This window comes from Rhodococcus sp. GB-02, from assembly GCF_053470465.1.
The window spans coordinates 109,921-166,272 of the sequence record NZ_JBPUKE010000001.1 but is presented as its reverse complement, the minus strand read 5'-3'; the positions used below and the strand labels follow the sequence as shown (position 1 = coordinate 166,272).

Genomic DNA, 56,352 nt, shown 5'->3' with positions numbered 1-56,352 from the left:
AAGACGAGGGTGGCGAGCGACTCATCCTGGACTTCAACGGAACCGGGCCGCAGGCAAAGGGCCCGATCAACCACTGCGGCGACTACGCGGACGGAAACTTCCTCATCAAGTGGCTGGCGCCGATTCTGCGTAACCTCGCGGACACCCCGGAGCGCATGGCCGAACTGGATGTCAACGAAGGCGTCGTACCGCTGATCGAGATGAAGTTCCCCGAGAAGGGAACGCTGATCACTCCGATCTTCCCCGCTCCCACCAACGCTCGCACGTTTGTCATCCTCCGCTTGCTCGGTGTGCTGGCCGGCGTCGTGGCCAAGGCCGTGGACGGCAACATGCCCGCCGATCAGGAAACCATCAGATACACCGGTGTTTACGGTGAGGACTTCGAGGGTCACTCGTACCTCATGCGTGAGGTACTCGGCGGCGGTTCGGGCGGACGCTACTACGCCGACGGTGAGGACACGATTCACGTCGTTCCCGACTCGCGGAACCTGCCGACCGAGTTCACCGAGAGCCGCTTCCCGTTCATCGTCGAGAAGCTCGGTCTGGCCATGGATTCCGGCGGAGCCGGACGCTACCGCGGGGGCCTGGGATACGAGAAGCACATCCGCATGCTCAAGGATGCGCACTTCATGTCCATCGCGGACCGTTCGATCCTCGCCTGCTGGGGAGTCAAGGGCGGCAAGGCCGGCCGGCCGTTCTCCGTAGTCCTGAATCCGGGTGGACCGAACGAGCGTGAGTTCGATGCTCTGACCGATGCCGAGCCGATCAAGGCCGGCGAGGTCGTACGGATTCGTACCACCGGTGGCGGCGGTTGGGGAGATCCACTGGAGCGTCCCACCGAGGAAGTCTTGCGAGATATTCAGTGGCGCAAGGTTTCCGTCGAGGGCGCACGCGTTGACTACGGAGTTGTCGTGATCGAGGGTGACGAGCCGTCTGTCGACGAGGCTGCTACCACGGAGCTACGGGATCAGTTGCGTTCGGAGCGCGGTGAGAACGAACCCTTCTTCGATCGGGGTCCGGGCTACGCACAGCTTTCCGGTGGCGCCACCTCAGCGGTCTACGACTACGTCTAGGACGGAAAACTCTCATGGAGAACGGAATTGCTTGCGGCGCCGACATCGCGGTGATCGGCGCCGCGGGTAAGACCGGTGAGGCAGTTGTCGCCGCACTTCCCCCGAGCGTGACAGTTCGGCGACTGGTGCGAAAGGCCCGTATCGACGGCGACTTCGAGGTCGAACTCGGAACGGGAAACGGACTGCGCAAGGCGCTCGCCGGGTGCCGAGGCGTGTATTTCATCGCCCCCAACGTCCATCCCGACGAGCCGGCACTTCTTCGCAATGCGCTGACGGCAGCGGCTTCGGCGGGAGTGGAGCACTTTGTCTATCACTCCGTCGCGTGGCCGTTCAGCCCGTCCATGCCGCATCACCTGGACAAAGCCAGATGTGAGGACGAACTGCATCGCTCCCCGCTGAAGTGGACTGTGTTGCAGCCGTGCGCGTATGCCGAGAACTTCGAGGCGGTACTCACCGGTCGATCCGAGACCATCGTCCTGCCGTACAGCGCGGACACGAAATTCTCGTTCGTGAGTTTGGCGGACGTGGCGGCTGTTGCCGCGGTCGTACTGAGCGAGGGCCCGGGTGAGCATCACGGAGCGACGTACGAAGTGGGCGGTCCTGAAGCAGTCAGCGTCATGGAGGTGGCACAGATGGTGGAGAAGCAGACGTCACGGACCGTCACGATAGATCAGATCAGTGTGGATCAATGGCGCGAACGGATAGGCAACGACCTCGACGTCAACGCCAGCTCGCGTCTGGCCGCGATGTTCGACTTCTACAACCGCCATGACTTCCTCGCCGGCAGTGCGGCCGTCGAACTGCTGTTGGGTCGCCGACCGACGGGAATCGAGAGCCTGATTCGGTGAAGCTTGCTACGACATGCCTCCTGCCGCCCAGACCACGAGCGGTGGAAGAGCGGCCAGGATCAGGCAGACCGTTCCGTTGAGCCACTTGTGCTCCACCGTTACGGCGGCGAACTCGCGCAGGATCGCGCTCGGCAGGTAGTACCGGGCGGTGCGGGAACCGATGACTTCTGCGTCCAATCCGAGGCTTCGGGCAAACGTCGCGGTTCGGAGGATGTGGAAGTTGCTGGTGACCAGAACCATCCGAGGGTCCGTGGTGTCGGCGCGGAGGAGGTCCCGCGTGTACTCGAGGTTCTCGAGCGTGGTGGTCGAACGGTCCTCGAGCATCACGTTCTCACGCGGGATCCCGTGATCGACGAGGTAGACGCACATTGCCTCCGCCTCGCTGACGGCCTCGTCCGATCCTTTCCCGCCGCTGACGACCAACAGCGGTGAACGTCCTTCGCCGACCTCGGCACGAAAGACGTCCGCTGCCTTGTCCAGACGGCTGGCCAGCAGGGGCGTTACGTCGGCGCCCGAAAGCCCAGCTCCGTGCACCACTATCGCGTCCATCCCGGGCTGGTACTTCTGGCGTCCGTAGACGTAGGAGTAGAGCAGAAAGCTCGTGAACAAGAACCCCAGGTACGACGCGACCAGACTGAATGATCCGAGAACGACTGCGAGCCAGTATCTCTGCGTCAGCAACGCGGATGCGAGCAGCACATAGGGAACGAGCAGTCCGAGGCCGGCGACGAGCGAGAGCAGATTTGCGATGCTGAATCCCTCGCGCCGCAGCATCGTGACCCCGTTGACGATCAGGAACCCTGCGAGCAGGAGCACAAGCAACGGCGAGAGCAGAGCGATCGTCGCGATCACAAACGACGGGACCTCGGTTCCCGGCGCACCCGACTGCAACATCCAGAAACCGGTGAAGATCAGTCCGAGAAGTAGATAGACGCCGTTGCTCAGCCTCCGCCTGTCCTGTCTGAACCGGTAGCCGCAGAATCCGAGCAGCGCGAGGCCGATGAGGAGAAGGATCACGGAGCCAGCCTAAGCGAGGCCGCTCTACCCGACGGTCGTCACCACCTTCGACTGCTGGATCGACGTCAACACTCTCGTGCGGGCCTCGATGAACAGTGGGTCCGCTTTCGTGGTCAGTTGATCTCGAGCACCGGTCAGAGGAACGTCGACGATGTCCTGCATCAATGCCGGAGTTCCGCCGAGGACAACCACTCGATCGGACAGGTACACCGATTCGTCGACGTCGTGGGTGACCAGGAGGACGGTGATGCCAAGATCACGCTGAAGGGTGAGCAGCAGGTCTTCGAGTTCCGCGCGGGTCTGCGCATCGACCGACGCAAAGGGTTCGTCCATGAGAAGTACCTGCGGTCGGTAGGCGAGAGCGCGAGCTATCGCCACTCTCTGCTGCATTCCGCCGGACAACTGCCAAGGGTAGGAACGCACAGCACCTTCCAGACCGACGACGGCGAGTGCCTCGGTTACCCTCTCGTTCTGAACCTTGCGTGCCAGGCCGTTGCCCCGCAGCGGCAGGCGAATGTTCTCACCTACTCGAAGCCACGGCATCAGTGTGCGTCCGTAATCTTGCGACACGAGCGCAAGAGTGGCGGGCGGAGCGTCGATCGTGATCCCGGCGATGCGGACCTCACCCGTAGTCGGCTTCTGTAAACCGGCGATGCAACGAATCAGCGTGCTCTTGCCGATTCCGGAATGTCCGACGATGCAGACGATTTCTCCCGGTGCAACCGAAAGATCGATCCCGCGAAGCACTTCGCGGCCGGTAGATCCGCCGTAGGTCACCCCGAGGCCGTTCAGTTCGACTGCGGGAGTGGATGCCGCAGATTCTGTGGATGACATCAGTTTCCTTTCACTGCGAGTGCGCCGTGGGTCCGAGGCTGCCATTTGAGCAGCCAGCGTTCGATCACGCCGTATCCGAGGTTGAGCACGTATCCGATGATTCCCAGCAGGAGAATTCCGGACCACATGTCTGCGATCGCGAAGGTCTGTTGGGCGACGATCACGAAGTGACCGATTCCTGCAGTGGAGACGTACATTTCGCTGCCGACCATGATGACGACACCGATCGCGAGACTGGTGCGGATGCCGACCGTTATCTGAGGCATCGCTCCGGGGAGGAGTACCTGCGTGACCAGCAGGGGCGTTCGGATCCGATAGCTGCGCGCCACCAATCGAATACTCGGGTCGATGGAGCGTATGCCGTCGAGTGTGTTGAGGAGTATCGGCCAGACCGCGCCGAAAGCGATGGCGGCGACGTTGCCCGAAGAACCTGTGCCGAAGACGATGAACAGGGCCGGCAGTACAGCGAGTGCGGGTATAGCGCGGAAGAACTGGAGGAACGGATCGGCGATGTCTGCAGCCAGTGGGAACAGCGCAAGAAGCAGACCGGCCCCGATGCCGAGCACCAGTGCCACGGTGAGGCCGAAGGCAAGATTGGTCAGGCTCGGCACCACATCGCGTGCAAATCCTGACCCGAACCAGTTGTCCGCAAATGCTTTCCAGATTCGTGACAACGGCGGGAAGTACGGCGACTTACTCGACGCGGATCCGAAGTACCACACGACGACGATCAAGATCGGCAGCCACAACTCCCACGCGAGGAGTCGAATCCCGGACATCATCTTCACGTCGTCATCCTCCTCGGGATGTAATGCCAAGCAAGTAAACGATTCTCGATTGCCATCACAGCGAACGCGAGCAGCATGCCGAGCACTCCGGCGACGACGATGAGTGCAAACATTCGGTCCGGGACGGATTGGCTCAGCAGGATTTCCTTGCCGAGTCCGGGAACGCCGGCGATCAGTTCGGCGCCGATGGTCAGCAGCAAACTCAGTGTTGCCGAGATACGAATTCCCGTGAAGATGTACGGCATCGACGCGGGTGCAACTACGAGAGCGAGTCTGCGCCACAGGGGAAGCCGGAAGGATCGTGCGGTGGCCAGTAGTTCCGGATCGACGTTGCGGACACCGTGGATGGTCTGGAGCAGGATCGGCCACACGCTTACCGCCACGATCAGCGCAACCGCCATACGTTGTGTCGGGCCCATGATCAACAGAAAGAGCGGGATGATCGCGAGCGGAGGCACGGTCCGGCAGAAGTCGATGACGAAGCGCGAAGAGACCGTCAGGAACGGGTGCGCGGCGAGCAGCAGTCCTGCCGGGATTCCGATGACCAGGCACAGAGCCAATCCGACGGCGGTTGTGGTCAAGGTCTGTCCCAACGACGTCCACAGCGAAGAGGTACCGAGTTCGTCCACGAACGCCACTGCCACGTCACTGAACTTCGGCACACCTTTGACGTTCTCGTCGCCCAGCATTCCGAAGACCTGCCAGGCGACTGCCAACGCGAAGAGAGTCAGCAGCCGTCCGAGCAGTACCTGCCTGCGGCGTGTCTTCGGGGTTGTCAAGGCAGGCAACTTAGTTGGCCGGAGTCAGCAAGGAGTCGCTGTCAACCGACTCCGTCAGAACCCCATACTTGACCAGCAGTTCGATCTCCGTGCCGAGAGCGCCCGGTTCCACTACTGCGACGAACTGAGGATTCTTGCTGTTAGCCAGCATTTCGAGCGGAATCTTGGCTTGTGTCGAGAGTGCGGCCTTGACCGCGCCCGGATTCTGATTGGCGTAGTCAACTGATTTGGCAAGCGCTGTACGGAATTTCGCGAGTGAGTCCGGGTTCGCATTGACAAACGATTCCGAAGCGACCAGCGAGGTCCCCGGTACACCGGGTGCGGCCAAGGGGAAGGGGTGGCCGAGGATCTTCAGCCCCGAGTCGGTTGCTTTGCTCAGGAACGGATCGATGAGGAATGCAGCGTCGGCCCCGCCGGTGGAAACCAGGTCGCCGAGGTTGGGCATGGGCGCCTGAATGAACGACACCTTGTCCGCTGCTCCGCCGGATTTCTCCACCGCGGCCGAGATGACTGCTTCGCTGACGGATTTCAAACCGCTGATCGCAACGGTTTTGCCTTCGAGGTCACGGAATCCACTGATGGAACTGTCCTTGGCGACAACGAGGCCGGACTGGTCGACGTCGTCATTCGCGGCAAAATTCGTGAGCCCTCCGACGATGGTGACGGGCATGTTCTGGCTTCGTGCCTGAATCGCGGCAGCGGCAGTCGTGGCTGCCATATCTGCATTTCCGCTGAGCAGCAATGGAATCTGAGCCGAGGAGCTGGCCCCGCCCTCGACGAGCTGAATGTCGAGTCCCTCAGCGGTGAAGAACCCCTGCTCCATGCCGAGCCAAATCGGTGCGAAGTCCGCGATCGGCTGAGGTGCGATTCGAATCGTGGTGGTCTGGGTGCCCCCGTCGTCGGAGGCCGTGGCGTCGCTCGAGCAGCCGGTCAGTGCCAATGCCGCGGTCGCGACCGCTGCTAGGGCAACAACTCTGAACCGTGGTGTCGACCGAAGGGTAAGTCCAACCGTCATGTCCGAAAACCTCTCGCTGGGAAAGATATGACTTCCTTGCCGGTAATCCGGTGGGAAGGTGAAGACGCTCAAAGAATTCCGTACGCCGGAACGATTGTTGTGACTATAGTAATTTCCAAGACGATTGCCAAGGGTTTTCCAAGAACACGAGATTTCGGATCGCCGGGTACATCCACGGCACCGGGAGGGGATCGGATGACGAAGGGTTCTGCGTCCGCCGTCGACAAAGCGCTGGATCTACTCGAGGCCATCGCGCGCTCGACCACGCCGATGAAGCTCAGCGAACTGGCAGAAGAAGTCGGGATGCTCCGCCCGACTGCGCACCGAGTGCTCGGAGAACTCGCGAACCGTGGTTGGGTCTTCCGCTACGACGGTCGCTATCTCCCCGGCCCGGCTGCACTTCAGGTTTCCCACGAAGCGGCAGCGCATTCGTTGGCGGCCTTGTGCGATCCGACCATGCGGGTGCTGTCCGAGAGCACGGACATGATGGTGAATCTGCAGGTTCTCGAGAGCGGCGGGACGCGAATCATCGCGGCGCTGCGTCCCGAGCGGCTCAAGATGATCACTCGGATGCTCGGGGATCTGCTTCCGCCGCACCGGTTCGCGGGTCCGCTCGCGTTGGTGGCGGCACTCGAGGACAACACCCGGGCGCCCTACCTGGCGATGGTGGAGAAGAGTGGCTATCCGCTGGAAGGCCCCACCGGCTTTCTCGCCGACATAGCCGAGACGCAGAAAACCGGATTCGCCGTTGTCCACAAACGATCTCAGGACATCATCGGTTCGGTCTCGCGTGCAGTGTCCTCCCGCAAGGGCTCTCCGCTCTGTGCGTTGACGGTGATCGGTTTCGACACCGACTTCGATGCGAAAACGACGCGAATGGTCGAAGAACACCTGCTGCGGGCCACCGATGAAGTGCAGCAACTCCTCACTGACCACACTTCGGGCAAGCGCCCGTCCGACACAGGAGAAGAAGGATGATTTCACGGACCGAGGGCTTCATCACCGTCGCAGACGGCGAACGGGTCTGGTACGAGACTGCCGGCGAGGGCCCGGATCTGATTCTCACGCACGGTCTCGGCGGCAACGCTGCGGTCTGGTACCAACAAGTACCGTACTTCGCTCAACACTATCGGGTAATCAGCTGGGATCAGCGAGGATTCGGCCGGTCTACCAACGAAAACGGCAACCACGGCCCGGTAGCCGCTGTCTCGGATCTGATCGAAATCATGGACCTGCTGGACGTCGATCGAGCGCACGTGGTCGGCCAGTCGATGGGCGGTTGGGCCGCATTGGGGACCGCGATCGCTGTTCCGGACAGAGTGGAGTCGGTAGTCCTGGCCTGCACGACCGGCGGCATTCCCGTCGGCTTCGGGCCGGACATCGCACCTCCGCTCACCGCAGCGCCGGTCACGGCGCGGCCCCTGGGGGAACACCCCGCTGTGGGCGGACGGTTGCCGAGCTTGGACATGGCGAGGGCATACCTGTACCAAGCTCTCGGCACCTTCGGCCATCGCCCACCAGACACCGAGTTCTTCCGAATTCTGAAGGCCCACAACTATTTGCCGGCCGATCTTGCGGCGGTGGCTGCACCGGTTCTCCTGATCGCGGGTGAGCTGGACGATTTGATGACACCCGAGCGGATTCGCAGCGCCGCCGAGTTCCTGCCTCACGCAGAAGTGGTCGAGCTTGCCGACCGCGGTCACTCCCCCTATTTCGAGGACCCACACGCGTGGAACGAGTTGGTGGCGCACTTCCTGGCCGACGTTCGCGCCCGTCCAGTGCGCTGAAACCGCCCACTCGCCAAACATATTCCACTTCCGAGGAGACCTAATGGATTCATCTCAGACCGTCGAGTTCATCCCACCCGCTTTCGACACACCGTTCTCCACCGGAGTGCGTGTCGGAGATGTTCTGTATCTGTCGGGTCAGATCGGCATGCTCCCAGACGGAACCTTGGCCGACGGCTTCGAAGCGCAAGCCCGCCAGACCATGGAGAACATTGTCGCTTCGCTGATCGCCTACGGATCGGGCGTCGAAGCGATCTTCAAATGCACTGTCATGCTTGACGACATGTCTCGCTGGCAGGAGTTCAACAAGGTCTATCTCGAGTACTTCCCGGCATCGAGACTGCCGGCACGCAGCGCGTTCGGAACAGACGGACTGGCGCTGGGTGCGCACATGGAAGTCGAATGCATGGCGTACACCCCGCGGATCTGATTCGGGGGTGTCAGTCGTCCCAATTCACACGTTCGGCCAGGCGCAGCAATGTGCGTCGGCGCGTAGTGCTGGTTTCGCCGATGTGCGCGATCCGGCCTTGGATGTGAGCCCGGAAATTCTCGATACCGTCCCGATTCTGTTCCTGTGCAGAGGTATTCGCAGCATTGTGAATCAGGGCGCGCAGACGATCGTAATCGTCACGCGGATACGACGGTTGGTCGTTGATCACCAGCCCGGTGAGGTGTTGGCGTCGATGAGGGCGCATCACCTTGGTCTTTCGCGGATGGACGGCAAACCCTTCGTCCCTGGCGATCTGCTCGACCGTCCATAGGAGGGTGCCGACATCTGCCACTTCGATTCCGGAGAAGGCGAGGTCGTCGGCGTATCGGGTGTAGGTGAGCCAGTTCGCTTGTGCGAGAACGCTCAACCGGATGTCGAGTTTGCGCGCGACGAGATTCGCCAGTGCAGGCGAAGTGGGCGCGCCCTGCGGAAGATGCGCGGTTCGTAGCTGCGACGCCTGTGCGTACGGCAGACCGCGCAGGGTATCGGCAGGTGTTGCGACGGTGCACAATCCGGTGAGAGCTCCTGCCACGGCGGGCGGATACCCGAGCGCGGCGAAGATCGCGTGGACTCGCTCACCGGTGATCGACGGGAAGAACTGTGCGAGGTCCACACCGATCACGATTTCCGACTGTGCGTGCGGCGCTGCAAAGGTCAGCGGACTTCGACCACGGACAAACCCGTGGGCCGCGTCGTGTGCGGGCACCTGGTCGAGTATGCGGCGCAATATCTTCCGTTGGATTTCGCGCAACCGGGGTTTCGGTACCTCGAGGAGGCGAGCGCCGGCCTTCTTGCTGATCTGCATCGGCCGGTAGTGGCGTAGCGGTAGGGGTTTCGTTCGCAGCCACTCCCCGCGGTCGGCAAACCATTCGAGTTCGGAGATCGTCAGATCCAGTGAACGCGCCAGATCTGCACTGGTGTTGTAACGGGGGACGTCGAACCGCCACAACGAGGATTCGTTGGTGTCCAGTGAGACCGGGACTGGTCGAAGCCGCGGAAGTTCGCGTAGCAATCGGTACAGGGTTTGTGGTTCGAACGGTGGGGCCGGCATGAGGCCGAGCACTCGGACGGCGAGCGATGTCGCTGAGACACCGTGGACCGTTCCGAATGCCTCTTCGAGCCCACCGAGAGTCCATGGAGCATCGGCAGCAGCAACTGCCAGGCGCCGCGCCAACTCGGGATCGAGCTCGAAGTCACGCATGATTCGAGCCCGGGATGCGGCGGCGTGGGGTGACCAAATCCTTTGTCCGGAGCGGCGGCAAGCACGCGGAGCGTGCCGAGCGCCGGTGGACGCAGTATCCAACTCTTCTGGCCGACCCAGGGGTTACCCCTGAGACTGGTCGCGTGGACCAACTCTCACCCACGCGCCGCCGCATCTCTTCACAATGGCAGACCGTCCGGTATCTGTCACGTGTGAAGCTGATCTGTCAGGTGTGGGTCATCAGATCGAGGAACGATCCGAACCGACGAACTCGCTGATCCACGGCACGACTGCTTCGCGGACGGCGACCACCTTCGGCAGCAGTCCGTTGCTCAGCAGGAGATCGGCCGCCCGCTGCTGCTCGTCGAGGAACTCGTCGGTGATCGGGTTGACGCCGAAAGGACGTCCGCGCAGTGCAGCTTCCCAGGCATCGAGGCTTGCGGACCCACCACGCTTCTCGACGTCGTCGACGAAGATCTGTGCGGCTTCGCGGGGATTGGCTTCTATCCACGCATCGGAGTCCTGCAGTGCCTCGATGATCGCCTGAAGGGCCTCGGGATTGGTCTCTGCGAAATCGCGCCGGGTGAACCACAGTGAGGGGTGGCTGAAGAGCCCGTCGGTGGCGATCAGCGTGCGCAGGTGTTGCTCGGATTCAGTCGGTGGTGCGAGGCCGACGGACACGTGCTGCAGGGTGTTCGCCTTCCCTTGCATGCGAGCGCTCTGGGGAAAGCCTTTCTGGCCTGGTCCGATATCGACGATTCCGAACTCGCTGCTCTGCCACGTGAAGCGACCACCCAGCGTGCGATCACCGATGTTGCCGGTATCCGCCGGGAATTGGAACTGACTCGCGAACGAGGATACGGATTCAACGACGAGGAGTTGACCCCGGATTTCCGGACGAGCGGATTCCGTTCCTCGCGGATCTCGCCAAGGTGACCGCGCGACAGATCGGTGAAGTGCTTCTCTGAACTGGCGTGAAGCGCTTGTGGCAGATCCGGCCGAACGTGATTACCGTTGGAGTCGAGGGCGCGATCGCACAGTGGCTACGAGACGTGACCGCGTCCCCGCGAGCGTGGAGACGAGTGATGACGACGATCGGTGTCGTTGCCCTGCTGCTGGGCGTCCTGTTGATCGTGGTTGAGGCGCATGCCCCAACCGCGGGGGTGCTCGGTGTGCTGGGTGCTCTTCTGATCGGGGCGGGTGTCTGGATGCTCTTCACGTCCGACGGTATCGGCCAATTGATCGCGATCCCGGTGACGGCGGGGATTGCGGTGGTCGGCCTGGGCGTAGTGGCGGTAGCGAGCCGAAAAGCGCTTACCGCGCGCCGCGCGCCCGTGCGTACCGGGACGGAATCTCTTGTCGGCTCCGACGCGACCGTTCGCAGTTGGGCTGGTGCGCAGGGGCAGGTCGAGCTTGACGGCGGATTGTGGCGTGCTCGAATGGAATTCGGGTACGACGATTCTGTTCCCGTCGTGGGTGAATCCGTTGTCGTAGAGCAGGTTCGAGGCCTGACTCTGAAAGTGCGCCGTCGTGAACCGTGGGAGCTGCCGCTATGACCACCGTGCTTGTCGTGTTGTCCGTGTTTGTCGTGCTGATTGCAGTCCTTGTGGGTATGTCGGTGAGAGTTCTGCGCGAGTACGAGCGCGCGGTGGTGTTCCGCCTCGGCCGATTGATCACCTTGAAAGGCCCAGGCCTGGTGATTCTGGTGCCGGCGATCGATCGCATGGAACGGGTCAGTCTGCGAACCGTCACGCTGAAAATACCGGTCCAAGAAGTAATTACCCGCGACAATGTTCCCGTGAAGGTCACAGCCGTCACGTACTTTCGGGTCGTCGACGCTGACCGTTCGATAGTCGAGGTCGAGGATTTTCTGGCCGCCACCTCGCAGATCGCCCAGACCACACTGCGCTCCATTCTCGGTAAGGCCGAGTTGGACTCGCTGCTCTCCGAACGTGAACGCCTCAACGAGGACTTGCAGAAGGTAATCGATCAGCAGACCGAGCCGTGGGGAGTCAAGGTCACGACCGTGGAGATCAAGGACGTCGAGATCCCAGCCAACATGCAGCGCGCCATCGCCCGGCAGGCTGAGGCCGAACGTGAACGGCGAGCCAAGATCATCAACGCCGACGCCGAATTTCAGGCTTCGGCCAAGCTCGCCGAGGCGGCCGAGGTGATCAGCCGCAATCCGACCACTCTGCAATTGCGTTATCTGCAGACGCTTCACGAGATCGGTAGTGAGAACAACTCCACCGTTGTCTTCCCCTTGCCTCTGGACCTCGTCCGGCCCTTCATGGGCGGCCAAGCAGAGGTTTCTCCTGCCACTCAAGAACATGCCCGTTCTGTCTGGAATGCGAAAGTCGTTGATTAGCAGCTAGTTTCAACCAATTCCGCTCTTGTGTTCGAAACTGTGTTCGAATATGATTGCTGCATGGACAGTCGGGATGCGTGGCAACTGGATGGCGAGGACCTCAAGAGTGAGGTTCTCGATCTGGTGCGTGTCCGGCACGAGTTGCAGTCGCGGATGGTGCTGCTGATCGTGGAGATGTTTTCCCGTGAGGTTCTCGGTGGGAAGGGTTTTCGGGCGATCGCGCAGTGGTTGCATGGTTCGACGAATCTGGAGATCGGTGAGTGCAGTCTGCTGGTCGGGTTGGCGCGGTTGTTGATGCTCGAACCTGTTGTCGCGGATGCGTTTCACCGGGGCGATGTTGATGCGTTGAAGGCGCGGCAGGTGGCGTCGTTTTGTCAGCATCCGCCGAAGAATATGACCCTGGCGGAGGTGGACAAAGCTCGCGGGATCTTGTTGTCGTTGGCGTCGAAGAATATTGCGGATTGTGATGCGGTGCGGGCGGCGATCCGGAGGATCGAGAAGCAGTACGGCAAGCGTGAGGACGGTGTTCCGGTCGGGGAAGACTCTGAGCGCAATGAGTTCTACGCCTCGAAAGGCCTGTACGGGCGGGTCACAGTCAAGGGCGATCTGGATGCGGTGAACGGGGCGCGGTTGATCACGTTGCTGTCGAGCCTGTCGGCGCCGACGCCGGAGAAGGATGGCGTCAAAGACACCCGCACTCCGGCATTGCGGCGGGCCGACGGGTTTTGTGAACTACTGCGCCGGTACGAGCGGGCAGGGTTGGGTCCGATCGAGGGTGGGGTGAAACCGCACATCACGGTCACCGCCAGCGCCAAAGACATGACCGACCTCAAAGCATTGAAAGATCTGTTGCCGTCCACCGAGGAGTTGGGGTTCGCTTGGACGGATTGGGTAGGTCCGATCAGTCTCGACACCGCCCGGATGCTGGCCTGCGACTGCACCGTGACCCGGATCTTGTTGGATGAAAATGGTGTTCCGCTCGACTGCGGCAAGGAAGTGCGAACGGCGACGGTTCCGCAGCGGCGGGCGTTGGCGGTGCGTGATGGTGGGTGTGCATTCCCGGGGTGTGGAACACCCTCGGGGTGGTGCGATGCCCATCATATTGTTCATTGGAATGATGGTGGCCCAACAGATCTCGACAATCTGATCTTGTTGTGCGGCCATCATCATCGGACGCTGCACCACACGGAATGGCGGGTGGAGATCGGACCGGATCGGAAGTCGGTGTTCTATCCGCCGATGTCCGTTGACCCGAATCAGCACCCGATCGGCGGGAACAGCCCACCCACAGCAGCCTGAACGGGCGCAACTGAATACGTACACACCGGGGCATCGCCATGCCCCGGTGTGTACGGTGCGTGCGGTCAGAGCATCGTCGAGATATGTTCCGGTAGCGCGACACCGGAGTCGAGATCCTCGGACGGGATCGGTTCACCGAAGTGCGTAGCTGCGGGAACTACTCCAGCCCAAATGGTTTCGACACCGATGTCGGCGGCATCGTCACCGGGCCCGCCGGTGCGGGCCTTGACGGAAGCCTCGTACAACGGCAGTGCAAGAACGACGGTTGCCGCCATTTCCTTGCGCGTGTGATCCCGCAAGTGTTGAGAACGTCCGGGGACCACCTGGTCGACGATCAGATCCAAAGCCTTCACTCGCTCGTCGTTGTCGGTCACGACTCGAGGTGATCCGACAATGACGCCGCTGCGGTAGTTCATCGAGTGATGGAATCCCGATCGAGCCAGCACGAGTCCGTCGAGGATCGTGATGGTGATGCAGATTTCGCTGTCGGGAGCCAAGCTCCGTGAAGCCACTGAACCGTGAACATAGATAGACCCGTCACGGTCAGGGCCGTCGAGGTCGAATCCGTAGGCGGTGGGAAACACCATGGGAACTCCGCCGACGGTCACGCCCATATGGCACAGCTTCGCGGACTGCAACACGTCGACGAGGGCTGCTCGTTGCGCGACACCGTGGTGGCGGGCGCGCTTGTGCGTCGTGCGTGCTGTCGGGGACAGCGGAACAGGTGCAGTGGGGGCAGGAGCAGGGGCAGCAAAGACAACGGAATCTGTCATGCAGACAATGCTGCTGGCAAAGTGGCTTCAAGTCATGGTCCAATCAAGGGAGAATTCGATAGGCCACTTCGATTGGTCACTTCCGAGAGGGTTCTGAATGTTTCTTCCTTCGGCGGTAGCTGTAGTCCTCGACCGGACGGATCGGCGGGCGCTTCCGGTCCAGGTCGCCGACCACCTCAGAGCCGACATTCGCAGTGGCCAGGCTGCGGTGGGTCTGCGGTTACCCAGCTCGCGGAAGCTGGCGGCGGAACTCGCGGTGGCGCGGGGCGTCGTGGAACGGGCATATGAGCAGTTGATCGCCGAGGGCTGGCTGGTGGCTGTGCACGGTTCGGGCACCTTCGTTGCCGAGGCGCCTTCCCCTGTGGTCACTCCCACGACTACGACCGCGAAGCCCGCGAAGAAGATGTCGCCCAGGGTGCAGCTCCGGCCGGGCGTGCCGTGGACGCCGCCGCGTGCATCGGCAGCGTGGCGGCGGGCGTGGCGTGACGTCGGGGCCAAACCGCCACCATTCGAGGATCCCGATCCTGCGGGCGACTACGAATTGCGTTCGGCACTATCGGAATTGCTGGCAAGGGCTCGCGGAATGTCGGTTGAACCCGAGAGAATCCTGATCGCCTCGGGTGCCACCCACGGCCTCGGACTGGCGTTGTCGGCGCTGCGTACCAGTGGCGCAGTGCTGGCGATGGAAGACCCCGGGTACCGGTATGCGTCCTCGGCTGCAACAGCGTGTGGATGGTCGCTGCTGGACGTACCGGTTGACGCGCACGGTCTCCGTGTAGACCAACTCGAATCGGCGCCGGAGAATGTTCGCGGCGTGTATGTGACACCGTCCCATCAGTATCCGACGGGTGGGTTGCTTCCAGTAGGTCGGCGCAACCAGTTGATCGAGTTCGCACGCGCCCGCGACGTCGTCCTGTTCGAGGACGATTACGACTCCGAATTCCGTTACGACGTAGCGCCTTTGCCTGCGCTTGCGCAGTTGGCCCCTGACCGGGTGGTGTATCTCGGAACGGTTGCCAAGACACTCGGCGCGGGAATTCGACTGGGCTGGTTGGTCGCTCCCCTCGACCTGGTCGACCGCATTGCGGCATACCGCAAACGAATCGGCGACTTCCCGTCGGTTCCGCTGCAGCAAGCACTCCTGTCCCTGCTCCGTGACGGCGAATGGGATCGGGCGGTACGTACCGCCCGGCGCCGGTACCGCGAGCGCGATCGGGCGGTCGAGGAAGCGCTGTCATCGTTCGGTGAACTGCGGGGTCTCGGCGCCGGCATGCACACGACGCTCATGCTCGACGCGGATCTGGCAGCCACTGTCGCTCGCGAGGCACTCCAGCACGGCGTCGAAGTGCCCACCCTGGTCGAGTCCACCCGAACGCACGGAGACCCCGGAGGATTGGTGATCGGCTACGGGCGAGTGGATTCCGCAGACCTCGAATATGCGCTCGAGGTGGTAACCGAGTGCCTCGCACGTCACAGCGCGTGAAGTCTCGATGATCGGGAGTGCGGCAACGGATGGGTGTCGTCGAGTTCTAGCGTCCACTCGTGACGATCCGAAGCCAGACCTTTCCGCACCTGCTCGCACCAGGCACCATCGGCCCGATGACCGTGCCCAATCGCGTCGTTCTCCCTGCCATGGACATGAACCTGTGCGAAGACGGGGAAATCGAAAAGGGCGACATCGACCACTTCGTGGCGCGCGCGGCCGGTGGAACGGGTCTGATCATCACCGGTTGCTGCGCTGTCGCGTACCCGCTTGGCTGCACGAGCCGCAAGGAACCGGGGCTCTCGGAAGACCGGTTCATCCCCGGACTCAAAGCGCTGGCCGACGCGGTGCACGACGCAGGCAGCAAGCTCTGTGTGCAGATGACACACCACGGCAAGGTGGCGCGCATCGATACCCTCGACGGCCGACCGCAGTTGGTCCCGTCCACGCCGAAGCCGCCGGGTGACATGAGTGCGATGGCCGATTGCACACCCGAAGAACTGGGCAAGATGGCCGCCATCAACGAGGGCAAGAGAGCGACCTACCACGAGGCCACCAAGGAAGATCTTGATTGGCTGGTCCTCATGTTCGCCGAGGCTGCCGGACGGGTGAAGGCGGCGGGCGGCGACGCCGTCGAGATTCACTGTGCCCACAACTACGTCCTCGGAGCGTTCCTGAGTCGGTATACGAATCAGCGCAGCGACGAGTACGGAGGTTCGATGGAGAACCGTGCTCGCCTGGCTTGCGAGGTTATTCGGGCGGTCAAGGAGGAGGTCGGCGGTTCGCTTGCCGTCATCGTGCGTCTGGCCGGTCAAGAGTATGGCGAAACCGACGGGCTGACGGTCGACGAGGCTGCTGCGGCCGCGAAGATGTTCGAAGAGGCCGGCGCCGACGCCATCCATGTCACCGGTACCGCACTGAATGCTTTTGCCAACTTCACGGACGGCCCCCTGCCCGACAAGGTCGGCTACTACACCGACAATGCAACGCGAATCAAGCAGGCGATCTCGATTCCCGTGATCACCGTCGGACGTATGCTCCCCGAGGTCGGCGAGAAGATGATCGCGGAAGGTCGCACGGACTTCGCCGCAATGGGCCGTCAGCTGCTGGCAGACCCACAGTTGGTGAACAAACTCAAAGACGGTGCACCCGAGCGTGTTCGGCCTTGCATCAATTGCTACGTCTGCGTGCAGGAGAACTTCTGGGACGCGACCCCGCTGTGCGCTGTCAATCCCGCCCTGGGCAACGAGGCGCTGCTCCCCTTCGTTCGCACCAGCACTGCGAAGCACGTCGTTGTGGTCGGCGCGGGCCCCGGCGGTCTCGAGACGGCCCGCGTGGCAGCTGAACGCGGGCACCGAGTCACGGTGTTGGACAAGTCCGATCGCCTCGGCGGCACCCTGTGGTTCTCGAGCCTCACTACCCCGGACAACGGGCGTCTGCTCAGCTGGTTGAAAGTGGAAATCAAGCGTCTCGGTGTCGATGTTCGACTGAAGACCGAAGCCTCGGTCGCCTCGATCCGGGCACTGAATCCCGACGCCGTAGTCGTGGCTACGGGTGCAGCCCGCGAGCGACCGAGTGTTCCGGGCGGCGATCTCCCGCACGTACATACCGGTGACTCGTTGCGCGCCTTGATGACCGGCGCCGGCGACGTCTCACAGGTACCGCCGTTCCTGCGGACGATGGCCAAGTTGGGCAAGCTGTCCGGTATCACCAAGAGTCCCGCGGCGATCCGAGCTGTGACTCGCAAGTTCCTGCCCATGGGCAAGGACGTGGTGGTGATCGGTGGTTCGCTTGTCGGACTCGAGCTTGCGGAGTTCCTGGCCGAGCGCGGTCGAAATGTGACGCTGATCGAAGAAGGTCAGCAGTTGGGCATTCCGATGGCGATGCCGCGCCGCTGGACGGCTGTGCGCCACGCCAAGCATGTCGGTGTGAACATTCACCGCAATTCAACGGTGCAGCGAATCACCAAGGAGCACGTCGAATTCCGTTCCGGTGACAAGACACTGACAGCTTCGGCCGACATGGTTGTCGTCGCGTCGGGTGTGTCGGCGCAGGCGCCACTGGCCGACGCTCTGATCGGCGTCGTCTCCGACGTGCATGTGGTTGGTGACGCGGTGAACGTCGACTACATCGAAGGTGCGATGCACACGGCGTGGAAAGTTGCGATGGACTTGTAGTTCAGTTTCAGGTAGCGCTTTGTGCCGCAACGATGTCCGGCCACCATCGGGCCGCGACATCGGGATGCGCGCGTAGTCGACTCTTGAGGGCGTTCGCCCCGTAGGAATCGTGGATCGGGTTGTTCGCGTCCACGGTGACGCCGGTGGCGCGCGCCGCTAACTCGGACGGTAGGTCGAACTCCGGGATCTGTGCCGCATAGTTCGGGTTGAAGAAGAACGGCACCGAGATACGTTCACCGTCACCCTCGGGTGAAATTACGCGGTGCACAGTCGCTTTCAAGTATCCGCCGGTTGCCACCTCGAGCAGTTCGCCGATGTTGACCACCAGTGCCCCGTCGATCGGCGGTGCGTCGATCCAGTCGCCGTCGTGCTCGACCTGCAGACCGCCCTTGCCTGGTTCGACATAGAGAAGTGTCAGCACGCCCGCGTCCTTGTGCCCGCCGACGCCCTGGGAGCCGGCACCTTTCGGGCGTCCGGGGTAACGCACCACTTTGATGAGGATCGACGGATCGTGAGCGAACGCGTCGTCGAAGATGTTTGCGTCCTGCCCTAGCGCGACCGCCCATTCGCGCAAGAGGCTCAGTGCGATCGAGGTGAGCGTGTCGTTCCACTCGGTGATGACGTCGCGAAGTTCGGGAAGGGCGTCGGGCCACTGGTTGGGGCCCTGCAGAATCTCCCAGGCCGGTGAGGTGTCGGTGCGCTCGGCAGCGGGCTGTTCGGCGCCGATGTCGATTTGCTCGCGCCAGTCCTGCTTGCCTTCGGTCAGTTCGCCGCCGAGCCTGGTGTACCCGCGGAAGTGCGGGCTGCGGACGTTCTCGATCGCGAGCTTCTCGGCAGTGGGAAGCGCGAAGAACTCGCGGGCGACGTCGAGGAGGCGCCGCTGCAGTTCGTCGGGAATTCCGTGGCCGACGAGATAGAAGAATCCGACCTCGTGGGTGGCCTCGCGGAGCTGAGTGCGGAACTGCTCGGCGGTGTCGGGGTTCTGCGCCAGCGACAGATCGAGCACTGGCAGCGACGTAATCGACATGGGGTCCTCGATCCGTGTGATGGTTCTGATGTCCATCATTCCACGCTGATCGGCACCCGGACCCGCGCGACGATTCGACAGCCGCAGGCGTGATTACCCGCGCGGATGCGGAAACACCCTGCGGATAACAGAATCGGGGTCTTGCGCCGTTGGCGCAAGACCCCGAATCAGTGTGAGTCTAACTACGCTTCGTCAGCGCCGATGATGAACGCTTCGAGCTCGGTGCGAGCCTTGTCGTCGGCCATCTGGACCGGCGGGGACTTCATCAGGTAAGCGGAAGCCGGGTAAACCGGTCCACCGATGCCGCGGTCCTTGGCGATCTTGGCGGCGCGCACGGCGTCGATGATGATGCCGGCAGAGTTGGGCGAATCCCAGACCTCGAGCTTGTACTCCAGGTTCAGGGGAGCGTCACCGAAGGCGCGACCTTCGAGGCGGACGTATGCCCACTTGCGGTCGTCGAGCCACTCCACGTAGTCCGAGGGACCGATGTGGACGTTGCGGTCGTGAACCTTGCCGGCGAGTGCACCGGTCAGGTTGGACGTCACGGCCTGGGTCTTGGAAACCTTCTTGGACTCCAGGCGATCACGCTCGAGCATGTTCTTGAAGTCCATGTTTCCACCGACGTTGAGCTGGTAGGTGCGGTCCAGCACGACGCCGCGGTCTTCGAACAGCTTCGCCATCACGCGGTGGGTGATGGTGGCGCCGACCTGGCTCTTGATGTCGTCACCGACGATCGGGACGCCGGCGTCCTTGAACTTGGCAGCCCACTCCGGGTCGGAAGCGATGAAGACGGGCAGGGCGTTGACAAATGCAACGCCTGCGTCGATCGCGCACTGTGCGTAGAACTTGTCAGCGTCGTCGGAACCGACGGGCAGGTAGGAAACGAGGACGTCGACCTTGGCGTCCTTGAGTGCCTTGACGACGTCGACGGGCTCGGCGTCGGACAGCTCGATGGTCTCGGCGTAGTACTTGCCGATGCCGTCGAGGGTCGGGCCGCGCAGCACCGGGATGTCCAGCGGCGGGACGTCGGCGATCTTGATGGTGTTGTTCTCGCTCGCGAGGATGGCCTCGGAGAGGTCGAAGCCGACCTTCTTGGCGTCTACGTCGAAAGCGGCGACAAACTGCACATCGCGGACGTGGTACTTACCGAACTTGACGTGCATGAGGCCGGGGACCGTCTGGGTCTCGTCGGCATCCTTGTAGTAGTGAACGCCCTGAACCAGGGACGAGGCGCAGTTACCCACGCCCACAATGGCTACGCGCACCGCGGTGCTGTTCTCACCCATGGTCGGGTTCTCCTTCTTTGTGGAATGTACCTGTTGTCGATTGCTCGGCTGCGATCAATTCGTTGAGCCAACGCACTTCGCGTTCACTCGATTCGAGCCCGAGCTGATGGAGCTGGCGGGTATAGCGGTCCAGTGATCCGCTCGCCCGACCGACGGCCTCGCGGAGCCCCTCGCGGCGCTCCTCGACCTGGCGTCGCCTGCCTTCGAGGATCCGCATCCGCGCTACTGCGGGGGTGCGACTGAAGAAGGCGAGGTGAACGCCGAAACCGTCGTCGGTGTAGTTCTGCGGTCCCGTGTCGGCGACCAGTTCGGTGAACCGTTGCCGCCCTTCCGGGGTGAGCTCGTAAACGCGCCGCGCCCGACGCTTGAGAGCGCCGGTGGCAGTGTCGACGTTTTCCGAGATCAATCCGTCGGCTTGCATGCGCCGCAGTGCCGGGTACAGCGATCCGTACGAGAACGCGCGGAATGCGCCGAGCAGACCAGTGAGCCGCTTGCGCAGCTCGTATCCGTGCATCGGTGACTCGAGGAGCAGCCCGAGGATTGCGAGTTCGAGCAACTGACAAACCTCCCGAGTCGTTGAACCTAACCGCTTGATGCGATAACCAACTATATCGCGCCGATATATAAAACCACACTGCGGCCCGATACGTGTACCAAGGTGTCACGGCTAGATCAGGGGGTGAACGCGTAGACGCTCAACGGCTCGCCCGACAGTGTGGTCTCCAGGTGGCCGGAGTCGTCGGCCTCGTTTCTCACGTACATGGAGACAGTCGGCTCATTGGCTCGGCCGATGGTGGGGTATTCGAAACGGATCTGGTCGACCACTCCGCCCGGAACTCGGAGCGTTTCCGGTGCGCCGGCGATCAGCCGCGCCAGAATCTCGAGATCGACCGTCGACAGGTCGATTGTTCGTGTCCCGGTTTTTCGGGGTGAAGGTGTCGACCAGGATTTGAAGTCACCATCGTAGATGTATCTGACGTAGTTGCCGGGCTGATCATGGGCCACTCGTTCTACGGTTGCGTTTTCGGTACTGAGCGAGACGGTGTCGGCGATGGTGTCGCCGAATTCGGCCCGGTAATCGTCGATGAACTGCGCCACGCCGTGGCCGGTCATCAGATTGGGGATCGGTGCGTCGGTCCCGAGCGGTGACGTGTCCGGGTTGGTGGCCGAACCGATCAGCGCCCCGACGACACCGGCGACAAGTACGACGGACGCAGCAGCTTTCACCGATTTCGGTGGCGCAGGCAGGCGGGGCCGGACCACCTCGGTGTCGAGATATCGAGAGGGGATCTGAAGGTCATTCACGAGAACCTGAAGGTCATGAATTGTTTTGGCGGACATTGCTTTTGATGTTCGAGACTCGTATTCTACGGCATGTAACTGCCCGTCTGTGAGGGCGTTGTCCAGCACCCCGCAGGTATCGGCTCGGTCGGAATCTCGTGCACGTTTGGACGGGGAGGGACTCGACGGCATGATCTGATTCCTAGTCGGTGAAGGCGTAGACGCGGACGAGTTCGCCAGCGGAGGTGGTATTGACGAATCCGCCTTCGCCGAAGCTGTTTTTCGCCGAAATATCCAGCAGAGGTTCTTCTCCGGCAGTGTACGAAATGTAGTAGACCTGGGCGTCGGGCACATTGACGTGCCGCTGGATCGCCTCGATGTTTCGTCGTACGGCTTCGAGATCAATCGCGTCGAGATCGACTGTCGCAGTGTCGATCTTACGGCTTTCCGGATCGCCATCCGCAGTGAAGCCGCCGCGAAAGGAGTACTTGATCTTCCGGTTGGGTTGACCGGGAACAGCGAGGGAGAAATAGGCTGCGCTGTTGTTGAAGGTGATCTCGTCGACGACGGTGGAGCCGAACTTTTCCCGCAACCGGTCACGTAAGAGGGCGATCCCTTCCGCGCTCGCCATGAAGGGTGTGGGTATGACCAAGGGCTCCGGGTTCGGGACAGCGGCAGGCGCAACTGCGGACGGCGGCGTCACGGGATCTCGGTGCGTGAGCGAATAGGCCCCGACGCCGACGACTAGCGCTGCCGCCACCGTTGCCGCTGCGAACCACGGCACCGGTCGTTTTGGTGGGCGACGTCGATCGGACGGCGGATTCGCTGCGCCCTGCAAGTCGGCGACGATGGCGGCCAGTTCGTCGAGGGTGCGCGCTTTCGCCACTGCCTGCGCGGCGGCGCGATGCTCAGCGGCGTTCAACTGTCCGTCCCCGAACGCCGCATCAACGACGGCCGCGGTTGTCTCCCTGTCCCGGTTTGCGGCGCGGGTGTTCGGCGGATATTTCTGGGCCATGCCGAGAATCCTAAATTCAAGGCCTGTGCGTCAGAACACCCTGCCGTCGAAGGTCATCTTGCGCACGCCCGTGTACGCCCCGGTGTCGTCGACGACGTAGATGCTTATCACCGGCGCACCCGAATCGGCCAAGGTGATGTGGTCCACGCGGGTACCGGCCAGCGCGGCGGGGGACTGTGCGATCACCGATACCAAGGCGTCGCGGTTCACGTAGGTGAGGTCCATGTCCGTGTTGCCGGCCACCGACGCGGGTTCGTCGGACGGAGTGAGAGTGCCGCGGAAATCGAAGTTCCGGAAGTTCCCTGATCCGTCGACGCGGCCGACCACCGCTCGATCGGGGTAAAAGGTGGCAACCCGCACCGGCTCGGAACCGTACGTCGTCACGAACGACGCGAAGACGTCGTCGATGCCGGTGGGAGTAAACGGAGAATCGGCAGGCTCGGTGCTTGCTGTGAACCGTTCGACCACGTCGGCCGGTGGCTCGAGCGGACCGCGTTGGGCTGCAGCCAGTGCAATCGCGCCCGCCACCGCCGCAGCGGCCAGCGAAACGTAGAGCACTTTTCGTCGAAAGGTCACGTGGGGAGATTTCACGTGTGCACGAGGTGCAGGTTCCTGTAGATCGCCGATCAACGACGCCAACTCGACCACCGTCGTGGCAGTTCGCGCTTGCTCGGTGCGATCGAAGTATTCGGCGGCGCCCAGCTGTCCCTCGGCGTAAGCGGCGTCGAGTCTGGCGCAGGCGTCGATACGATCCGTATCGCGTGCGCGGGTGGCCGGCGTCTTGGAAGAACTCACAGGTTCCAATGATAATTGCTGGTCGCCATGCCCCCAGCCCCCAAAATGTGTTCATCGTGACCCTCCCGAGCCGTCCGTCGCAGCGCCGACGCACGTACGCTGGTCAGGTGCGGATACAGCGGCAAGTTGTGGACTACGCGCTCGCGCGTCGGTCTGTGCTGGCCGAAGTGTCTGCGGGTAGGACCGACGTCAAGCAAGTGTGTGACGCCGATCCGTACCTACTCAGAGCCGCGAAGTTCCACGGCCGGGGCAGCGACGTCGTCTGCCCCATCTGCCGCAAGGAACAGTTGACGCTCGTGTCCTGGGTGTTCGGCGACAAGCTCGGCCAAGTTTCGGGATCCGCCCGAACCTCGGACGAGCTCGCTCGGCTTGCGGAAACAGCAGAGGAGTTCACGGTGCACGTTGTAGAGGTGTGCCGTACCTGCAGTTGGAACCACTTGGTGCAGTCCTATGTGCTCGGCGCAGTACCTGCGCCGCCGCGACCGCGGCGAGCACGCCCACCAAGCCGGCGCACCGCCAGCGAGTAACGCCACACCCGAAGAAGGGCCCGATCGAAGTCTGCACGTGATCGGTCCGTGACCACTGGAGATTTGATTCGTGAGTTCCCCCAGCAACAACAACCCGGGCGGCAACAACCCGGGTGGCCGTCCCGTCGGTCCCAACCGTCCCGCCGGACCTCCTCAGGGTCGTCCGCCGCAGGGACGTCCCATGGGTCCGCCGCCCCAGGGACGTCCTCCGATGGGTCCGCCCCCTCAGGGTCGTCCGCCGCAAGGCCGTCCGATGGGGCCCCCGCCCCAGGGGCGCCCGCCACAGGGTCGACCTTCCGGCCCGCCTCCTCAGGGCCGTCCTGCCGGACCCCCGCCGCAGGGTCGTCCGCCGCAAGGCCGACCTTCCGGCCCACCGCCACAAGATCGCCCTGCCCGCGCTCAGGCGAACGAACCGACCCAGCGCGTCGCGGCAGCAGCAGCGACCACCCGTACCAACGCGGGCACCCGCCCGCCGGTCGGACCTCCGCCGACGAAGCCGCCGACTGGTGGCTCCGGTGGGGGTGGCAATGACGGACAACCCCCGAAGGGAAGAAAGAGCACCGTGAAGAAGAAGTCCAAGTGGCGCACAGTTCGCCGCTCGGCCTACGTCTTGGTGGCGCTCGGTCTTGTTCTGCCCGTCCTTGCCTTCATGGCGGCGTACATCGTGCAGGACGTCCCCAAGCCCGGTGACCTCAAGACCAATCAGGTGGCGACGGTCTTCGCCGCCGACGGCACCACGGTGATCAGTACTGTCGTCCCGCCGGACGGCAACCGCGTCGAGGTTTCGCTCGATCAGGTACCGCTTCACGTTCGGAACGCCGTTCTGGCCGCAGAGGACCGCGATTTCTACTCGAACCCGGGCTTCTCGATCTCCGGTTTCGCACGCGCAGCACGAGACAACGTCCTCGGTCGCGACAGTGCCGGTGGTGGCTCGACCATCACGCAGCAGTACGTGAAGAAGGCGCTCGTCGGCTCGGAGCGTTCGCTGACGCGAAAGATGAAAGAGCTTGTCATCGCCTCGAAGATGGCAAACGAATGGTCCAAGGACGACATCCTCGCCGCGTATCTGAACACCATCTACTTCGGTCGCGGTGCCTACGGCATCGGCGCAGCGTCCAAGGCGTACTTCGGTAAGCCCGTCGACCAGCTGACCATCGAGGAAGGCGCCGTCCTGGCGTCGTCGATTCAGCTTCCGTCGCTCCTCGATCCCGAGACCAACCCGACCGGCGCGAAGTCCCGTTGGGATTACGTGCTCGACGGCATGGTGTCCGCAGGCACGCTGGATCAGGCCGCGCGCACGCCGATGCAGTACCCCGCCTACATCCCGCTCGCCCAGGTCGACAACAGCAGCCAAGGCTCGACCGGACCCGAAGGCCTGATCAAGCGTCAGGTGCTGAAGGAGATCGGCGACGCCGGAATCAGCGAGCAGTTGCTCAACACTGAGGGCTTGCAGATCACCACGACCATCGACCCGCAGGCTCAGGCCGCAGCGGTCGAGGCAGCCCGTTCCAACATGCAAGGCGAGCCGGAGAACCTGCGCACCGCAGTCGTCTCGGTCGACCCGAAGACCGGGGCGGTCAAGGCGTACTACGGCGGTGAGGACGGCGCGGGATTCGACTTCGCGAATGCCGGACTTCAGACCGGTTCTTCGTTCAAGGTGTTCGGCCTCGCAGCCGCCCTGGATCAGGGAATTCCGCTCTCGCAGATGTACGACAGCTCGCCGCTGACCGTCAACGGCATCTCCATCGGCAACGTCGAAGGTGAAAGCTGCGGCACCTGCACCATCGCCGAAGCCCTCAAGCGTTCACTGAACACCAGCTTCTACCGCCAGATGCTCAGCCTCGACGGCAACGGCCCGCAGGAAATCGCGGACATCGCTCACAAGGCAGGCATTCCGAAGGACATCCCGGGCGTCGGCCCGTCTCTCACCGAGGCTGACGGTTCCGGTCCCAACAACGGCATCGTGCTCGGCCAGTACCAGGCCCGCGTGCTCGACATGGCGTCGTCGTACGCGACGCTCGCCGCGTCCGGCACGTATCACGCACCGCACTTCGTGCAGAAGGTCGTCGCGGCCGACGGCACCGTGTTGCTGGACCGCGGCGCACCCGCGGGTGAGGATCGCATCGACGCTGCCGTGGCGGACAACGTGACGGCAGCGATGCAGCCGATCGCGGCGTACTCGCGCGGTCACAACCTGGCCGGCGGACGTCTGTCGGCGTCGAAGACAGGTACCGCGCAGCTCGGTGACACCGGAGCCAACAAGGACGCATGGATGGTCGGCTACACGCCGTCACTCTCGACCGCGGTCTGGGTCGGAACTCCCGACGGTGAAGCGATCACGAATTCGGGTGGCGCGATGATCTACGGCTCGGGTCTGCCTTCGGACATCTGGAAGGACACGATGGACGGCGCCCTCGAGGGCACCGACAACGAGAAGTTCCCGACGCCGGGCAAGATCAACGGCCAGGCCGGTGGTGTTCCGGAGTACACGGCTCCCGCACCGCCCAAGACGTCGGCGCCGCCGACCACCGCACCGACGACGACGGAAACCACTCCGCCGCCCGTGGTGACGACGACGCAGGTCGAGGTTCTGCCGGGCATCACGATTCCGATCCCGGGAATCTCCAGGCCGACGACGACCACGCCGCAGGTACCAGGGGCAGGCGAGACCACCGAGGAAGAACCGGCAGGTGTGAGCCCCGGCCAGTAGTTGGAGGGTGGTCGGTTCGAAAGACGGTAACCTCGCGGAGTGGCCGCGAATGCTGATGATGCCGAACCGACCTCCCCCGCTCCGCTGGCCGAAGATCGTCGTTCGGCGGATTGGCGGGACGTTCCCAGTCGCAACGACGCGATGGTGTCTGCGCTGTCGGGAACCGTCGGCGGTCCGGTAGGTCGTCACGCACTGATCGGACGCACTCGCTTCTTCACACCGATGCGAGTGATCCTTCTGCTCGCCGTGGTTTTCTTGGCTTTCGGCTGGTTCGCCAAGGCGGGCTGTATTCAGCAGGCGCCGGTCGGCGAGAGCGGGCAGGTCGGCCTCGACTGGAGTGGCAGCCGTCAGTACGTGGCGATGTGTTACTCCGACACCGTTCCGCTGTACGGAGCCGAGCGCCTCGATCAGGGAGCATTCCCGTACAAGACGTCGTGGGAAGAAGTACGCGGAGACGGTTCGATCCAGTTGCGGTACATGGAGTATCCGGTCATCTCGGGGCTCTATCAGTACGGCGCAATGAAAGTAGCCAAGGCGTGGGATTCGATCACCTGGCTGCCGGGCGCGATTCAGGTGGCGCTCTATTTCAACGTCGTGGCGTTCGGGTTGGCGTTGGCGTGGCTGGTCACCGTGTGGGCGAGCACCCTGCTGGCCGGACGACGAGTGTGGGACGGCGCGCTGATCGCCTGTTCCCCTTTGGTGATCGTGCACGTGTTCACGAACTTCGATCCTCTGGCGACGGCGTTCGCGGCCGGTGGGTTGTTGGCGTGGGCACGCAAGCGGCCCGTGCTCGCGGGAATCCTGCTCGGCCTGGGCGGCGCCGCGAAGCTCTACCCGCTGCTCCTACTCGGACCTCTCCTCGTCTTGTGTCTGCGAGCGGGCAAGACGAGGGACTGGCTTGTGACCGCACTCAGTGCCGTCGCGGCATGGCTTGCGGTGAACCTCCCGATCGCCGCGCTGTACCCCCATGGTTGGTACGAGTTCTTCCGGCTCAACTCCGAACGCGGGGCCGATCCGGATTCCCTCTACAACGTGATCGCGTCGTTCACGTCGTGGAAGGGCCTCGACGGTCCTCTCGCGCAAGGTGAGTCGCCGTCGAATCTCAACGCCGTCTCTCTGCTGTTGTTCGTTGCCGTCTGCGTCGGGGTCGGATACGTCGCCCTGACGGCGCAGCGTCGTCCGCGCGTTGCGCAGCTGTGCTTCCTGCTCGTGGCAGGCTTCCTGCTCACCAACAAGGTGTGGAGCCCGCAGTATTCGCTGTGGCTGGTGCCGCTGGCCGTGTTGGCCTTGCCGCATCGCAGACTCCTGCTCGCGTGGATGACCATCGACGCCCTGGTCTGGGTTCCACGAATGATGTATTACCTCGGGGTGTCCAACAAGGGTCTGCCCGAGCAGTGGTTCACCGGAACCGTCGTGATCCGGGACATCGCAGTGCTGGTTCTGTGCGCGCTGGTGGTGCGGCAGATCTACCGGCCGTCGGAGGATCTCGTGCGGTACGGGTTCATCGACGATCCGGCGGGCGGCGTTCTCGATCAGGCACCGGACAACCAACCTGCCTGGCTACCAGGTTGGTTGAAGCCGTCCAAGGCGAAGGAACCGGGTCCCGTCACGGTTTGAGGTCACCGCCTGTTCCCTACCAGGGTCCGTGCGCCGGCTGACGCGGGTCAGTTCATCCAGAACTCGACCGCCGCTTCCCTGCTCAACTCGCCTCCGCTACTGGAGATGACCAATCCGGCGGAGGTGAGCTTGTATGTCACGTCCTTGTTGGTGACGGTGAATCCGTTGCCGGTGGGGGTTGGATCGTCGAGTTCGATGGTGGCGCCGTCGCTCAGCCGTTGACCCTTGTAGTAGTAACGGCCAACTCCGGTCTCACAGATCACGATTCGGGATCCGGTCGTGACGGCAATGGCGACGGCAGGATTGCTGGAGTTGCAACTGGGACCGCCGGAGATGAAGCCCTGACGGTCGGTGCCGGAGACGGTAGGCGCCGGACCGATCGAGGTTGTGACTTGTGGGGGTGTCGTCGTTCTCGGCGCTGTGGTGGGTGCACTCGGTGCCCGAGTCGTGGTCGTGGAGTACGAGTACGGCGTCGTGTAGGTGAAACTCCGCGAACTCGCCTCGTTCGCGGCGTTGCCGAAAGCGGCCGCGAGCAGCCCGAAGAACGCGATCCACACCACCACGGCCAGGATGCCCAGTGCGGTGAAGATGTAGCCGATGATCAGTCCGGCAAGAGCGAGTCCGTCACCTTCTTCGCCGGTCCGCTTGATCTGGCCGCGTGCGATGTGCCCGAAGACGATCCCCAACGGCGCGATGAGGAAGGCGAAGACGAGAGCGAGTACCGCGAGCGTGTTCGTCGGCCGCCTGCCGTACGGATCAGGCTGCCCGTACGGAGCCGGTTGCCAATTCTGATTGCCCTGGTACCCGTACCCACCCTGATCGCTCATGAGGTGAATCTTGGCATGGACTTCGTCGAAGAGTGCAGGTGATGGCTAGTTTCGGGTACGTGTCTCCAGCTGAGGTGCGATGGTCGGCCAGTCGTCGTCGGTCATCGCGAACAGTGCCGTTGTGCGCCAACTGCCGTCGACGCGTCGTCGGTGCTTGCGCAGCAGGCCCTCGAACTGAGCGCCGAGCTTTGTGATCGCTGCCCTGGACTGTTCGTTGAACTCGTCCGTATGCCACTCGACGCGTACGGCTTCGAGCTGGTCGAAGGCGTGACGAAGCAGGAGCAGCTTCGATTCGGGATTGATCCCGGTTCCCTGAACCGATCGCGACAACCACGTGTATCCGATTGCAAGACTGCGGTTTACCGGGTCGATCTGGTACATGGACGTAGTGCCGACCACGGCGTTCGTCGCGATATTCACCTGCGCGAAGGCGATCCGATTCGGGTCGTCGACGGCTGCAGAGATGTACTTCTCTGCCTGTTCCCGATCGGTGATCGGCGCCGCGGTCCAACGAAAGATCGCCGGGTCGTCAGCAGCTGCGAGCAGAGCGTCGGTGTGCGCGATGCCCAAGGGTTCGAGTTGGACACGATCACCGGTCAGCGTCGGTGATTCGAACCACGATGCAGTCATCAGGCGTGCTCCCGTGAGTGAGTCGGAAGGTTGTTGTCGGAGTTGACAATCTGATCGGTCCCACCGGCAAGCGGATACCGCAACGGGACTCGCAGGAACAGGAAGAAGAACACGGCGAGCAGGATGACGTGGCCCCACACACTCGCCTGGACGACGGCTTCGTACTTGCTCGGATCGAGATTCATGTCCAGTTGGTAGAAGTACCGGAAGACGCCGATGCCCAACGCTGCATCGACGATCAGATAGGCGACGATCCAGAACCACCGGATCTTGAACAGTACGAGGAAGGGCAGGATCCACAGTGTGTACTGCGGTGAATTGACCTTGTGCAGCAACACGAATCCGCACAGCATCGCGGCACTGACTGCAATCCACGGAAAGTAGCCGTCGCGGACGTAGCGGCGCCAACCCAGATACATCGCGAGCGCGAACGACAACAGGATCATCACCGGGGACAGGATGCTCACCAGTGCGTCGTAGTCGGCGTTGAGTTCGCGAACTCCGAAACCGTAGAACGGGCGCAACCCCCAGAACCACACTGAGTTGGTGGTGATGTCCGCGCTTCGCTTCTCTTGGAAGCTGAACGACGCGCGCCAGCCCTCGTACGAGATGAGGGCGAACGGCAGGTTGACCAGGACCACGGTGCCGATCGCCGCGCCTGCCGTCATCAGCGCCCCACGAACGTCGTAGCGCTTGCTTTCAGTTCCGTGCAGGAGCACGTAGGCCATGAGCGGCAGCACGAACATTCCCGGGTACAGCTTCAAGCAGAAGCCGATCGCCAGGATGACGGCCGCCAGAATCGCGCGAGCTCGCAGCGGGATCCGCTCGAACGTCATCAGGAAGATCGCGCCGACGCTGGTAGCCACCACCGGGAGCTCCCAGTTGTGGAATGCATACAACACCAGCGGCGGTGTTGCCGACCACACGAGCGCGTACGCGCCGCTCATCTTGCCGAGCATCCACGCGGTGAGCAGTCCGAAAGGAGCCAGGATCAGTGCCGAGTGCAGAAGGAAATCAGTGTCGGTGTGTGAGCCGATTCCGCCCAGCCACATCAGAATCCCGCTGAGCACCGGGTACTCGACGGTTCCGCCGGTCAGGAACCCTTCGGGGGTTATCCCGCCGGTGACGAAGGGGAACAGATGCTGATCGATACCTCGTCCGAGCCAAAGCAACTGAATGTCGGAGTAGCAGACGTCGATGTTCTTGTTGACGTCGAAGTTCAGGCTTCGCCCGTCGGGAGCGAACGGTGCGCCGCCGCATCTGGCCTTGTTGAAATAGCCCAGCGCCATCGTCAGGCCGCACAATCCGACGACCAACGCCAGGATCGACGCCGGGGTCTTGCGGTCTGTTCGCATAATTCTCACCCTAGGGGGCGGAGTGGCTTGCGGGGCGACGCGTCTGCGCCACGCGTCGCGTATCGACCCGATGATCCTCCCTGAGGGGCGGGACGATTTCCCTGGTCAAGGCCCCTCGTGTAACCTACGAGGGTTGCTGACGCAACGACCCTCCTGCCACGGATAGTCCGTGGCCGTTTTCACTTAGTCCACAGGAGGTGATGAGGTCTTATGCGTCATTACGAATTGATGGTCATCCTTGACCCCAGCCTGGACGAGCGCACTGTCGCTCCTTCACTGGATACGTTCCTCAATGTTGTGCGCCAGCACGGCGGCACGATCGACAAGGTCGATGTCTGGGGTAAGCGTCGTCTCGCCTACGAGATCCTGAAGCATGCTGAAGGTATCTACGCGGTGATCGACATCAACGCCACTCCCGCCACCGTCGCTGAGCTCGATCGTCAGCTCGGTCTGAACGAGTCGGTTCTGCGCACGAAGGTTCTGCGCCACAACAAGTAATTACTGTCGGTAGCGAGCTCTACTCTCGCGCCCAACGGTCTTACATCAATGCAGGAGGAACCACATGGCTGGCGACACCATCATCACCGTCATCGGAAACCTGACGGCTGATCCTGAACTTCGTTTCACCCCGGCGGGTGCCGCGGTTGCAAACTTCACGGTTGCTTCCACGCCCCGCACCTTCGACCGTAATTCCAATGAATGGAAAGACGGCGATGCACTGTTCATGCGCTGCAATATCTGGCGCGAAGCAGCCGAGAACGTCGCGGAGAGCTTGACCCGTGGCTCACGAGTAATCGTGAGCGGCCGGCTCAAGCAGCGTTCGTACGAAACTCGCGAGGGCGAAAAGCGAACTGTCGTCGAGCTCGAAGTCGATGAAATCGGTCCTTCACTGAAGTACGCCACGGCAAAGGTCAACAAGGCCAACCGTGGCGGCGGCGGTGGAGGCGGCAACTTCGGCGGTTCCTCCGGCGGATCGGGTGGCGGTCGTCCGAGCGCTGCACCTTCGGGTGGAGACGATCCTTGGGGCAGTGCGCCTCAGGCTTCGGGCTCCTTCGGTGGTGCGGGCAGCGACGAACCGCCCTTCTGATCCGTACCTGATCAGGAACATCCAGAAAAGAGCAAAGACATGCCGAAGCCGCCCTTGCGCGACAAGGTTATGAAGAAGAAGGTCTGCACCTTCTGTAAAGAGAAGAACACGCAGATCAACTACAAGGACACGACGTTGCTGCGTAAGTACGTCAGCGATCGCGGAAAGATCCGTGCTCGCCGTGTCACCGGCAATTGCGTCCAGCACCAGCGCGACGTTGCCATTGCCGTCAAGAACTCACGTGAGGTAGCACTGCTGCCTTACGCCACCGTGGCTCGCTAAGGAAAGGGAGGAAAGAACATGAAGCTCATCCTCACCGCTGACGTGGACAACCTCGGTGCGCCTGGCGACACCGTGGAGGTCAAGGACGGCTACGGCCGTAACTACCTGCTCCCCCGCGGACTGGCAATCGTCGCCACTCGTGGCGCCGAGAAGCAGGTCGAGGGCATCCGTCGTGCACAGGAAGCGCGCGCTGTGCGCGGCCTGGATCACGCCAAGGAGCTCAAGGCAGCTATCGAGGGCCTCGCGTCCGTAACACTGACGGTCAAGACCGCCGGTGGCTCGGGCAAGCTCTTCGGTTCGGTTACCGTCGCTGACGTCGCTGCTGCGATCAAGGCTGCCGGTGGACCGGTTGTCGACAAGCGCTCCATCGTGTTGCCGAAGGCTCACATCAAGAACACGGGCAAGCACGCCGTGGTCGTGAACCTGCACCCCGATGTGGTTGCCAAGTTCAACCTGAACGTCGTCGGCGCATAGTCGACTGTTCGTCTCGTCGGGCCCCGCACACTTCGGTGTGTGGGGCCCGACGTTTTGTTTCGGGGTGCGGTGTGCCGCCTGGCAGCGTCCCGAATCGGACCTGGGGATAACTCTCACACTGTGATGTTCGACTTGGTGATCAGTGACGAATCGGGCGAGGCAACACGCCCGACACGCCGACGCGCCGACTGTGGAAAAACTATTTTCATCAACAGGCCTGTGAAATTGTGGATAGCCATCTACCTGGTCTTTTATAGTTACTTGGCAAAGTAGTCCCCAAATGCTCCACAGGCGGTGCACACCGTGGGGCGGGAGTTTCCACAAAGCATCCACAGGTTTATCCACAGTCCGGTTTGTATGCGGACCTACTAGTCCCTAACGTCATCTCGGCGTCTATCTACAGTCCGGCCGAATGCGGCTAGGGGATGTCGGTGGGGGCAGGTACAAATGATGAGGGCGCTGCGGTTTCTGGCAGTGTCGTCGAGTGTTTTACGGGAAGGTCTCGCTTGTGGCTGTTGTAGATGATCGAGGACCTTCCGACTTCTCAGGGCCGGACTACCCGGGCCCTCCCGAGGCCGAGCCCGACCAGGAGTTCGGACGCCAGCCACCTCAGGACATGACTGCCGAGCAGTCGGTGCTCGGCGGCATGCTGCTGAGCAAGGACGCCATCGCTGACGTCCTCGAGGTACTGCGTCCGGGTGACTTCTACCGGCCCGCCCACCAGTCCGTCTACGACGTGATCCTGGACCTCTACAGCCGTGGCGAGCCTGCCGACCCCGTGACGGTTTCCGCCGAGCTCGACCGTCGCGGTGAGCTTCGTCGTATCGGTGGTGCTGCCTATCTGGTGACCCTGACCCAGACAGTGCCCACGGCGGCCAACGCCGCCTTCTATGCCGAGATCGTGGCCGAGAAGTCCGTGCTGCGTCGTCTGGTCGACGCCGGTACTCGCATCGTCCAGTACGGCTACGCCGGCACCGAGGGCCAGGACGTGGCCGAGGTTGTCGACCGCGCGCAGGCCGAGATCTTCGAAGTCACCGAGCGCCGCACCACCGAAGACTTCGTACCCCTGACCGAGCTCCTCCAGCCCACGATGGACGAGATCGACTCCATCGCCAGCCGCGGCGGAATTTCCCTCGGTGTGCCCACCGGATTCAAGGATCTCGACGAGATCACCAACGGTCTTCACGCTGGTCAGATGATCATCGTCGCGGCTAGACCTGGTGTGGGCAAATCGACCCTTGGAATGGATTTTTTGCGTTCCTGCTCCATCACGCACGGCATGGCCAGCGTCATGTTCTCACTGGAAATGAGCAAAACCGAGATCGTCATGCGTCTGCTGTCCGCAGAGGCAAAGATCAAGCTCGGTGACATGCGCTCCGGCAAGATGACCGACGACGACTGGACCAAGCTCGCACGTCGTATGAGTGAGATCAGTGAGGCGCCGCTTTTCATTGACGACTCCCCCAACCTCACGATGATGGAAATTCGCGCAAAAGCGCGGCGGCTCAAGCAGAAACACGATATTCGCTTGATCGTGATCGACTACCTCCAGCTGATGAGCTCCGGCAAAAAGGTCGAGTCCCGCCAGCAGGAAGTTTCCGAATTCTCCCGTAGCCTAAAGCTTTTGGCGAAGGAGCTCGAAGTTCCGGTTGTCGCGATCTGTCAGCTCAACCGTGGTCCTGAGCAGCGAACCGACAAGCGTCCTCAGGTCGCCGACCTTCGTGAGTCCGGTTCCCTCGAGCAGGACGCCGACATGGTGATCCTGCTGTACCGCCCCGACGCGACGGAGCGAGACGATCCCCGTGGTGGCGAGGCCGACCTGATTCTGGGTAAGCACCGTAACGGCCCGACCGCGACAATCACTGTGGCGCACCAGCTTCACCTCTCGAAGTTCGTCGATATGGCGCGGGGATAGCTGCTGCCGCCGCTATCGCCTGAAGGTGGGACGGATTTCAGATCTTGTGGGATTCTGCGACAAGCACCAATCCGATTCCACTAGTGCCGAATTCGGTTTGTCTACAGGTGTGGTAGTGCTGCGGTGAGGAAGACGGCGCCGAAGGTGATTCCGGCAATGCCGGTGAGGATCCCGACCACGCCGGCGGTGTTGTCGCCCAGATCGCGTCCGGGGGTGTCGGGTCGGCGCGCTGCCAGGGCGGTTCCGATGGCGGCGGCACCGAGGAGGATGCCGAGGCCGAACATCCAGAACGTCAGTATCGAGAGGGCACCGAGCATCAACGCCATGTCGCTGTATTCGTCGCTGGTGATAGGACGGTGGTGATCCCACCAATCGGGTGGGGTGTGCGCGCGGGATTCGGTGTTGCCGGTGTTGTCGGATTGTTCGTGCGGGGGGATGGTGGATGCAGTCATGACAGCTAAAGGGTTCTCGTGCTAATTCTTTCGTGTGGTGGATGTGCTGGTGTGCGCCACGGGTGTGCAGTGGGAGATCGAAACGATGGTGGGGTGAGGCCCGAGAACCCATCGCGTGTCCTCGGGAGTCACCCCACCATCAAACGGTGTTTGGGCCAGCCAGATCAGGCTTCGATCTGCACCTGTGTTTTCGCTCCGGCGTTATCGGTTCGGGAGGGCGGTCCGGAAGAGACCTCGATCCTCCGCGGTTTCGCCTTCTCTGCGATCGGCAACGTCACCGTCAACACGCCGTTGTCGTACGAGGCCTCGATCTGTTCGGCGTCGATGTCGTCGCTGATCGACAGCTGCCGTCTGAATGTTCCGGCGAAACGTTCACTCGCCAGCCAGCTCACACCCTCTGCGGAGAGGGCAGTGCGGCGCGCGGTCAACGTCAGGGTCGATCCGTCGATGTGCACGTCCACTGATCCTGGGTCGACGCCGGGAAGATCGGCGTGCAGGACGTACTGGTCTTCGACCTTGTAGAGGTCCATCGGCATGAACCGTGGACTGCGTCCGTTGCCGGTTCCCGCGGCGAGAACGGACTTGGTGATCGCGTCGATGTCGGTGAAAGGATCGAAACGAAGCACAGCAACACACCTCCCATGTCGTGAAAAGAAAGGTCACCGCCACTGTGGCGGTCGACCGAACTCACTGTGCGGGAACATGATAACCACACGAATTAGCACTCTGCAACCGAGAGTGCCAGATCTTTGGGGAAGTGTTCCGGTCCCTGAAGATCGCAGCAGCGGGGTAGCGCGAGAAACGGTTGCTGCGCTCGGGGTGGGGATAAATTGGAAACAGTCGAAGTCCCGATGCTGTGCACCACCCAAGCCGAAATTCAGTTGCGCACGGCCGTGTTCCGGGGCAATGCAACCCATGTCGGGATGACGCTGCGTTACCTGATTTCGGCGAAAGCGGTGGCCACCTTCGACCTCGATTCGGGCACCGCGGTATGGCACTTCGTCAGTAGCGGCGGTGCGGCAATGGATCCGCCGGAGCCCCGACTCTGCGTGTGCGAGTCGGGGCGTATGACCGACGTCGGCATTGAGCACACAACACCGATGACCCACTATCCGTGCGCAGTCGACGTTAATGTCGTCCACACATCTTCAACCATAAACAGTACAATCGGTATAAATTGTGTTTAGTCGCCTTCGATGCCAAGAAGTGACATGGTCGTTGCATGGCAAGGTGAACATCTTGGTCGTCAGGCTAGCTGCGCAGTAGCCGCGGTGGCTGGGAAGGTGGCCCGTGACTGGTATCTGGTTTGCAGATGTCTGTTTCAAATGTTTTTGCGAGATAGGTCTTTTCCCGATGTATGCGGGTGGATCGGGGATCGAACATCGCGGGTGCTCGTTCGTCGGAGTCGCTGCGACCGATGTCGGTGTTCGTGCACACACCGAACCGACTGTAAGGGAAAACACTTCGGGCACCGTCAAATCTTGCTCATCACAATGGAACTGGGACTTTCGACCCTGTCGGCCACAAACAGTGCGCAAATAACCTACGTCGGGTCGGGGGCACCCGTTCCGTTTGAGGGGGCAAACAATCGGGCGGGTGTTCGTCAAGGCAAGGCCATGTCACCCTCTCTGGTCTCCTTGCCGGGCCCTGGGCTGTGCGCGCCCAGAAGTCCGAGAAGTGCTCAGGGCCCGCCGATACGGGGATCGACAAAGCGATGACGAAAGGTTCTGAAATGAGCCGAAGGAGCGATCGGCGATCGACAAGTTCTGCTCGCCGCCTGGCCACGCGAACTACTGGTGTCAGAGGTTCGGCGTGTAAGCCGAACTTGCTCACGGCAAAAGATCTGAGGGCTGTAATCGATTCCCTCACTGGAGCTCTCGCTGCTGAAGAATCGAGTGCGGACATCGCACCTCTCGCCTGAAATCCTCCGCTGTCGACGCCAACTGACAGACAGTTCTGAATCGCACCGGTATTTTCGGAGCAGGACAGCATATTCGAACTCACACTCGCTGTCAGACGCGACGGGTAGTAGTCACAGAAGTAGGTGGAAGATATCGAAGGCGACTGTCCATTGGGCTGTGCCGGGGTTTTTGCGGCCCGGTTCAACCGTGGCGAAGGTATGCGCCAGCGCTACGCTCAACCCTCCTGCGATCAGCGGCAGTCGTTGCTCGGTCTCCTCGGAGAGGGCCACGTCCAAGGGTGGGCGGGCCGTGAGCTGATCGAGCAGCGGCTGAAGTTCGATCTCCTCGTCGAGTTTTTCGAACCGGTGGATGCTCTCCTGTAATCCCTTGGTGATCGGCAGGTCCCACGGTTCGATCACGTCGCGCAAGTTTGCTTTCGCGGAGGCTTTGCCCATCAGGATCACGTCGTAGATCTTGTCGTCGATGAAATCGGTATAGCGCTTGAGGTCGTTCCGGTCGACCTGCAGTCCAGCCGCTGCCCTGAAGAACCGCTGGAATTTCACGGTGCCCATTACTGGCATGTCGTCAGCTCCTTTCGAAGTATTCATGGATTTGGCGTACGGCCATCGCTCCTTCACCGACGGCGGATGCGACTCGTTTCACCGAGCCGCGGCGGATGTCGCCGGCCGCGAACAGGCCGGGCAGGCTGGTTTCGAGTGTCCTGGACAGACCGTTGCTGCTCGGCAGGTTGCCGTCTACTCGGGCGTGGATGGCGTCCATGCCGGTGAGGACGAAGCCGTGGTCGTCGAGTGCGATCGCGTCGGCAAGCCACCCGGTGTGCGGTACCGCCCCGATGAAGACGAACAGGGCGCGCACCCGAATCGTGTCCTGGTCGCCGGTGCGATTGTCCTCGACCGCAATTGCTTCGAGGTATTTCTCGCCGTGGACCGCACGAATCTCGGTGTGCCGGTGCACGGTGACCCGCGGATGGTGTTCGATCTGGTCGACCAGGTATCGGGACATGCTCTTCCCGAGGTCATCGCCGCGGATGAGCAGGTGCACCTGTGAGACGTGCTCGGCGAGGAAGACGGCGGCCTGGCCGGCGGAGTTGCCGCCACCGACGATGGCTATCGGGTCGGTGCCGCATGTCCGTGCTTCCTGATGCGTTGCGGCGTAGTACACGCTTGTTCCTTCCAGCGCCTCGATCCCCTGAACGGCCAACTTGCGGTACCGCGCCCCGGCGGCGAGCACAACGGCCCGGGCGTGCACCGACCCGCCGTCCGCCAGTCGGAGCACATGGTTCCCGGCCTCGGATCCCAAACCGGTCACTTCTGCCGACACCAGGATGCGGGCGCCGAACTTCCCGGCCTGGAGCACGGCTCGTTCGGCCAATTCGGAGCCGGAGACCCCGGCGGGGAATCCCAGATAATTCTCGATCCGGGATGAGGTACTGGCTTGCCCGCCCGCAGCGATCCGCTCCAACGTCACCGTGTTCAACCCGTCCGAGGCGCCGTACACCGATGCGGCCAGGCCGGCCGGTCCGGCACCCACGACGACGAGGTTGTAGACGTCCTTGGCTGCGTCCGCGACGGGTGCCGGGACAGGAAGCCCGACGACGCGTGCGAGTTCCGCATTCGTCGGATTGCGCAGCACCTTCTCGCCGTGCCAGATCACGACGGGTGTGTCCTCGGGTGCGACGTTCAGGCTGCGTAGCAGTTGCTCCACTCGTTCGTCCTGTTCCAAGTCGAACCACTTGTGGGGCAGACGGTTTCGCATCGCGAACTCACGAAGTCGCAACGTATCCGGGGAGAAGCAGGAGCCGATGATCCGGAATCCGGAGCCGAGCCCGATCAGCAAGTGCCGACGCACAAGGTAGGCGCGCAGGATCAAATCGCTGAGCACGGGATCGTGGGCAATCAGCTCGCGTACCTGCTCGGCCGGGACGACGAGTATCTCGCCGTCCTCGATCGCTTCGGCGGTGAAGAACGCCACCTGACCTTCCAGGAGTCCGAGCTCGCCCAGGAAACGCCCAGGACCGTGCACGCGCAGTATCCGGCGCTCGCCGTCCGCGTCGCCTTCGTCGACGACTGCGACCTTTCCGGAAAGGACGACGACGAAATCGTTGTCAGGCGCGCCTTCTCGGATCAGCACCTCGCCGGCGTGAACCGGTCGACGCGAGCCACCGACCTCGAGCTTCGCGACCTGGTCGTCCGTCAGCCGCGGGAAGGCGCCCTCCTCGTCCGGGGTCTCGTCGTCGACCGGCGGGCTGTACCCGATGGGTGAGGCGCCCTCAGACGAAGTTCTGGTCGACATAACACCACCGCCAATCCTCGCCGGGCTCCATCGACTGGACGATCGGATGCCCGATGGCGTGAGCGTGAGCACTCGCGTGCCTGCCCGGCGAAGAGTCGCAGCAACCGACGTGTCCGCACGTCAGGCACAGCCTCAGATGCACCCACGGGGTGCCGAGGCGAAGACATTCCTCGCAGCCCTGCGGGGTACGGGGCACCACGGCCCGGATCGCGGTTACATGTGGGTCCGCATGGACAGGACTCATGACTTCGCCTCCTCGCCGGCATTTTCCGAGAGCGCCTGATCGAGCCACGTGCGCAGCTGGGGGACCGGAGCTGCGCCCGACTGGCGAGCGAGAACCTCACCCCGGTCCATCACCAGCAGAGTCGGCACGGCGCGGACGGTGAATCGTTCAGCCGTCCGGGGTGCAGCATCGACGTCGACCTTGACCAGCTTGATCTGGCCGACGTGTTCTCTGGCGAGCTGCTCGAGCGCGGGGCTGACCATGCGACACGGGCCGCACCACGTCGCCCACAGATCCACGAGCACAGGCACCGAGGATTTTTCGACGATCTCCGCGAAGTCACCGTCTCCCGCCGCGGCGATCCAGGGCAGCGGCTCGTGGCAGTTGCCGCAGCGAGGTTTTCCTTCCCCTGCTCCCGGGATGTTGTTGGTCTTGCCGCAGTTCGGGCACTTCACCTTTTCGGATCCCATGACCAGTTACCTCTTCTCAGGCCGCCGCGAAGGCGGGTTCGGCATACGCGACGGCAAGCTCGCCGCCGTCCACCGTGACGCTGATGGTGCCGTCCGGTTTGATCTCGCCGCGCAACAGTGCACGGCCGATCTTGGTTTCGACCTCGTGTGCGATGTATCGGCGCAGCGGCCGCGCACCGTAGACAGGGTCGAACCCGTGTTCGGCGATCAGTCGGCGTGCCTCCGGCGTGATTTCCAGGTGTATCTGTCTCTCCGACAACCTGTTTCGAAGGTCGGTGAGTTGCAGTTCCACTATGTGCTCGATCTGGGGCAGGGTGAGTGGGGAGAACAGCACGATGTCGTCGACCCGGTTGAGGAATTCGGGGCGGAAATGCCCGCGCAGTTCCGCCATCACCCGTTCCCTGGCGTCCGGCTTGATTTCGCCGTCGGCTGTGACCCCGTCGAGGAGACGCTGGGATCCGATGTTGGAGGTCATGATGATCACCGTGTTCCGGAAATCGACTTGCCTCCCTTGAGAATCGGTGATCCGGCCGTCGTCGAGCACCTGCAGCAGGGTATTGAAGACGTCGGCGTGGGCCTTCTCGATCTCGTCGAAGAGCACCACGGAGTACGGCTTACGCCGCACCGCTTCGGTGAGCTGGCCACCTTCGTCGTACCCGACGTATCCGGGAGGTGCACCGATGAGTCGACTCACCGTGTGCCGTTCCTGGTACTCGCTCATATCGAGGCGCACCATGTTGTCTTCACTGTCGAATAGGGCGCTGGCCAATGTCTTTGCAAGCTCGGTCTTTCCGACGCCCGTCGGGCCCAGGAAAATGAACGAACCGATCGGTCGACGAGGATCACGGATACCGGACCTCGCCCGGATCACAGCGTCCGCGACCAGTTGCACCGCCTCGTCCTGACCGACGACCCGTTCGTGCAGGATCTCGTCGAGCTTCAACAACTTCTCCCGCTCACCTTCTTGCAGCCGGGCGACCGGGATACCCGTCCATGCGGCCACGATCTCTGCGATCTCGTCTTCGGTGACCACCTCACGCAGCAACGGATTTCGGCCTTGTCTGGTGGCCAGTTGCTCCTCCGCCGCCTCGAGCCGGCGTTCGAGCTCGGTGATCTCGCCGTATCGCAACTCGGCTGCCCGATTGAGGTCGTAGTTGCGTTCGGCGGCCTCGGCCTCGACGCGCAACCGTTCCAAATCTCCTCGCAGTTCTTGCACCCGCCGGATCGCCTGCCGCTCCGCCTCCCATTGAGCGTGCCGGGCGTCTGCCTCGGCCCGCAGGTCGGCCAGCTCCTTGCGCAATTCTTCGAGGCGCGCCTTGCTGGCCGCGTCCGTTTCCTTGGACAGTGCGGCCTCTTCGATCTCCAGACGGGTCACCTTCCGGGTGAGCTCGTCGAGTTCGGCAGGCATCGAATCGATTTCGGTGCGGAGCCGAGCGCATGCCTCGTCTACGAGATCGATCGCCTTGTCCGGAAGGAAGCGGTCGGTGATGTACCGGTGCGAGAGGGTCACGGCGGCCACCAATGCACCGTCTTGAATTTTCACGCCATGGAACACCTCGAGGCGTTCTCGAAGTCCGCGCAGAATCGAGATCGCATCCTCGGCACTGGGCTCGTCGACGAGAACGGTCTGGAATCGACGCTCCAGTGCCGCATCGGATTCGATGTGCTTGCGATACTCGTCGAGAGTGGTGGCACCGATCATGTGCAGTTCGCCGCGTGCGAGCATCGGTTTGAGCATGTTGCCGGCGTCGAGAGACCCCTCGCCGCCGACCGAGCCCGCTCCGACCACGGTATGCAACTCGTCGACGAACAACAGGATGCGCCCCTCGGCAGCCTTCACCTCGGACAGCACGGCCTGCAGTCGCTCCTCGAACTCGCCGCGGTACTTCGCACCGGCCACCAGAGAACCCATGTCGAGCGAGAAGATCGTCTTGTCGCGTAGGCCCTCGGGCACGTCGCCGCGGACGATCCGCTGGGCGAGACCCTCGACAATCGCAGTCTTACCTACACCGGGGTCGCCGATCAGCACCGGGTTGTTCTTCGTTTTCCGGCTCAAGATCTGAGTTACCCTGCGTATCTCGGCATCCCGGCCGATGACCGGATCGAGTCTGCCTGCCCGCCCCTCGGAGACGAGATCGCGCCCGTACTTCTCCAATGCCTCGTACGCCCCCTCCGGGGTTGCCGACGTGACACGCTGATTGCCGCGCACCTTCGTCAGCGCTGTGAGGAAGGCGTCCCGTGTGACCCCATGACTGGCGAGGACCCGCCCGGCCGCGCTGGCCGATCCTTCCTCGGAGAGGGCCATCACAAGATGCTCCACCGACACGTAGGAATCCTTGAGTCTCTTCGCCTCCCGCTCTGCGGCATCGAGCAGCTTGGCCAGACGCTGGGTGATCATCACCTGACCGGGGGTCGCGCCGGGGCCGCTGACCTTCGGCCTACGCGACAGTTCACGATCCAGATCGGATCGAAGTGCTTCGACATTCGCGCCGGCCTGTTCGAGCAGTCGGGGCACCAACCCATCCTGCTGATCGACCAATGCGAGCAGCAGGTGCTCTCCGTCGACTTCGGTGTGGCCCATTCTGGTCGCAACATTCTGGGCTTCCTGCAAGGCTTCTCGTGACTTTTCGGTCAAGCTGCCGGTGTCCATGAGGATGTCCTCCTTCTGCGGGCCGCGGTTTCGAGTCTTTCGATTCGATCCAGCAGATCGAGCACGAGCCCGATTGCCGAGTAGTTGAGACCCAGACCCGTCCGCAGTCGTTGGATGCGTGCGGCGTGGGTCACTTCGGATGGGTCGAACGACATCTCTCCGCCGGCGTAGCGGTGGGCGTCGAGCAGTCCGAGAGCCACGAGTTTTCGTGCCAGATCCGGGTGCAGGCCAGTACGTTCGGCGAAGGCGTCCGGCGACAATCCGGTACGGCGAACCAATACGTACTGAGTGATCGGCGTTGAGGTGCTCATGTCTCTTTCCTCGGATTGAAGTTCGATTCGGCGCCCAACTGCTCGAACAGTTCGCGTTCACGTGCTGTCGGTTTCGACGGAACCATCACCTTGATTTCGGCGTAAAGGTTGCCGTTGGCACCGCGCGGATTGGGCATTCCCTCTCCGCGCAGGCGCAGCTTCCTACCAGTCGAAGAGCCAGGCACCACTTTGACTTTCGCCTCTCCACCCGGTGTGGGAACGACGACTGTCGACCCGAGAACCGCCTCCCATGGCGATACGGGCAGATCGACGTAGATGTCCCGACCCTGCACCCGGAACCGTGAATGCGGTTTGATCCGCACCACGAGGTACAGATCCCCAGGCGGCGCGTCACCGTTGCCTCGGCCTCCTTGCCCGGCCAACCGGATTCGCTGGCCGTCCAGGACGCCGGCTGGAATGTCGACGTCATACTGCCGTCCGTCCAGTCTGAGAGTGCGTTTTCCGCCCTGATAGGCCTCTTCCAGAGCCAGTTCCAGTTCGGCCTCCTGATCGGCGCCGGGAATCGGTCCGAACCCACCGCCTCCGCCGAACATCTGCCCGAAGAGGTCTTCGAAGTCGACGGCACCCTCACCACCGACACCGTGGCCGAAGTGCACCCTTCTCCCGCCACCGCCGTACCCGGCGGCGTTTGCCCGCACCCGTTCGTCGTAATCCTCGGGTACATGCCGGAAGTCGTCACCGAATCGGTCATAGCGTTTCCGGGTGTCCGGGTCGGACAACACCTGATAGGCCTCGTTAACCTCCTTGAACCTGTCCTCCGCAGTGGGATCCTTGTTCACATCGGGGTGGTACTTGCGGGCCAGCTTGCGGTACGCCTGTTGAATTTCGTCGGTGCCAGCGCCCTTCGGTACGCCGAGTACTTCGTAGTAGTCACGGGCCATCGGTGCTCACCCCTCTGGGCGGCTGACGACCACCGCGGCGGGCCGCAACTGTCGCCCGTCCTCTCCATAACCCGGGCGCAAGACCTCGACCACGGTCCCGGACGGAAGGTCGGGTCGAGTTACCACACTGACCACTTCGTGGAGTTCCGGGGAGAACGGCACACCGACCTCGTCGTGGCGCTCGAAGCCGAGTCGTGAGAGCACCTGTACCGCCTGGTCCCGGATCGCCTTCACACCTTCGACGACGGCCTGCGGATCGCTGCCTGCGTGTGCAAGCGCAAGCTCCAAGTTGTCCAGTATCGGCAGCCACGCCGCCGAAACCTTCGCTACTTCCGCGGCGCGTTCACGGTCCAGATCTTTGGCGTATCGCTTGCGCAGGTTGTCCAGATCTGCGACGGCCCTGCGCCAACGGTCCTCGAGTTGAGACAGCTCGTCTGCCGTCTCGGAGCGATCGGACGCGGTCTTGCTCTGATCCGTGTCGGCGCTGTTGGTAGTCGGCTCAGTCGTCGAATGATCTGCAGACATTTCCATCGTGCGCCTCAGCTTCGATCGAATTCGGCGTCGATCACGTCGCCGTCATCCGACGACGCAGCATCAGCGCCGCCTGCTTGGCCGTCGTCCGACTGGTCCGGCACAAGTCCGTAGAGCAGCTGTTGCAGCTCCGAGGTGAGTGGCTGAACCTCCGCGGGTGAAGCGCCGTCCTGCACGGCCTTTCGGGCGTCGGCAACCAGCATCTCGGCCCGCGCCTTCTCATGCGGCGGGGCACTGTCACCGAGTTCGGCGAGTCGCCGCTCCACTTGATACGCAACCGAATCGAGCCCGTTGCGCGCGTCGACCGCCTTGCGCAGCGCCTCGTCCTCACCCCGGTTCCGTTCGGCCTCCGCCAACATGCGCTCGACCTCACCCTGATCAAGGTTGCCCTGTTCACTGATCGTGATGCTCTGTTCCTTGCCGGTATCCTTGTCGCGAGCGGTGACGTTCAGGATGCCGTTGGCGTCGATGTCGAAAATGACTTCCACCTGGGCCTCGCCACGTGGCGCGGGGCGGATGTCTTCCAGCCGGAACCGGCCCAGCACCCGGTTGTCGGCCGCACGTTCGCGTTCGCCCTGCAACACCACGACGTCCACGGCGGACTGATTGTCTTCCGCCGTGGAGAACACTTCGCTGCGCCGCGCCGGGATCGTCGTGTTCCGCTCGATGATCTTCGTCATCACCCCGCCCTGCGTCTCGACGCCGAGGGACAGTGGGGTGACATCGAGTAACAAAACATCGGAAACCTCGCCTTTGAGCACGCCTGCCTGGACTGCGGCTCCGAGGGCAACGACCTCGTCCGGGTTGACGCCCATGTGAGGGTCCTTGCCGCCGGTCAGCCGGCGAACCAGCGCCTGTACAGCCGGAATACGTGTCGAACCGCCGACCAGTATCACTTCGTCGATGTCGTTGGCGGCGACCTTGGCGTCACTCATGGCCTGCTTCACCGGGCCGAGGCACCGTTCCACCAGATCTGCAGTCAAATCATCGAACTTCGATCGCATGATCGTAGTGGTGAGATGTTTGGGACCATTCGCGTCAGCGGTGACGAAAGGCAGGTTTACCTGGGCCTGGGTCACCGAGGACAGCTCAACCTTTGCCTTCTCCGCGGCTTCGAACAGTCGTTGCAACGCCTGCGCATCCTTACGCAGATCGATGTTCTCCGCGCGCTGGAATTCGTCGGCGAGGTAGTCCACCACGCGTCGATCGAAGTCGTCGCCGCCCAAGTGGGAGTCGCCGGCCGTGGAACGAACCTCGACCACCCCCTCTCCGACGTCCAGCAGGCTCACATCGAAGGTTCCGCCGCCGAGGTCGAAGACCAGTACGGTTTCGTGGGTCTGTTTGTCCATGCCGTACGCGAGTGCCGCAGCGGTCGGTTCGTTGATAATCCGCAAAACCTCGAGGCCTGCGATACGCCCGGCGTCCTTGGTGGCGTTTCGTTGCGCGTCGTTGAAGTAGGCAGGAACGGTGATGACCGCTTCCTTCACCTTTTCGCCGAGGAACTTACTCGCGTCGTCGACGAGCTTGCGCAGCACGAGAGCGCTGATCTCCTCTGGTGCGTATTTCTTGCCGCGCACGTCGAAGCGGGCTTCACCGTTGTCACCCGCTACGACGTCGAAGCTGACCGCTTTGGCCTCTTCGGAGATCTCGTCGTAGTGACGTCCGATGAAGCGTTTCGCCGAGTAGATCGTGCCCTTCGGATTCAAGATCGCCTGCCGTCGGGCAAGCTGGCCCACCAGACGCTCACCGTTCTCGGTGAACGCCACCACCGAAGGCGTCGTCCGTGCTCCCTCCACATTGGAGATCACCACCGGCTCGCCGCCTTGCCAGCTTGCGATGACCGAGTTGGTTGTGCCCAAGTCGATGCCTACAGCAGTTGTCATGACTCATTCCTTTCGATCGCCTGGCCGGTGAGCAAGTGGACGATTCCGCCCGCAACTTCGCTCGATATCGGCAAGGACTTCGTAGTGCCCTGGTTTTGACGAGTGGATTGGGTGAAGTCACGGAGACCGAGCAGGGCACCGATAACGGCGCCCGACACCAATCCGTGGACGGCGGGCGTGAGGCTCGAGAACGGTCGAGGGTAAGGGTTTCCGCCACTGAGCTTTGACATCACGCCCCTCAGTGTTGATGTTGTGGGGTTCGCCGGGTTTGTGCGCACCGACAGAGCTCGACCGCCGGTCAACCGGTTGAGCTCACGAACGGCCCAGCCATGATGAGTCTTTTCGTCCACCCAAAGGGCGTCAACAACATTCGCCTGATGGGCGGGGTGCAACGGGGCAGCCGCAACCACACCTGCCGTTGATCGAAGATGTCCGCCGGAACCCGATCGAAGCGGCCATCGCACGAAACTCCCAGTATCGGCCGATACATGAAAACTCGTGTGTCGGCCGCTACTGCGGTACGTCCACACTACCGCGGCGCATGCATAAGGAGAACACCCTTTGCGAAAGATCGTCACAGTCAGTGAACAGCAGCTCCGTTGAAACCGGACGAGATTCATCGTCGTTCTATCGAATCTTCTTGTGACAGAATGTCAATGAACCACTACTGGACGGTTCCAATTGGTTGCGAGTAGGCGGCGTACACCCGCGTGCTGCACGGTTCGACGACCCGTGCTGTGGCTGGTCAACAGGCCGCTCAGGCGGGAACCATTGCAATTCAACAAGTGTCGACCACCGCGCATTGTCGGGACTTACGTGGGATCTCGTCTATTCCTGTGCGACATCCTTTGGCAGGAATTCAATCGAGGGGTCGGTTTGCTCTCGCCCCCGTGGTGGCGCAGGTGTGCCAGGTCTGGCCGTGGTTGTGTTCGTCTCGGCTCGGAGCCGCCTCAGGGATGCAGTACGACTTTGGTCCAGCCGTCGTCGCGAGCGTCGAGTGCTGGCAGCCGGATGCGGTTTCGCCGAGCGGGCTTGGCCGGCGTCAATTCACCTGACACGCGGGTGAAACAGAGGACCTCATCGGCTTGCTGTAAAGCAACGTCGGAATGCTCGACGTGGCCCTGGCGATGCGTTCTCTGACCTGACGACGCAGTCCACCGCTCACAGCGCCGCCACGGCCGCCTCGGCGACGGCCTTGTCCTGCTCCCCGGTGCCGCCGCTGACGCCGACCGCGCCCACGACCTGGCCGTTGTGCCGCAGCGGCACGGCGCCTGTGAAGATCATGATGCGCCCGCCGTTGGAGGCGTGTATCCCGTAGAACTGCTCGCCCGGACCCGCGTTGGCCGCGAGGTCCTCGGTCAAGACCTCCAATGCCCGCGCGGTGAACGCCTTGTTGATCGAGATGTCGATGCTGGCGATCCAGGCACCGTCCATCCGCACGTGAGCCACGAGGTTGCCGCGGCATCGACCACCGCAATGTTCGACGGCGACTCGATCTCGGTGGCTTTGGCCTGTCCTGCGGCGATGACCCGCTGCGCATCGTCGAGGGATACCGAGGTCTGGTTCACGGTCATGACGCACCTGCCCCGAGCTTCGCGAACTGCTCCGCGATGGCCTGACAGAACGCAGGAAGCTCGTCGGGCGAGCGGCTCGAGATCAGGTTCCCGTCGATCGCGACCTGTTCGTCTACGACTTCTACTCCTCCGGCCCCGTCGGCAGTCAATATCGCTATCTGCTTGCCCTGCAGTGGCATTGGCATTGTTGTTCTCCTCTCGGTTCTGGCCGTGTCAGGGATGCAGGACGACTTTGGTCCAGCCGTCGTCGCGAGCGTCGAAGTGCTGGTAGCCGGATTCGGCTTCGGCGAGCGGGAGTTCGTGGGAGATGATCCAGGAGGGCTTTGCCCGGTCTTCGTGGATGAGGTCGCGCAGTTGCCGGTTGTAGTGTTTGACGTTCGCTTGTCCGGTGCCGATCTTCTGGCCCTTGAACCAGAATTTGCCCATGTCGAAGGCGATCTTGCCGTTGCGCTCGAGTTCGTCGGGGCCGTTCTGGTCTTGGGGAAGGAAGATGCCGACCACCCCGATGTGGCCGGTGAAGCGCACCGAATCCACGAGCCGGTTCATCGTCATGGCGGCGTCCTCGTGGCCTTGCGGGTCGTGTGCCTGATAGCCGACGCACTCGCACCCCTTGTCTGCGCCTTTCCCGTTGGTCTGCTCGAGGACCTGCTCGACGGGGTCGCCCTTCGAGTCGTCGATGGGGACGACGCCGATCTCTTCGGCCAGGCGTAGCCTGTCAGGGTGACGGTCGACGATCATCACCTTGCTCGCTCCCTGGATCATCGCCGAATACGCGGCCATCAAACCGACTGGGCCAGCGCCGTAGACCACCATCGAATCGCCGGGTTGCATGTCGGCCAGGCGGGTGCAATGCCATCCGGTGGGAAAGATGTCCGACAGCATCACGTAATCGGTTTCCTTGTCCCGGGCATCCTCGGGCAGTCGCAGACAGTTGAAGTCGCCGAACGGCACCCGCAGATATTCCGCCTGTCCACCCCAGAACGGACCCATCCCGGCGAAACCGAATGCTGCACCGGCCATCTTCGGATCTGGGTGCACCGTCAGGCAGAATGCGGTCAACCCCTCCTCGCAGTTTCGGCAGAAGCCGCAGCCGATGTTGAACGGCAAGCACACTCGATCCCCTGGCGATACTTTGACCACTGCATTGCCGACTTCGGCGACGATGCCCAAGTTTTCGTGACCGAGGACCATTCCGGGCTCCAGATCGGTGCGGCCTTCGTACATGTGTAGATCCGACCCGCAGATGTTGGTGCTCGTGATCTTCACCAGCACATCTGTCGGATTCTCGATCCGCGCATCGGGCACGTCCTTGACGTGGACCTCTCGAGGCCCGTCGTATACAAGCGCTTTCATCGCGGCACTCCCTTGTCTTGTATCTGCGGCTTTCCGGTTGATCTCGCCGGTCGCAGGCGTCCACGCGTGAGCGACCGACCGAATGAATCGTGCTGTTCGGGGAAGGTCCACGGCGCGCGGAAGTGAAGACCGCACCAAAATGTCGGCGCACCAACATTTTTCCTGCCATCGACGCAACTGCGGCTGCATCCAGGCATCGCATTCCCTCACCATGGAGTCTCCTCTTTCGGCTCCACGATCGCTAGGGGGTTGGGATCGGTTTCCTCGAACGGTGGGTTTGGGTACCTTCCATTAGCCGATGGATGGTGTGATGCTTGACAGTGTTCACCACCTCGAAGAGGAGAACCGATATGGCCACCAAGGCGCTGCTGGTCCGACTTGAAGCGAAGCCCGGCAAGGAAGAAGCGGTCGAGGAATTCCTCCGATCGGCACTGCCGCTCGTCGAGCAGGAGCCCGGCACGAAACCCTGGTTCGCGGTGCGGTTCGGGCCCTCGTCGTTCGGCATCATCGACGCATTCCCGGACCAAGCTGCCCGCGAGACACATCTCAATGGTTCGGTCGGCAAGGCCCTCGGCGAACGCGCCGACGAACTCTTCGCTGCGCCGCCCGAAATCAACTACCTTGACGTTCTCGCTGTAAAAGTCTGAACCACCGACTGGAAAATGTCTTGTCGATGGCGGTCACTTTCGGTTGTGAATACAGTTGTGCCACAGCCATACCCGAATCACGGTAGCTTTGCCGGCGTGTGCGGCTGTGGCGTACTGTCCGGCGCTCGCTTCCACCCAGGTATCGGTAGATCACGAGCAGGGCACTCAGTCGAGCCAACTCGCTACCCGTGTAGGAAGAGCATTTCAAACTCGTTTCATTGCAAAGTGTTTCGAGTTTGAAGTGACCTGCCTGGAGTGAAGTAGGACTCCTTGTTCTTGGAGGAGGGCTTAGTGGAGCACCACGGATCATCGAGTAAGGACGATCGGTGCTAGTCCTGTTGGAAAAGATCGTCATAGACGATGGCAGAGGTGAGGTCGGATGGATTCACCACAGTGCGCCGGTCACCGACCTGGGGTAGCACGTTACCTTTGGGCGCCTCGCAGTCAGCGTCGAACGTGTCCAAATCCGGGCCGCTGATACGGACGGTCAGTTCGGCGGTGTCTTGGCCCTCGTTGAGGTCCCGGATGCGGTTGACGGCGAAAATTTCTGCAGGCGCTGCGATACCGACGGCCCGGAATCGCTTTCCTCCCAGCGCCATCCATAGGTACTGACTGCAAGCCCGATTTCGATCGGGAAGGTGAAGACTCCCCACTACACGGCCGGTCGCCAGTGAACTGTCGATCCACCCGGCGATCGGTCCGGCCAGGATGAGACCACTTGCGATCGAGTACGCCATCATCCCGGCGGCGAAACCGCCGATGAGTTCGACCTGCCGCGGTTTGTCCGTGTTCTTGTTGGACAAACCGACACCCTAAGTGAAGGGGTGGTTTTCGGGTGGCTGTTTCAGGATTGAAAAGCGGTGATGCCGCGTCCCCGTGTGGTTGGCGTCGGAGCGGTGTGAGCCCCGATCGCCGTGGACTGAATATCGTTGCAGTCGTTACCTGTTCGCCGTTTGATGCGATCTCGTTGTTTGCGGTTTTGTTGGTTGCCGACCATATCATGTTGCCGTTGTTGCAAAGCGCCAGTAGGTGTTTGTTGGCATCAACGACGGCTGAGGTTGGAAACGACATGGACGATCTCCGCTGGCAAAGTATGTAAGGGGTGGTTGGTGCCCCTTGGAGCGCTCGGAATGCTCGTGGGAAGTCGCGGCCACACCTGTTGCCGCAGAACCATGGCGATAGGTCACCTGTCGGGTCGATGCCTGGTGCTGGAAAGGTTCGAACCTAGTCAACAGTTTCCATCGGCAGTCACTCCCGGTCGTCGACACACTGGTGAATCCTGACACCGCGTGCCTCGTTCGTAGCTCCGTTGCTAACGGTTTCATCCCGTCGAGTCTAGGGAGAGGGGCAGTGTTGACCGACTGCTGGTGGATTGTTCTCAACTGTCGAAAAAGGCCATCTTTGCCCGGAATTTCAGCGCCAACTGTCGCGTAATTTTTCGAAAGTCGCAGGTTGATCTGACAAATAGACTCGGAATCTACATTGCCGCCATCGCCTGGTGATGAGACAAATATCAGGCATCATGAGATTTTGAGACAAACACCTGCAGTTATGTAAATTTGAGACAAATGCAGGCCGCCCGCTCTCGCTTTTTCCTGCGTCGTTGGGGGTCTAGTTCCGTCGGGGTGAGTTCGCGTGGCCTGCGACTGGTAGCTCGTGTGAAGACGTCTGTGTCGAGTGCCTTGGCGAGGTAGGTGCATTCCCAGTGTATTTGGGTGGGTCGGACCCCGAACATCGCGGCAGCGTCGCCGTCGAGTTTGCAGTGGGCGCTGTCGGTGAATCGGCAGAGTCGTAGTGCTGCAATCTTTTCGCCGGCGAGGGCGAGGTGCACGAGTTCTTCGGGGTCGCCTGCAGCGGATGCTGCAAGTGTGAGTGAGAGGCTCGTTCGCCGGAGATCGCTGCGACCGATGTCGGTGTTGGTGCACACACCGAACCGGCTGTAAGGCAGAACACTTCGGCCACTGTCAAAGCTTGTTCATCACAATGGAACTGGGACTTTCGACCCTGTCGGCCACAACAGTCCGCAAATAACCTACGTCGGGTCGGGGGCACCCGTTCCGTTTGAGGGGGCAAACAATCGGGCGGGTGTTTGTCAAGGCAAGACCATGTCACCCTCACTGGTCTCCTTGCCGGACTCTGGGCTGTGCGCGTCCAGAGTGCTCAGGGCCCGCCCGACCCGGCGATCGAAAGAAAGATGACGAAAGGTTCTGAGATGAGCCGAATGAGCGATCGACAGGTTCTGCTCGCCGCGTGGCAACGCGAACCACCGGTGTCAGAGGTTCGGCGTGTAAGCCGAACTCGCTCACGGCAGAAGATCTGAGGGCTGTAATCGATTCCCTCACTGGAGTTCTCGCTGCTGAAGAATTGAGTGCGGAAATCGCATCTGGCATCCGAAATCCTCCGTCGTCGACGCCAACTGGCTGGCCGGAGTAACCGTGCGCGTCAGACTCTCTTCTCGGAGGTGCCTCGTTCGCCTCTTTCGCCCACCGAACGGTGAACCCGCAATACGGCATCCGGTCCAGTTTAGAGAAACGGGCCCATCGTCCATGTCTGCGAGTTTCGGCCCTTAGGTACATTGCACCGGGAAACGGAACACGTGAGGAGCATCCAGCCGGTTGACAGACCACTCGGCCCACGAGCCGCAACCCGCGTCGCCGTGCATATCCAGATGATGTGACCGACTAGGCCACCGAGCCACGATCGGCACCTCGGCTGTATGGATATCGCGAAGATCTGGGGAGGATTCTTCCCTCGGCCGGTTCGGTGATCGATTCTGAGTGAACTTGGTTCTTTCGTGGTCTCTGAAAGGAAGCTCCGCCGTGGGTTCGATTGTTCTCACCCTTGTCCTCGTCCTCTCTTTCCTCGTGCTCGCTTTGCTTCTGCGTTACGCCAATGCCGGACAGTCGGCCCGCCTCGGCGTTCCGAAGGTCCGTCCGGTCCCGGGAGGCGGCCGGTTGGGTGCTCGACCGCGGGTGCTGCGGTGACGGCATGGCATGTGATGGCGATCTGTCGCGCATTCAGCGCCCGATTACCTACCGGGGTGTGGGTGCCCGAATCGGATCGACCTGCGGTTTGCAGTCAGGTCGGTCAGGCCGATACAAACCGTGACGACGGATCGAATTCGGTCATTGTTGGCCGGGGCTGGACGTAGCTGTGATGTCGAATGCGGCAACGCCGTCCGCAGTGGTCGCTCTATCTCCGGCCGGCCACACATCCTGGCCGGAGTATGGGGAGAAGGTGCTGCGTTGCAGCCTGTTTCGTGTTGATTGTCTCTGATTGCACCCAATGCTGACGAGGATCCCGCTATGAACTATCTCGTTGATCACCTGCACCTGGCTGGTCTTTTCCGTCGAGGGCGCCTTACCGAGGAGGAAGCGATCAACCTCGACAGCTACTACCGCCTTCACCCGTTGCCGCGGCCGGCGGTCTTCACAGCGTCACTTGGCGGCCATGCCACATTCTGATACTGGCATGAACCCGTAGGAAGTCGCCTGATTGCCTGTCAGTGGCGTTGTAAGAGAGAAGTTTTGAGATACGTCTCCTGGTTTCGGATCTGGTTTCAGCGATCCGAGGTCCTGGGGTGAGAGAGGAATTCGCAGTGATGTCCGCAGTGCACTCGGCGCAGTCCGGGAAAGAGTTTGCCGCTGAACCAAGTTGTTGGCAGAAGTATGCCGCGTGCGGTGGGGTCGAAGCGGCGGTGTTCTTTTCGCCGGAAGGCGAGCGTGGCGATGCCCGATCCCGCCGGGAACTGCGGGCGCGGCGGATATGTCAGACCTGTCCTGTGCTCGGTCAGTGCCGCGAGTACGCCCTCGGTGCGGGCGAGCTGTATGGAACGTGGGGTGGCATGAGCGAAGCTGACCGAAGACGGCATGCCCAATGACAAACCGCGACGAGCACCGGGCGGCAGATCATGCAGTCCGAGGACGCGATCAGATGTGGGGTGAGCCGGTGCCGTTGTCGGTTTACCGAATGGCGAGCGACGATCTCGTCAAGGAGTACCGCTCGCTGTACCGCCGGTGTGATCGCCTGACTCCGCGCGAGACAGCGCGGTTCTATTTCGTGAACGAGGAAATGAGGGCACGGGGACTCGGGCATGGCATTCCAACTCCGGATACCCACGAGGGCATCGATGCCTGGGACGGGGAGATCTGAGATCGCGAGCTTCCCCGAACAATTGCCGTTCGGAGAGCGCTGTCCGTGAGAAAGGCCGTCCTCATGCGGTGTCAGATCGCCGGTTCGGGGCGGGGGAACAGTCGTGAGAGAACATCGGAGAGGGTGATGATGCCGACTGTCGTTCGTTCGTCGGTGATCACGGCGAGGTGATTGCGACTTTCCCGCATCGACGCGAGTGCGAGGTGGACGGGGGTTTCGGAGGCGAGGGTGAATGCCGGTCGCATGATGGCCTCGGCGCGGGTGTGGTCGGGTTGGAGCAGGGTGTCGCGGGCGTGCACAATCCCGAGGGGGACGCCGTTGTCACGGACCAGGATTCGTAGGTGTCCTGATTGTTTCGAGATTGCCCGCACCTGGTCCATGGTCGCGGAGCTGGTAACGGAGGTCGGAGCTTTGTTGCTCCGTAGCAGATCGCGGACGGTCAAGGTTTGCATGTCGAGGGCGCCGGAGAGTTGCGCAGAGTAACCGGCGTCGAGGGCTCCGACGTTGGTGGAGTGCTCGACCAGGTGCCGCAAGGTGTCGGGGTCCTGGCCGCTGCCGACGTGATCGACCGGTTGCACACCGACTTTGACGAGGAGCCAGTTGGCCATCGAGTTCAGCGATTGCAGTAGAGGCCGGGTGAGCCACATGAATCCGCGCATCGGGATGGCGAGCAGTGTGGCTGATTTCTCGGGGTGGGCGATCGCCCAGGATTTCGGTGCCATTTCGCCGACGACCAGATGCAGGAAAGTCACGATGATCAACGCGAGAACGAAACCGGCGACGTCCGCGGTCCAGAGCGGCATGCCCCAACTCGAGAAGGCAGGGGTGAGCCAGTGGTGGACGGCGGGTTTGGTGATCGCGCCGAGCGCGAGGGTGCATACGGTGATGCCGAGTTGGGAGCCGGCGAGGAGCACGGTCAGCTCGGAGGCGCTGCGCAGAGCGGCTCGGGCGGAGCGGCTGTTGGGGGCGGCATCTTCGAGGCGGTGCCGTTTGGCGGAGATGAGGGCGAATTCGACGGCGACGAAGAAGGCACTCAGTGCGATGAGAGCGACGGTGATGGCGATGACGATCCAGGGGTTGCTCATCGGTTCTCCTCCGCGGTTTCAGTCCCGGCCATCTCGGTGAGGTCGAGGCGTAGTCGTAGTAAGGCGGGGACGTGCCGCTTGACGGTCAGGACATCGATGACCAGTGAATGTCGGGGTTGTTCGTCGTCGGAAATCAGGTCGGCGGGATCAGGTGGCAGTTCGACGCGGATCCGGGTTCCCTCGGGTGGGAGTTCGCCGTGATGGGCGATGGTGAAGCCGGCGATCGTTTCGTAGTCACCACTCGGGAGGTCGTGTCCGATGGTGCGCTCGATCTCGTCGAGGTGCACGCCACCGTTGACGGTCCACGATCCGTCCTCGCTGGGGAGTTCGCGTGGAAGATCGGGGTCGTGTTCGTCGGTGATTTCGCCGACGAGTTCTTCGGCGATGTCCTCGAGGGTGATGACACCGGCGAATCCGCCGTATTCGTCGATGACGCAGGCAAGTTGGTTCTTGCTGTCGGTGAGTTCGGACAAGGCCTTCGGCAGGGGAAGTGTGGTCGGGAGGATCAGGGCGGGGCGGGTGAGTGCGCGCACGGTCAGATCAGTGGTCGGCGTCAGGTCGAGAACATCCTGGAGGTGGATGACACCGACGATGTCCTCGGAATCTGCTCCCACGACGGGATATCGGGAGTGCCCTCGCCCCATGAGAGTGAGGATGTGGTCGAGGGAGTCGTCGGCGCGGACGGTATCGACATGGGTGCGGGGGATCATCGCGTGCTCAACTGGGCGCGTGGGGAAATCGAGAATGCGATCGAGCATCGTCGACAACTCGGGCGGCAGAGTCCCGGTTTCGCGGGACTCGGCGACGATGTGCTCGAGATCGCGGGCGGAGGCGGAGTGCTCGACGTCGTGCACCGGCTCGATCTTCAGTGCGCGAAGTAGCAGGTTCGATGCCTGGTCGAAGATCCAGATCAGCCAGCCGAACAGTTTCAGATAGAGGGTGGTCGAGCGAGCCAGCCACCGGGCCACCGGTTCGGGACGTGCGATGGCCAGGTTCTTCGGGAACAGTTCACCGAAGAGCATCTGGACCAGGGTGGAGAACAGCAACGCCAGCACGGCACCGATCCCGAGCCCCACTGCGGTGGGAATGCCGATGCCGCCGAAGATCGTTCCGAGCGATTGACCGATGAGAGGTTCGGCGACGTA

General features: G+C 62.3%; 55 protein-coding genes and 4 pseudogenes (2 of these 59 cut by a window edge). 25 read left to right on the top strand and 34 right to left on the bottom strand.

Annotation, left to right across the window (positions count from 1 at the left end; translation table 11 throughout):
* Together ACSW29_RS00895 and ACSW29_RS00890 are read left to right on the top strand one after the other, a co-directional pair.
* Window positions 1-1,073, top strand: the 3' portion of a protein-coding gene (locus ACSW29_RS00895; RefSeq protein WP_448276136.1) for a hydantoinase B/oxoprolinase family protein. It extends 868 nt beyond the left edge of the window; only the last 1,073 of its 1,941 coding nucleotides appear in the window; its start codon lies off the left edge, out of view; the stop codon is at window positions 1,071-1,073.
* Between the two features lie 14 nt (window positions 1,074-1,087).
* Window positions 1,088-1,921: an NmrA family NAD(P)-binding protein gene (locus tag ACSW29_RS00890; protein ID WP_448276135.1), complete on the top strand. Its 834-nt coding sequence runs from the start codon at window positions 1,088-1,090 to the stop codon at window positions 1,919-1,921.
* 6 nt (window positions 1,922-1,927) lie between these two features.
* Here ACSW29_RS00890 and ACSW29_RS00885 read toward each other — a convergent pair whose 3' ends face one another.
* The 5 genes from ACSW29_RS00885 to ACSW29_RS00865 are packed head-to-tail and all read right to left on the bottom strand — an operon-like array spanning window position 1,928 to window position 6,354.
* Window positions 1,928-2,938 (bottom strand): YdcF family protein, encoded by a 1,011-nt coding sequence (locus ACSW29_RS00885; RefSeq protein WP_448276134.1) that lies wholly within the window; start codon window positions 2,936-2,938, stop codon window positions 1,928-1,930.
* Between the two features lie 24 nt (window positions 2,939-2,962).
* Window positions 2,963-3,772, bottom strand: coding sequence for an ABC transporter ATP-binding protein (locus tag ACSW29_RS00880; protein ID WP_317826999.1), 810 nt, complete (start codon window positions 3,770-3,772; stop codon window positions 2,963-2,965).
* Window positions 3,772-4,554, bottom strand: a complete 783-nt coding sequence (locus tag ACSW29_RS00875) for an ABC transporter permease (RefSeq protein ID WP_317827136.1) — start codon at window positions 4,552-4,554, stop codon at window positions 3,772-3,774. The genes ACSW29_RS00880 and ACSW29_RS00875 overlap by 1 nt, the downstream gene beginning before the upstream one ends.
* 2 nt (window positions 4,555-4,556) lie before the next feature.
* Window positions 4,557-5,339, bottom strand: a complete 783-nt coding sequence (locus tag ACSW29_RS00870) for an ABC transporter permease (RefSeq protein WP_317826998.1) — start codon at window positions 5,337-5,339, stop codon at window positions 4,557-4,559.
* A 10-nt stretch (window positions 5,340-5,349) separates the two neighbouring features.
* Window positions 5,350-6,354, bottom strand: a complete 1,005-nt coding sequence (locus ACSW29_RS00865; protein WP_448276133.1) for an ABC transporter substrate-binding protein — start codon at window positions 6,352-6,354, stop codon at window positions 5,350-5,352.
* Between the two features lie 195 nt (window positions 6,355-6,549).
* Between ACSW29_RS00865 and ACSW29_RS00860 the strand changes: the two genes are divergently transcribed.
* From ACSW29_RS00860 to ACSW29_RS00850, 3 genes are read left to right on the top strand one after another with little or no spacing between them, the layout of a single operon-like run.
* Complete coding sequence (locus ACSW29_RS00860) at window positions 6,550-7,332, top strand: IclR family transcriptional regulator (protein ID WP_019746079.1); 783 nt, start codon at window positions 6,550-6,552, stop codon at window positions 7,330-7,332.
* On the top strand, window positions 7,329-8,141 hold the full coding sequence (locus tag ACSW29_RS00855) for an alpha/beta fold hydrolase (RefSeq protein ID WP_448276132.1): 813 nt from the start codon (window positions 7,329-7,331) through the stop codon (window positions 8,139-8,141). The genes ACSW29_RS00860 and ACSW29_RS00855 overlap by 4 nt, the downstream gene beginning before the upstream one ends.
* Window positions 8,142-8,184: 43 nt before the next feature.
* A complete protein-coding gene (locus ACSW29_RS00850) occupies window positions 8,185-8,571 on the top strand; it encodes a RidA family protein (RefSeq protein WP_317826995.1) in 387 nt (128 codons plus the stop codon).
* A gap of 10 nt (window positions 8,572-8,581) precedes the next feature.
* On the opposite strand, the gene ACSW29_RS00845 is transcribed toward ACSW29_RS00850, so the two are convergent.
* Together ACSW29_RS00845 and ACSW29_RS00840 are read right to left on the bottom strand one after the other, a co-directional pair.
* Window positions 8,582-9,832, bottom strand: a complete 1,251-nt coding sequence (locus ACSW29_RS00845) for a reverse transcriptase family protein (protein WP_448276131.1) — start codon at window positions 9,830-9,832, stop codon at window positions 8,582-8,584.
* A 240-nt stretch (window positions 9,833-10,072) separates the two neighbouring features.
* Window positions 10,073-10,486: pseudogene (locus ACSW29_RS00840) on the bottom strand (ABC transporter substrate-binding protein); the annotation flags it as partial.
* Between ACSW29_RS00840 and ACSW29_RS00835 the strand changes: the two are divergent.
* The 4 genes and pseudogenes from ACSW29_RS00835 to ACSW29_RS00820 form a co-directional block, all read left to right on the top strand.
* Window positions 10,472-10,800 (top strand): annotated as a pseudogene (locus ACSW29_RS00835) (IclR family transcriptional regulator domain-containing protein); the annotation flags it as partial. The pseudogenes ACSW29_RS00840 and ACSW29_RS00835 sit on opposite strands and share 15 nt — an antisense overlap.
* 117 nt (window positions 10,801-10,917) lie before the next feature.
* Window positions 10,918-11,388, top strand: a complete 471-nt coding sequence (locus tag ACSW29_RS00830; RefSeq protein WP_448276130.1) for an NfeD family protein — start codon at window positions 10,918-10,920, stop codon at window positions 11,386-11,388.
* Window positions 11,385-12,200 (top strand): slipin family protein, encoded by an 816-nt coding sequence (locus tag ACSW29_RS00825; RefSeq protein ID WP_448276129.1) that lies wholly within the window; start codon window positions 11,385-11,387, stop codon window positions 12,198-12,200. The genes ACSW29_RS00830 and ACSW29_RS00825 overlap by 4 nt, the downstream gene beginning before the upstream one ends.
* A 60-nt stretch (window positions 12,201-12,260) precedes the next feature.
* Window positions 12,261-13,499, top strand: coding sequence for a DUF222 domain-containing protein (locus ACSW29_RS00820; protein WP_448276128.1), 1,239 nt, complete (start codon window positions 12,261-12,263; stop codon window positions 13,497-13,499).
* A 65-nt stretch (window positions 13,500-13,564) separates the two neighbouring features.
* Here ACSW29_RS00820 and ACSW29_RS00815 read toward each other — a convergent pair whose 3' ends face one another.
* Window positions 13,565-14,272: a pyridoxamine 5'-phosphate oxidase family protein gene (locus ACSW29_RS00815; RefSeq protein WP_448276127.1), complete on the bottom strand. Its 708-nt coding sequence runs from the start codon at window positions 14,270-14,272 to the stop codon at window positions 13,565-13,567.
* Between the two features lie 97 nt (window positions 14,273-14,369).
* On the opposite strand from ACSW29_RS00815, the gene pdxR reads away from it, so the two are divergent.
* Window positions 14,370-15,755 (top strand): MocR-like pyridoxine biosynthesis transcription factor PdxR, encoded by a 1,386-nt coding sequence (pdxR, locus tag ACSW29_RS00810; protein WP_347872338.1) that lies wholly within the window; start codon window positions 14,370-14,372, stop codon window positions 15,753-15,755.
* Between the two features lie 59 nt (window positions 15,756-15,814).
* Complete coding sequence (locus tag ACSW29_RS00805) at window positions 15,815-17,932, top strand: oxidoreductase (protein WP_448276126.1); 2,118 nt, start codon at window positions 15,815-15,817, stop codon at window positions 17,930-17,932.
* 7 nt (window positions 17,933-17,939) lie between these two features.
* Here ACSW29_RS00805 and ACSW29_RS00800 read toward each other — a convergent pair whose 3' ends face one another.
* The 6 genes from ACSW29_RS00800 to ACSW29_RS00775 all read right to left on the bottom strand — a co-directional run bounded on the left by ACSW29_RS00800 (window position 17,940) and on the right by ACSW29_RS00775 (window position 23,336).
* Window positions 17,940-18,998 carry an isopenicillin N synthase family dioxygenase gene (locus ACSW29_RS00800; protein ID WP_448276125.1) on the bottom strand — a complete coding sequence of 353 codons (1,059 nt, stop codon included), beginning with the start codon at window positions 18,996-18,998 and terminating at the stop codon, window positions 17,940-17,942.
* 143 nt (window positions 18,999-19,141) lie between these two features.
* Window positions 19,142-20,245: an inositol-3-phosphate synthase gene (locus tag ACSW29_RS00795; RefSeq protein ID WP_448276124.1), complete on the bottom strand. Its 1,104-nt coding sequence runs from the start codon at window positions 20,243-20,245 to the stop codon at window positions 19,142-19,144.
* The gene (locus tag ACSW29_RS00790; RefSeq protein WP_317556479.1) at window positions 20,238-20,801 is read right to left on the bottom strand and encodes a PadR family transcriptional regulator; all 564 of its coding nucleotides are present in this window, start codon (window positions 20,799-20,801) and stop codon (window positions 20,238-20,240) included. The genes ACSW29_RS00795 and ACSW29_RS00790 overlap by 8 nt, the downstream gene beginning before the upstream one ends.
* A 116-nt stretch (window positions 20,802-20,917) precedes the next feature.
* A complete protein-coding gene (locus ACSW29_RS00785; RefSeq protein WP_317826985.1) occupies window positions 20,918-21,718 on the bottom strand; it encodes a DUF1707 SHOCT-like domain-containing protein in 801 nt (266 codons plus the stop codon).
* 10 nt (window positions 21,719-21,728) lie between these two features.
* Window positions 21,729-22,541, bottom strand: a complete 813-nt coding sequence (locus ACSW29_RS00780) for a DUF1707 SHOCT-like domain-containing protein (RefSeq protein ID WP_317826984.1) — start codon at window positions 22,539-22,541, stop codon at window positions 21,729-21,731.
* 30 nt (window positions 22,542-22,571) lie between these two features.
* Window positions 22,572-23,336 (bottom strand): DUF1707 SHOCT-like domain-containing protein, encoded by a 765-nt coding sequence (locus tag ACSW29_RS00775; RefSeq protein WP_317826983.1) that lies wholly within the window; start codon window positions 23,334-23,336, stop codon window positions 22,572-22,574.
* A gap of 107 nt (window positions 23,337-23,443) precedes the next feature.
* On the opposite strand from ACSW29_RS00775, the gene ACSW29_RS00770 reads away from it, so the two are divergent.
* From ACSW29_RS00770 to ACSW29_RS00760, 3 genes are all read left to right on the top strand, one after another.
* A complete protein-coding gene (locus tag ACSW29_RS00770) occupies window positions 23,444-23,863 on the top strand; it encodes a DUF5318 family protein (protein ID WP_042448217.1) in 420 nt (139 codons plus the stop codon).
* 562 nt (window positions 23,864-24,425) lie between these two features.
* Window positions 24,426-26,573 (top strand): transglycosylase domain-containing protein, encoded by a 2,148-nt coding sequence (locus ACSW29_RS00765; protein WP_448276123.1) that lies wholly within the window; start codon window positions 24,426-24,428, stop codon window positions 26,571-26,573.
* Between the two features lie 39 nt (window positions 26,574-26,612).
* Window positions 26,613-28,190, top strand: a complete 1,578-nt coding sequence (locus ACSW29_RS00760; protein ID WP_448276122.1) for a glycosyltransferase family 87 protein — start codon at window positions 26,613-26,615, stop codon at window positions 28,188-28,190.
* Window positions 28,191-28,237: 47 nt separating this feature from the next.
* Here the strand turns inward: ACSW29_RS00760 and ACSW29_RS00755 are convergent, their stop codons facing one another.
* From ACSW29_RS00755 to ACSW29_RS00745, 3 genes are read right to left on the bottom strand one after another with little or no spacing between them, the layout of a single operon-like run.
* Window positions 28,238-29,017 (bottom strand): DUF4190 domain-containing protein, encoded by a 780-nt coding sequence (locus ACSW29_RS00755; protein ID WP_448276121.1) that lies wholly within the window; start codon window positions 29,015-29,017, stop codon window positions 28,238-28,240.
* A gap of 45 nt (window positions 29,018-29,062) precedes the next feature.
* Window positions 29,063-29,647, bottom strand: a complete 585-nt coding sequence (locus ACSW29_RS00750; protein ID WP_448276120.1) for a GNAT family N-acetyltransferase — start codon at window positions 29,645-29,647, stop codon at window positions 29,063-29,065.
* The gene (locus ACSW29_RS00745; protein WP_347872346.1) at window positions 29,647-31,002 is read right to left on the bottom strand and encodes a glycosyltransferase family 87 protein; all 1,356 of its coding nucleotides are present in this window, start codon (window positions 31,000-31,002) and stop codon (window positions 29,647-29,649) included. The genes ACSW29_RS00750 and ACSW29_RS00745 overlap by 1 nt, the downstream gene beginning before the upstream one ends.
* A 210-nt stretch (window positions 31,003-31,212) precedes the next feature.
* On the opposite strand from ACSW29_RS00745, the gene rpsF reads away from it, so the two are divergent.
* From rpsF to dnaB, 5 genes are all read left to right on the top strand, one after another.
* On the top strand, window positions 31,213-31,500 hold the full coding sequence (gene rpsF / locus ACSW29_RS00740; protein ID WP_003941237.1) for a 30S ribosomal protein S6: 288 nt from the start codon (window positions 31,213-31,215) through the stop codon (window positions 31,498-31,500).
* 64 nt (window positions 31,501-31,564) lie between these two features.
* Window positions 31,565-32,089: a single-stranded DNA-binding protein gene (locus tag ACSW29_RS00735; RefSeq protein WP_003941248.1), complete on the top strand. Its 525-nt coding sequence runs from the start codon at window positions 31,565-31,567 to the stop codon at window positions 32,087-32,089.
* 39 nt (window positions 32,090-32,128) lie between these two features.
* On the top strand, window positions 32,129-32,371 hold the full coding sequence (gene rpsR / locus ACSW29_RS00730) for a 30S ribosomal protein S18 (protein WP_003941245.1): 243 nt from the start codon (window positions 32,129-32,131) through the stop codon (window positions 32,369-32,371).
* An 18-nt stretch (window positions 32,372-32,389) separates the two neighbouring features.
* A complete protein-coding gene (gene rplI, locus ACSW29_RS00725; RefSeq protein ID WP_448276119.1) occupies window positions 32,390-32,845 on the top strand; it encodes a 50S ribosomal protein L9 in 456 nt (151 codons plus the stop codon).
* Window positions 32,846-33,353: 508 nt separating this feature from the next.
* Window positions 33,354-34,760: a replicative DNA helicase gene (gene dnaB / locus ACSW29_RS00720; RefSeq protein ID WP_019746049.1), complete on the top strand. Its 1,407-nt coding sequence runs from the start codon at window positions 33,354-33,356 to the stop codon at window positions 34,758-34,760.
* A 101-nt stretch (window positions 34,761-34,861) separates the two neighbouring features.
* Here the strand turns inward: dnaB and ACSW29_RS00715 are convergent, their stop codons facing one another.
* A complete protein-coding gene (locus ACSW29_RS00715) occupies window positions 34,862-35,212 on the bottom strand; it encodes a hypothetical protein (RefSeq protein ID WP_317826977.1) in 351 nt (116 codons plus the stop codon).
* Between the two features lie 164 nt (window positions 35,213-35,376).
* Window positions 35,377-35,838, bottom strand: a complete 462-nt coding sequence (locus ACSW29_RS00710) for an Hsp20/alpha crystallin family protein (protein WP_317826976.1) — start codon at window positions 35,836-35,838, stop codon at window positions 35,377-35,379.
* Between the two features lie 204 nt (window positions 35,839-36,042).
* On the opposite strand from ACSW29_RS00710, the gene ACSW29_RS00705 reads away from it, so the two are divergent.
* Window positions 36,043-36,399 (top strand): hypothetical protein, encoded by a 357-nt coding sequence (locus ACSW29_RS00705; RefSeq protein WP_448276118.1) that lies wholly within the window; start codon window positions 36,043-36,045, stop codon window positions 36,397-36,399.
* 845 nt (window positions 36,400-37,244) lie between these two features.
* Here the strand turns inward: ACSW29_RS00705 and ACSW29_RS00700 are convergent.
* The 12 genes and pseudogenes from ACSW29_RS00700 to ACSW29_RS00645 all read right to left on the bottom strand — a co-directional run bounded on the left by ACSW29_RS00700 (window position 37,245) and on the right by ACSW29_RS00645 (window position 49,323).
* Entirely contained in the window at window positions 37,245-37,685 is a 441-nt protein-coding gene (locus ACSW29_RS00700; RefSeq protein WP_448277386.1) for a DUF1931 family protein, read from the bottom strand.
* A 13-nt stretch (window positions 37,686-37,698) separates the two neighbouring features.
* A complete protein-coding gene (locus ACSW29_RS00695) occupies window positions 37,699-39,426 on the bottom strand; it encodes an FAD-dependent oxidoreductase (RefSeq protein ID WP_448276117.1) in 1,728 nt (575 codons plus the stop codon).
* The gene (locus ACSW29_RS00690) at window positions 39,404-39,670 is read right to left on the bottom strand and encodes a UBP-type zinc finger domain-containing protein (protein WP_007735548.1); all 267 of its coding nucleotides are present in this window, start codon (window positions 39,668-39,670) and stop codon (window positions 39,404-39,406) included. The genes ACSW29_RS00695 and ACSW29_RS00690 overlap by 23 nt, the downstream gene beginning before the upstream one ends.
* On the bottom strand, window positions 39,667-40,119 hold the full coding sequence (gene trxA, locus ACSW29_RS00685; RefSeq protein ID WP_269576628.1) for a thioredoxin: 453 nt from the start codon (window positions 40,117-40,119) through the stop codon (window positions 39,667-39,669). Before trxA ends, ACSW29_RS00690 begins: the two co-directional genes overlap by 4 nt.
* 16 nt (window positions 40,120-40,135) lie before the next feature.
* A complete protein-coding gene (gene clpB, locus ACSW29_RS00680; RefSeq protein ID WP_448276116.1) occupies window positions 40,136-42,769 on the bottom strand; it encodes an ATP-dependent chaperone ClpB in 2,634 nt (877 codons plus the stop codon).
* Window positions 42,751-43,080 carry a chaperone modulator CbpM gene (locus tag ACSW29_RS00675; RefSeq protein ID WP_020971358.1) on the bottom strand — a complete coding sequence of 110 codons (330 nt, stop codon included), beginning with the start codon at window positions 43,078-43,080 and terminating at the stop codon, window positions 42,751-42,753. Before ACSW29_RS00675 ends, clpB begins: the two co-directional genes overlap by 19 nt.
* Window positions 43,077-43,982, bottom strand: coding sequence for a DnaJ C-terminal domain-containing protein (locus ACSW29_RS00670; protein WP_007735552.1), 906 nt, complete (start codon window positions 43,980-43,982; stop codon window positions 43,077-43,079). The genes ACSW29_RS00675 and ACSW29_RS00670 overlap by 4 nt, the downstream gene beginning before the upstream one ends.
* A 6-nt stretch (window positions 43,983-43,988) precedes the next feature.
* A complete protein-coding gene (locus ACSW29_RS00665; RefSeq protein ID WP_448276115.1) occupies window positions 43,989-44,513 on the bottom strand; it encodes a nucleotide exchange factor GrpE in 525 nt (174 codons plus the stop codon).
* 8 nt (window positions 44,514-44,521) lie between these two features.
* A complete protein-coding gene (dnaK, locus tag ACSW29_RS00660; RefSeq protein ID WP_007735554.1) occupies window positions 44,522-46,396 on the bottom strand; it encodes a molecular chaperone DnaK in 1,875 nt (624 codons plus the stop codon).
* A 1,161-nt stretch (window positions 46,397-47,557) separates the two neighbouring features.
* A pseudogene (locus ACSW29_RS00655) lies at window positions 47,558-47,970 on the bottom strand (GlcG/HbpS family heme-binding protein).
* Window positions 47,967-48,098: pseudogene (locus ACSW29_RS00650) on the bottom strand (DJ-1/PfpI family protein); the annotation flags it as partial. The pseudogenes ACSW29_RS00650 and ACSW29_RS00655, both read right to left, overlap by 4 nt.
* 85 nt (window positions 48,099-48,183) lie before the next feature.
* Window positions 48,184-49,323, bottom strand: coding sequence for a glutathione-independent formaldehyde dehydrogenase (locus ACSW29_RS00645; protein ID WP_448276114.1), 1,140 nt, complete (start codon window positions 49,321-49,323; stop codon window positions 48,184-48,186).
* A gap of 350 nt (window positions 49,324-49,673) precedes the next feature.
* On the opposite strand from ACSW29_RS00645, the gene ACSW29_RS00640 reads away from it, so the two are divergent.
* Complete coding sequence (locus ACSW29_RS00640) at window positions 49,674-49,970, top strand: putative quinol monooxygenase (protein WP_448276113.1); 297 nt, start codon at window positions 49,674-49,676, stop codon at window positions 49,968-49,970.
* A 329-nt stretch (window positions 49,971-50,299) separates the two neighbouring features.
* Here the strand turns inward: ACSW29_RS00640 and ACSW29_RS00635 are convergent, their stop codons facing one another.
* Window positions 50,300-50,773, bottom strand: coding sequence for a hypothetical protein (locus ACSW29_RS00635; protein WP_448276112.1), 474 nt, complete (start codon window positions 50,771-50,773; stop codon window positions 50,300-50,302).
* A 2,016-nt stretch (window positions 50,774-52,789) separates the two neighbouring features.
* On the opposite strand from ACSW29_RS00635, the gene ACSW29_RS00630 reads away from it, so the two are divergent.
* The 4 genes from ACSW29_RS00630 (at window position 52,790) to ACSW29_RS00615 (ending at window position 54,122) form a co-directional block, all read left to right on the top strand.
* Window positions 52,790-52,954, top strand: a complete 165-nt coding sequence (locus tag ACSW29_RS00630) for a hypothetical protein (RefSeq protein ID WP_230815802.1) — start codon at window positions 52,790-52,792, stop codon at window positions 52,952-52,954.
* A gap of 321 nt (window positions 52,955-53,275) precedes the next feature.
* The gene (locus ACSW29_RS00625; protein ID WP_230815803.1) at window positions 53,276-53,434 is read left to right on the top strand and encodes a hypothetical protein; all 159 of its coding nucleotides are present in this window, start codon (window positions 53,276-53,278) and stop codon (window positions 53,432-53,434) included.
* A gap of 137 nt (window positions 53,435-53,571) precedes the next feature.
* Complete coding sequence (locus tag ACSW29_RS00620) at window positions 53,572-53,850, top strand: WhiB family transcriptional regulator (RefSeq protein WP_448277385.1); 279 nt, start codon at window positions 53,572-53,574, stop codon at window positions 53,848-53,850.
* Complete coding sequence (locus ACSW29_RS00615; RefSeq protein ID WP_317826965.1) at window positions 53,847-54,122, top strand: hypothetical protein; 276 nt, start codon at window positions 53,847-53,849, stop codon at window positions 54,120-54,122. The genes ACSW29_RS00620 and ACSW29_RS00615 overlap by 4 nt, the downstream gene beginning before the upstream one ends.
* 71 nt (window positions 54,123-54,193) lie before the next feature.
* Here ACSW29_RS00615 and ACSW29_RS00610 read toward each other — a convergent pair whose 3' ends face one another.
* On the bottom strand, window positions 54,194-55,207 hold the full coding sequence (locus tag ACSW29_RS00610; protein WP_448276111.1) for a hemolysin family protein: 1,014 nt from the start codon (window positions 55,205-55,207) through the stop codon (window positions 54,194-54,196).
* Window positions 55,204-56,352 carry the 3' portion of a hemolysin family protein gene (locus ACSW29_RS00605; protein WP_448276110.1) on the bottom strand. Its footprint extends 237 nt past the window's final position, so 1,149 of the gene's 1,386 nt are visible here — the last part of the coding sequence; its start codon lies off the right edge, out of view — the gene reads right to left on this strand; the stop codon is at window positions 55,204-55,206. The genes ACSW29_RS00610 and ACSW29_RS00605 overlap by 4 nt, the downstream gene beginning before the upstream one ends.

Coding starts and splice junctions, on each gene's coding strand:
- ACSW29_RS00755 (WP_448276121.1), bottom strand. CDS start 29,017: ATGAGCGATCAGGGTGGGTACGGGTACCAGGGCAATCAGAATTGGCAA.
- ACSW29_RS00670 (WP_007735552.1), bottom strand. CDS start 43,982: ATGGCCCGTGACTACTACGAAGTACTCGGCGTACCGAAGGGCGCTGGC.
- rpsR (WP_003941245.1), top strand. CDS start 32,129: ATGCCGAAGCCGCCCTTGCGCGACAAGGTTATGAAGAAGAAGGTCTGC.
- ACSW29_RS00665 (WP_448276115.1), bottom strand. CDS start 44,513: ATGGAAATGTCTGCAGATCATTCGACGACTGAGCCGACTACCAACAGC.
- ACSW29_RS00735 (WP_003941248.1), top strand. CDS start 31,565: ATGGCTGGCGACACCATCATCACCGTCATCGGAAACCTGACGGCTGAT.
- ACSW29_RS00715 (WP_317826977.1), bottom strand. CDS start 35,212: ATGACTGCATCCACCATCCCCCCGCACGAACAATCCGACAACACCGGC.
- ACSW29_RS00880 (WP_317826999.1), bottom strand. CDS start 3,772: ATGTCATCCACAGAATCTGCGGCATCCACTCCCGCAGTCGAACTGAAC.
- ACSW29_RS00620 (WP_448277385.1), top strand. CDS start 53,572: ATGTCCGCAGTGCACTCGGCGCAGTCCGGGAAAGAGTTTGCCGCTGAA.
- trxA (WP_269576628.1), bottom strand. CDS start 40,119: ATGGGATCCGAAAAGGTGAAGTGCCCGAACTGCGGCAAGACCAACAAC.
- ACSW29_RS00890 (WP_448276135.1), top strand. CDS start 1,088: ATGGAGAACGGAATTGCTTGCGGCGCCGACATCGCGGTGATCGGCGCC.
- ACSW29_RS00695 (WP_448276117.1), bottom strand. CDS start 39,426: ATGTCGACCAGAACTTCGTCTGAGGGCGCCTCACCCATCGGGTACAGC.
- ACSW29_RS00830 (WP_448276130.1), top strand. CDS start 10,918: ATGACGACGATCGGTGTCGTTGCCCTGCTGCTGGGCGTCCTGTTGATC.
- ACSW29_RS00640 (WP_448276113.1), top strand. CDS start 49,674: ATGGCCACCAAGGCGCTGCTGGTCCGACTTGAAGCGAAGCCCGGCAAG.
- ACSW29_RS00825 (WP_448276129.1), top strand. CDS start 11,385: ATGACCACCGTGCTTGTCGTGTTGTCCGTGTTTGTCGTGCTGATTGCA.
- ACSW29_RS00625 (WP_230815803.1), top strand. CDS start 53,276: ATGAACTATCTCGTTGATCACCTGCACCTGGCTGGTCTTTTCCGTCGA.
- ACSW29_RS00700 (WP_448277386.1), bottom strand. CDS start 37,685: ATGGGCACCGTGAAATTCCAGCGGTTCTTCAGGGCAGCGGCTGGACTG.
- rpsF (WP_003941237.1), top strand. CDS start 31,213: ATGCGTCATTACGAATTGATGGTCATCCTTGACCCCAGCCTGGACGAG.
- ACSW29_RS00855 (WP_448276132.1), top strand. CDS start 7,329: ATGATTTCACGGACCGAGGGCTTCATCACCGTCGCAGACGGCGAACGG.
- ACSW29_RS00820 (WP_448276128.1), top strand. CDS start 12,261: ATGGACAGTCGGGATGCGTGGCAACTGGATGGCGAGGACCTCAAGAGT.
- pdxR (WP_347872338.1), top strand. CDS start 14,370: ATGTTTCTTCCTTCGGCGGTAGCTGTAGTCCTCGACCGGACGGATCGG.
- ACSW29_RS00815 (WP_448276127.1), bottom strand. CDS start 14,272: ATGACAGATTCCGTTGTCTTTGCTGCCCCTGCTCCTGCCCCCACTGCA.
- ACSW29_RS00750 (WP_448276120.1), bottom strand. CDS start 29,647: ATGACTGCATCGTGGTTCGAATCACCGACGCTGACCGGTGATCGTGTC.
- clpB (WP_448276116.1), bottom strand. CDS start 42,769: ATGGACACCGGCAGCTTGACCGAAAAGTCACGAGAAGCCTTGCAGGAA.
- ACSW29_RS00675 (WP_020971358.1), bottom strand. CDS start 43,080: ATGAGCACCTCAACGCCGATCACTCAGTACGTATTGGTTCGCCGTACC.
- ACSW29_RS00610 (WP_448276111.1), bottom strand. CDS start 55,207: ATGAGCAACCCCTGGATCGTCATCGCCATCACCGTCGCTCTCATCGCA.
- ACSW29_RS00875 (WP_317827136.1), bottom strand. CDS start 4,554: ATGATGTCCGGGATTCGACTCCTCGCGTGGGAGTTGTGGCTGCCGATC.
- ACSW29_RS00690 (WP_007735548.1), bottom strand. CDS start 39,670: ATGAGTCCTGTCCATGCGGACCCACATGTAACCGCGATCCGGGCCGTG.
- ACSW29_RS00800 (WP_448276125.1), bottom strand. CDS start 18,998: ATGATGGACATCAGAACCATCACACGGATCGAGGACCCCATGTCGATT.
- ACSW29_RS00780 (WP_317826984.1), bottom strand. CDS start 22,541: ATGGCCCAGAAATATCCGCCGAACACCCGCGCCGCAAACCGGGACAGG.
- ACSW29_RS00615 (WP_317826965.1), top strand. CDS start 53,847: ATGACAAACCGCGACGAGCACCGGGCGGCAGATCATGCAGTCCGAGGA.
- ACSW29_RS00845 (WP_448276131.1), bottom strand. CDS start 9,832: ATGCGTGACTTCGAGCTCGATCCCGAGTTGGCGCGGCGCCTGGCAGTT.
- rplI (WP_448276119.1), top strand. CDS start 32,390: ATGAAGCTCATCCTCACCGCTGACGTGGACAACCTCGGTGCGCCTGGC.
- ACSW29_RS00865 (WP_448276133.1), bottom strand. CDS start 6,354: ATGACGGTTGGACTTACCCTTCGGTCGACACCACGGTTCAGAGTTGTT.
- dnaK (WP_007735554.1), bottom strand. CDS start 46,396: ATGACAACTGCTGTAGGCATCGACTTGGGCACAACCAACTCGGTCATC.
- ACSW29_RS00645 (WP_448276114.1), bottom strand. CDS start 49,323: ATGAAAGCGCTTGTATACGACGGGCCTCGAGAGGTCCACGTCAAGGAC.
- ACSW29_RS00850 (WP_317826995.1), top strand. CDS start 8,185: ATGGATTCATCTCAGACCGTCGAGTTCATCCCACCCGCTTTCGACACA.
- ACSW29_RS00860 (WP_019746079.1), top strand. CDS start 6,550: ATGACGAAGGGTTCTGCGTCCGCCGTCGACAAAGCGCTGGATCTACTC.
- ACSW29_RS00785 (WP_317826985.1), bottom strand. CDS start 21,718: ATGCCGTCGAGTCCCTCCCCGTCCAAACGTGCACGAGATTCCGACCGA.
- ACSW29_RS00745 (WP_347872346.1), bottom strand. CDS start 31,002: ATGCGAACAGACCGCAAGACCCCGGCGTCGATCCTGGCGTTGGTCGTC.
- ACSW29_RS00795 (WP_448276124.1), bottom strand. CDS start 20,245: ATGGGTGAGAACAGCACCGCGGTGCGCGTAGCCATTGTGGGCGTGGGT.